Source organism: Chitinophaga sp. (assembly GCF_035761305.1).
Lineage (GTDB): Bacteria > Bacteroidota > Bacteroidia > Chitinophagales > Chitinophagaceae > Chitinophaga.
On record NZ_DASTRI010000287.1, the window covers coordinates 1 to 53894 of the forward strand.

At 49.5% G+C, this 53894-nt stretch carries 49 protein-coding genes; 26 read left to right on the forward strand and 23 right to left on the reverse strand.

The window, feature by feature from the left end:
* The 4 genes from VFS25_RS24690 to VFS25_RS24705 form a co-directional block, all read left to right on the forward strand.
* On the forward strand, window positions 1-953 hold a 953-nt coding region (locus tag VFS25_RS24690; protein WP_326464860.1), incomplete at its 5' end, for an MvdC/MvdD family ATP grasp protein.
* Window positions 946-1941, forward strand: a complete 996-nt coding sequence (locus VFS25_RS24695; protein WP_326464861.1) for an MvdC/MvdD family ATP grasp protein — start codon at window positions 946-948, stop codon at window positions 1939-1941. The genes VFS25_RS24690 and VFS25_RS24695, both read left to right, overlap by 8 nt.
* A 121-nt stretch (window positions 1942-2062) precedes the next feature.
* Window positions 2063-2536 (forward strand): hypothetical protein, encoded by a 474-nt coding sequence (locus tag VFS25_RS24700; protein ID WP_326464862.1) that lies wholly within the window; start codon window positions 2063-2065, stop codon window positions 2534-2536.
* Between the two features lie 89 nt (window positions 2537-2625).
* A complete protein-coding gene (locus VFS25_RS24705) occupies window positions 2626-3126 on the forward strand; it encodes a hypothetical protein (RefSeq protein ID WP_326464863.1) in 501 nt (166 codons plus the stop codon).
* Between the two features lie 5 nt (window positions 3127-3131).
* Here the strand turns inward: VFS25_RS24705 and VFS25_RS24710 are convergent, their stop codons facing one another.
* The 3 genes from VFS25_RS24710 to ispG form a co-directional block, all read right to left on the reverse strand.
* Entirely contained in the window at window positions 3132-4031 is a 900-nt protein-coding gene (locus tag VFS25_RS24710) for a LysR substrate-binding domain-containing protein (RefSeq protein WP_326464864.1), read from the reverse strand.
* A gap of 81 nt (window positions 4032-4112) precedes the next feature.
* Window positions 4113-4379, reverse strand: a complete 267-nt coding sequence (locus VFS25_RS24715; RefSeq protein ID WP_326464865.1) for a hypothetical protein — start codon at window positions 4377-4379, stop codon at window positions 4113-4115.
* Window positions 4380-4625: 246 nt separating this feature from the next.
* Complete coding sequence (gene ispG, locus VFS25_RS24720; protein ID WP_326464866.1) at window positions 4626-6590, reverse strand: (E)-4-hydroxy-3-methylbut-2-enyl-diphosphate synthase; 1965 nt, start codon at window positions 6588-6590, stop codon at window positions 4626-4628.
* Between the two features lie 81 nt (window positions 6591-6671).
* On the opposite strand from ispG, the gene VFS25_RS24725 reads away from it, so the two are divergent.
* On the forward strand, window positions 6672-7535 hold the full coding sequence (locus tag VFS25_RS24725) for a helix-turn-helix domain-containing protein (protein WP_326464867.1): 864 nt from the start codon (window positions 6672-6674) through the stop codon (window positions 7533-7535).
* Window positions 7536-7691: 156 nt separating this feature from the next.
* On the opposite strand, the gene def is transcribed toward VFS25_RS24725, so the two are convergent.
* Window positions 7692-8228, reverse strand: a complete 537-nt coding sequence (gene def / locus VFS25_RS24730; protein ID WP_326464868.1) for a peptide deformylase — start codon at window positions 8226-8228, stop codon at window positions 7692-7694.
* A gap of 61 nt (window positions 8229-8289) precedes the next feature.
* On the opposite strand from def, the gene VFS25_RS24735 reads away from it, so the two are divergent.
* Complete coding sequence (locus tag VFS25_RS24735) at window positions 8290-9108, forward strand: AraC family transcriptional regulator (RefSeq protein ID WP_326464869.1); 819 nt, start codon at window positions 8290-8292, stop codon at window positions 9106-9108.
* Here VFS25_RS24735 and VFS25_RS24740 read toward each other — a convergent pair.
* From VFS25_RS24740 to blaOXA, 4 genes are all read right to left on the reverse strand, one after another.
* Complete coding sequence (locus tag VFS25_RS24740; RefSeq protein WP_326464870.1) at window positions 9098-9781, reverse strand: MgtC/SapB family protein; 684 nt, start codon at window positions 9779-9781, stop codon at window positions 9098-9100. The genes VFS25_RS24735 and VFS25_RS24740 overlap by 11 nt on opposite strands.
* 32 nt (window positions 9782-9813) lie before the next feature.
* A complete protein-coding gene (locus VFS25_RS24745; RefSeq protein WP_326464871.1) occupies window positions 9814-10554 on the reverse strand; it encodes a tetratricopeptide repeat protein in 741 nt (246 codons plus the stop codon).
* 2 nt (window positions 10555-10556) lie between these two features.
* Window positions 10557-11585: a VWA domain-containing protein gene (locus VFS25_RS24750; RefSeq protein WP_326464872.1), complete on the reverse strand. Its 1029-nt coding sequence runs from the start codon at window positions 11583-11585 to the stop codon at window positions 10557-10559.
* Between the two features lie 86 nt (window positions 11586-11671).
* Window positions 11672-12475 (reverse strand): class D beta-lactamase, encoded by an 804-nt coding sequence (gene blaOXA, locus VFS25_RS24755; RefSeq protein ID WP_326464873.1) that lies wholly within the window; start codon window positions 12473-12475, stop codon window positions 11672-11674.
* Window positions 12476-12566: 91 nt separating this feature from the next.
* Here blaOXA and VFS25_RS24760 point away from each other — a divergent pair, with 91 nt between their 5' ends.
* On the forward strand, window positions 12567-13310 hold the full coding sequence (locus VFS25_RS24760) for a DUF3800 domain-containing protein (protein ID WP_326464874.1): 744 nt from the start codon (window positions 12567-12569) through the stop codon (window positions 13308-13310).
* Window positions 13311-13769: 459 nt separating this feature from the next.
* Here VFS25_RS24760 and kbl read toward each other — a convergent pair whose 3' ends face one another.
* Entirely contained in the window at window positions 13770-14990 is a 1221-nt protein-coding gene (gene kbl, locus VFS25_RS24765; protein WP_326464875.1) for a glycine C-acetyltransferase, read from the reverse strand.
* 330 nt (window positions 14991-15320) lie between these two features.
* On the opposite strand from kbl, the gene VFS25_RS24770 reads away from it, so the two are divergent.
* From VFS25_RS24770 to VFS25_RS24795, 6 genes are all read left to right on the forward strand, one after another.
* Window positions 15321-15806 carry an RNA polymerase sigma factor gene (locus VFS25_RS24770; protein WP_326464876.1) on the forward strand — a complete coding sequence of 162 codons (486 nt, stop codon included), beginning with the start codon at window positions 15321-15323 and terminating at the stop codon, window positions 15804-15806.
* Window positions 15807-15808: 2 nt separating this feature from the next.
* Window positions 15809-17143 (forward strand): hypothetical protein, encoded by a 1335-nt coding sequence (locus VFS25_RS24775; protein ID WP_326464877.1) that lies wholly within the window; start codon window positions 15809-15811, stop codon window positions 17141-17143.
* 33 nt (window positions 17144-17176) lie between these two features.
* Window positions 17177-18112, forward strand: coding sequence for an outer membrane beta-barrel protein (locus VFS25_RS24780; RefSeq protein WP_326464878.1), 936 nt, complete (start codon window positions 17177-17179; stop codon window positions 18110-18112).
* 33 nt (window positions 18113-18145) lie between these two features.
* Window positions 18146-18475, forward strand: coding sequence for a hypothetical protein (locus tag VFS25_RS24785; RefSeq protein WP_326464879.1), 330 nt, complete (start codon window positions 18146-18148; stop codon window positions 18473-18475).
* A 270-nt stretch (window positions 18476-18745) separates the two neighbouring features.
* A complete protein-coding gene (locus VFS25_RS24790) occupies window positions 18746-21688 on the forward strand; it encodes an insulinase family protein (RefSeq protein WP_326464880.1) in 2943 nt (980 codons plus the stop codon).
* A 248-nt stretch (window positions 21689-21936) separates the two neighbouring features.
* Window positions 21937-22416, forward strand: a complete 480-nt coding sequence (locus VFS25_RS24795; protein WP_326464881.1) for a L,D-transpeptidase — start codon at window positions 21937-21939, stop codon at window positions 22414-22416.
* A 6-nt stretch (window positions 22417-22422) separates the two neighbouring features.
* Here the strand turns inward: VFS25_RS24795 and VFS25_RS24800 are convergent, their stop codons facing one another.
* From VFS25_RS24800 to VFS25_RS24815, 4 genes are all read right to left on the reverse strand, one after another.
* Window positions 22423-23364 (reverse strand): alpha/beta hydrolase, encoded by a 942-nt coding sequence (locus VFS25_RS24800; protein WP_326464882.1) that lies wholly within the window; start codon window positions 23362-23364, stop codon window positions 22423-22425.
* 99 nt (window positions 23365-23463) lie between these two features.
* Window positions 23464-25380: an acetate--CoA ligase gene (gene acs, locus VFS25_RS24805; RefSeq protein ID WP_326464883.1), complete on the reverse strand. Its 1917-nt coding sequence runs from the start codon at window positions 25378-25380 to the stop codon at window positions 23464-23466.
* Between the two features lie 151 nt (window positions 25381-25531).
* Window positions 25532-26680 carry a hypothetical protein gene (locus VFS25_RS24810; protein WP_326464884.1) on the reverse strand — a complete coding sequence of 383 codons (1149 nt, stop codon included), beginning with the start codon at window positions 26678-26680 and terminating at the stop codon, window positions 25532-25534.
* A 247-nt stretch (window positions 26681-26927) separates the two neighbouring features.
* A complete protein-coding gene (locus VFS25_RS24815; RefSeq protein ID WP_326464885.1) occupies window positions 26928-27221 on the reverse strand; it encodes a hypothetical protein in 294 nt (97 codons plus the stop codon).
* 445 nt (window positions 27222-27666) lie between these two features.
* On the opposite strand from VFS25_RS24815, the gene VFS25_RS24820 reads away from it, so the two are divergent.
* On the forward strand, window positions 27667-28293 hold the full coding sequence (locus VFS25_RS24820; protein ID WP_326464886.1) for a helix-turn-helix transcriptional regulator: 627 nt from the start codon (window positions 27667-27669) through the stop codon (window positions 28291-28293).
* Window positions 28294-28510: 217 nt separating this feature from the next.
* The gene (locus tag VFS25_RS24825; RefSeq protein WP_326464887.1) at window positions 28511-29020 is read left to right on the forward strand and encodes a hypothetical protein; all 510 of its coding nucleotides are present in this window, start codon (window positions 28511-28513) and stop codon (window positions 29018-29020) included.
* An 8-nt stretch (window positions 29021-29028) separates the two neighbouring features.
* On the opposite strand, the gene VFS25_RS24830 is transcribed toward VFS25_RS24825, so the two are convergent.
* Entirely contained in the window at window positions 29029-29547 is a 519-nt protein-coding gene (locus VFS25_RS24830) for a 5' nucleotidase, NT5C type (protein ID WP_326464888.1), read from the reverse strand.
* A gap of 103 nt (window positions 29548-29650) precedes the next feature.
* Between VFS25_RS24830 and VFS25_RS24835 the strand changes: the two genes are divergently transcribed.
* Entirely contained in the window at window positions 29651-30397 is a 747-nt protein-coding gene (locus tag VFS25_RS24835) for a DeoR/GlpR family DNA-binding transcription regulator (protein WP_326464889.1), read from the forward strand.
* Window positions 30398-30454: 57 nt separating this feature from the next.
* A complete protein-coding gene (locus VFS25_RS24840) occupies window positions 30455-31669 on the forward strand; it encodes an MFS transporter (protein ID WP_326464890.1) in 1215 nt (404 codons plus the stop codon).
* 82 nt (window positions 31670-31751) lie between these two features.
* Here VFS25_RS24840 and VFS25_RS24845 read toward each other — a convergent pair whose 3' ends face one another.
* Window positions 31752-32804 (reverse strand): hypothetical protein, encoded by a 1053-nt coding sequence (locus tag VFS25_RS24845; protein ID WP_326464891.1) that lies wholly within the window; start codon window positions 32802-32804, stop codon window positions 31752-31754.
* Between the two features lie 514 nt (window positions 32805-33318).
* Between VFS25_RS24845 and carB the strand changes: the two genes are divergently transcribed.
* The 5 genes from carB (at window position 33319) to VFS25_RS24870 (ending at window position 42445) form a co-directional block, all read left to right on the forward strand.
* Window positions 33319-36135 (forward strand): carbamoyl-phosphate synthase large subunit, encoded by a 2817-nt coding sequence (gene carB, locus VFS25_RS24850; protein ID WP_326464892.1) that lies wholly within the window; start codon window positions 33319-33321, stop codon window positions 36133-36135.
* A gap of 554 nt (window positions 36136-36689) precedes the next feature.
* Window positions 36690-38765, forward strand: a complete 2076-nt coding sequence (locus VFS25_RS24855; protein ID WP_326464893.1) for a ComEC/Rec2 family competence protein — start codon at window positions 36690-36692, stop codon at window positions 38763-38765.
* Window positions 38766-38777: 12 nt separating this feature from the next.
* Window positions 38778-40292 (forward strand): bifunctional phosphoribosylaminoimidazolecarboxamide formyltransferase/IMP cyclohydrolase, encoded by a 1515-nt coding sequence (gene purH / locus VFS25_RS24860; RefSeq protein ID WP_326464894.1) that lies wholly within the window; start codon window positions 38778-38780, stop codon window positions 40290-40292.
* 181 nt (window positions 40293-40473) lie between these two features.
* Window positions 40474-41031 (forward strand): sigma-70 family RNA polymerase sigma factor, encoded by a 558-nt coding sequence (locus tag VFS25_RS24865; protein WP_326464895.1) that lies wholly within the window; start codon window positions 40474-40476, stop codon window positions 41029-41031.
* Window positions 41024-42445 (forward strand): SGNH/GDSL hydrolase family protein, encoded by a 1422-nt coding sequence (locus VFS25_RS24870; RefSeq protein ID WP_326464896.1) that lies wholly within the window; start codon window positions 41024-41026, stop codon window positions 42443-42445. Before VFS25_RS24865 ends, VFS25_RS24870 begins: the two co-directional genes overlap by 8 nt.
* Before the next feature lie 37 nt (window positions 42446-42482).
* Here VFS25_RS24870 and VFS25_RS24875 read toward each other — a convergent pair whose 3' ends face one another.
* The 7 genes from VFS25_RS24875 to mutY form a co-directional block, all read right to left on the reverse strand.
* The gene (locus tag VFS25_RS24875; RefSeq protein WP_326464897.1) at window positions 42483-42680 is read right to left on the reverse strand and encodes a YqaE/Pmp3 family membrane protein; all 198 of its coding nucleotides are present in this window, start codon (window positions 42678-42680) and stop codon (window positions 42483-42485) included.
* Window positions 42681-42689: 9 nt separating this feature from the next.
* Window positions 42690-44069, reverse strand: a complete 1380-nt coding sequence (locus VFS25_RS24880; protein ID WP_326464898.1) for a LutB/LldF family L-lactate oxidation iron-sulfur protein — start codon at window positions 44067-44069, stop codon at window positions 42690-42692.
* Between the two features lie 92 nt (window positions 44070-44161).
* Window positions 44162-44731 (reverse strand): DUF3109 family protein, encoded by a 570-nt coding sequence (locus VFS25_RS24885; protein WP_326464899.1) that lies wholly within the window; start codon window positions 44729-44731, stop codon window positions 44162-44164.
* A 77-nt stretch (window positions 44732-44808) separates the two neighbouring features.
* Window positions 44809-45393 (reverse strand): gliding motility lipoprotein GldD, encoded by a 585-nt coding sequence (gldD, locus tag VFS25_RS24890; RefSeq protein WP_326464900.1) that lies wholly within the window; start codon window positions 45391-45393, stop codon window positions 44809-44811.
* A gap of 35 nt (window positions 45394-45428) precedes the next feature.
* Window positions 45429-46784 (reverse strand): gliding motility-associated protein GldE, encoded by a 1356-nt coding sequence (gldE, locus tag VFS25_RS24895; RefSeq protein WP_326464901.1) that lies wholly within the window; start codon window positions 46782-46784, stop codon window positions 45429-45431.
* A gap of 155 nt (window positions 46785-46939) precedes the next feature.
* On the reverse strand, window positions 46940-47467 hold the full coding sequence (locus tag VFS25_RS24900) for a single-stranded DNA-binding protein (RefSeq protein WP_326464902.1): 528 nt from the start codon (window positions 47465-47467) through the stop codon (window positions 46940-46942).
* Between the two features lie 24 nt (window positions 47468-47491).
* On the reverse strand, window positions 47492-48556 hold the full coding sequence (mutY, locus tag VFS25_RS24905) for an A/G-specific adenine glycosylase (protein WP_326464903.1): 1065 nt from the start codon (window positions 48554-48556) through the stop codon (window positions 47492-47494).
* 388 nt (window positions 48557-48944) lie between these two features.
* Here mutY and VFS25_RS24910 point away from each other — a divergent pair, with 388 nt between their 5' ends.
* The 3 genes from VFS25_RS24910 to VFS25_RS24920 all read left to right on the forward strand — a co-directional run bounded on the left by VFS25_RS24910 (window position 48945) and on the right by VFS25_RS24920 (window position 52140).
* Entirely contained in the window at window positions 48945-49232 is a 288-nt protein-coding gene (locus VFS25_RS24910; RefSeq protein ID WP_029464490.1) for an HU family DNA-binding protein, read from the forward strand.
* A gap of 144 nt (window positions 49233-49376) precedes the next feature.
* On the forward strand, window positions 49377-50102 hold the full coding sequence (locus VFS25_RS24915) for a tetratricopeptide repeat protein (RefSeq protein ID WP_326464904.1): 726 nt from the start codon (window positions 49377-49379) through the stop codon (window positions 50100-50102).
* A gap of 487 nt (window positions 50103-50589) precedes the next feature.
* Entirely contained in the window at window positions 50590-52140 is a 1551-nt protein-coding gene (locus VFS25_RS24920; protein ID WP_326464905.1) for an Rne/Rng family ribonuclease, read from the forward strand.
* Between the two features lie 348 nt (window positions 52141-52488).
* Here the strand turns inward: VFS25_RS24920 and VFS25_RS24925 are convergent, their stop codons facing one another.
* A complete protein-coding gene (locus VFS25_RS24925) occupies window positions 52489-52815 on the reverse strand; it encodes a cupin domain-containing protein (protein ID WP_326464906.1) in 327 nt (108 codons plus the stop codon).
* A gap of 154 nt (window positions 52816-52969) precedes the next feature.
* Between VFS25_RS24925 and VFS25_RS24930 the strand changes: the two genes are divergently transcribed.
* Window positions 52970-53894 (forward strand): hypothetical protein (locus VFS25_RS24930; protein ID WP_326464907.1); only part of this gene is annotated, 925 nt, incomplete at its 3' end.

Genomic DNA, 53894 nt, shown 5'->3' on the forward strand with positions numbered 1-53894 from the left:
CACAGGATTTTTATACGATAGACCGTGTGCAGCAGCACCTCGAAAAGCTGGGTTATCCCTCCTGGCGCCTTAACTCCGACGAGTTGGGCGCCCGCTACCGGCTGCAGTATGAACTGGATAATGATACCCCGCAGCTGTACCTGCAGCTTGAACAAAAACGTATATCCGCCGCCGGTATTACCGGCGTATGGTACCGTAAGCTATGGGCGTTGCAAACTCCCCCCGCGCTTGATACTGCTTACCTGCCCGTATTTAACAGGGAGTACCGTACCGGCCTGCATATTTTTTTTGATGCACTGAAGCACGTGCCCTGGATCAATAACCTGGATGCTGACCATGCTGTATGTGGCAACAAGCTGCTGCAGCTGCAGGAGGCCCGGCAAAGCGGTTTGCAGGTACCCCGCACCCTGTTTACCAACAATCCTGAACAGGTGCGGGATTTTTATACCCGCTGCCAGGGCAATATAGTAATGAAGCTGCACGGCGCCCTTAGCCGCAGTATGGAAGGCGCCGGCGCTTTTTTTCCCACCACCCGCGTTACCGCGCAGCATTTACCGGGGTTAGATTCACTGGCCTATTGCCCCATGATTTTCCAGGAGCTGGTGCCCAAAGCCTATGAGCTGCGCATAGTATATGTGTGCGGCGCCTTTTATACCGGTAAAATCAATGCCACGCAGGATGCCGGCGGGCAAACGGACTGGCGTGCCGCCAACGCTGCCTTACCCTGGGCGCCCTATACCCTGCCGCCTGCAGTGGAAGCCAGTATACATAGGCTTATGCAGCGGCTGCGCCTTTCCTTTGGAGCGATAGATATGATACGCCGGCCCGATGGCGCGTATGTGTTCCTGGAAGTAAACCCCCAGGGCGAATGGGGCATGCTGCAAAAATACCTGGGCTACCCAATTGCCGAAACCATTGCAGAAAAACTTGTAAATAAGATACAACATGGCTAAACCAAAGGTGATCATACTCACGCATACCGAAGACAATATTTCCGTAGATACCGTAAGCCGCTTTGTGGAAGAAGCAGGCGGCCAGGCCATTCGTTTTAACGTAGACCGGTATCCGTTATACACCCGCCTTAGCTCCGTATACCGGCAGCAGCAGCAGGAGGTAACACTGGAAAATGAAACCGGCATCCATACCCTGCACGATGCAGCCGGCATCTGGTACCGCCGCAGCTACAACATTGGCAAGGGGTTGAACGAAGTGATAGATAAGGAATATATGCCGGCAGCACAGCTGGAGGCCAAGCGCACTCTGTTTGGGATGATTGAGGGGCTGGATATTTTCCAGATGGAGCGCTACAGCGTGTACCGCCGCCTTGACAGCAAAGAGGAGCAACTGCGTATAGCCGCTGCCTGCGGGCTTAACATACCTGCTACCTGCATTAGTAATAACCCCCACGATATCCGCCGCTTTGTAGCTGCGGTAAATGCGCCCGTGATCTCCAAAATGCAAAGCGCTTTTGCCATTTACCGGCAGGGGGTGGAACATGTGGTATTTACCAACGTGGTGGAAGAAAGCCATTTACAGGAGCTGGACAGCGTGCAGTACTGCCCCATGGTGTTCCAGGAGCGTATTGAAAAGCAGCTGGAGCTGCGGGTGAATATAGTAGGGTATGAGGTATTTGCCTTTAGCGTTAACTCCACTATATCGGAACGGGCCGCCACGGACTGGCGCAAGGAAGGCGCCACCCTGGTGGATAGCTGGACACCCTGCCGCCTGCCGGAAAAGGTGCAGCAGCTGCTGCTGGCCTTTATGGACCGCTATGGCCTTAATTATGGCGCTATAGACCTGGTATTAACGCCTGATAACCAATACTATTTCCTGGAAGTAAACGCTGCGGGGGAGTATTTCTGGCTGGATCAGCTGTGTGATAGCGCCATATCCCGGCAAATAGCCCGGGTGCTGCTGGGAAAGGCGCCGCGCCGGCGCTGACACGCAGATTATTTTTTTTGCGGTCGGGAGAAAACGTTTATTGCAGCGGTAACGTATATATGATCATATTGATACGTGAATGTACGGGAACGTTCCGCTTATCCGCCATAAAAATTAGTCATTGGATCTCAGAACTTACATAAACAGTGGAGCAATTGAATGCTGCTTATTGGGGCTGGCTACTGCCGACGAAGAGGCGGTGCTGGACCGTATGCGGCACCTGCACCCCGAGCTGGAGTCGGAAATTTCCGTAGTGGCCTATAAGCTGCAGCAGGCATCCATGGCCGGCGGGGTTACACCGCCCGCGGAGGTATGGGAAACCATCAGCCGTAAAGTAAAATGGGAGCCCCGCCACAACCACCGCAGCAAACGCCGGGAGCTGCCGCGCTATACGGTTATTAACCTGCGGGAGCCGCCCCGGCGCCGGTATATGCAGGTAAACCTGTGGTGGCGCTGCGTGTTTGTAGGGCTTTGTATGTTACTGGTAGTGCTGCTGGCCGTTAGCATTTACTTTTATAATAAATACCACCAGCTGGAGGATAAGCTGCTGCGCAGCTATCCAACTACACAGCAACCGCCTTCCTTAACAAAATAGCCCGCCCTGTTGTTTAAATGGTATATTTCTTGCTTTTGTTTGGTGCAAAAGCAGAGATTTGCACTCAAATTAAATTTTAACAGATGAAGATGAAAAATCTTGCCCTGGCAGCATTATGCCTGATCATAGCATCCCTGTTTGCTGTTTCCTGCGCCAGCTCATCCGGCGCTACTGCTACACAAGACATTTCCAAAAGCAGTGTAAAAGGTAATTGGGTGATAACCGACATCCAGTTTGAAGGAATACCCGCCAACAGTAAGGTAACCGTGTTTGACGAAGCTTCCTATAACTGCTTTAACGGCAGCAGCTGGGTATTACCCAATAACGGCAAAGGCTCTTATACATTATCCTCCACTGCAGAAGGCTGCAGCGCTGTTTCACAACCCATTATGTGGTCGTTATACAAGCAGGCCGGATCTACCATGTTCCAGTTCAAGAAATTATCCGAAGGCGTAAAGGCCAAGAATGTAACAGAAGGTTACCGGGTAGAGATCAGCTCTAACGACGGTAATACAATGGTATGGCGCGCGCCGGTTAATTTTGAGGGCAACAGCGCATTTATTGTGTATACCCTGCAACGCAGCAGGTAAGCATTTTACTTTTCCTCCTTCACCTCCTTACCGGCAAAACGCATGAACAGCTGCGCCAGCTTATCCTGCTGGCCCTGTAAATGCGTGAACCTGAATTGCCGTACCAGCTTGAAATTTTTTACCGGTAATATTTTAAACTCCCTGGCTTCCAGCTCACGGCTAACGGCCTGTAAGGAGATGAAGGCGGCCACCGGCGCATAGTGCAGGTATGATTTCATACTTTCTGTGCTGCTCATGTGCATGGCAATGTTCAGATCTGTCAGCTTCAGCTTTAAGCGTTTAAGCTCCTCCGTTATTACCTCCAGGGTGCCGGAGCCGTGCTCCCGCACCAGCAGCGGAATGGCCGTTAACTCTGCGGCTGTAAGCACCTCACCGGAGCCATAGCTGTATTTCATATTCCCGATAAGCGCAATTTCATCTTTGGAAAACTCCGTATACTTCAGCTGGGGGTTGCGGGAGCTGCCTTCTATAATACCCAGCTGTATGGTTTTTTCAACCAGGGCCTGTTCTATCTGCTCGGTATTACCGCTGATAAGGGAGGTTTTAATTTCCGGGTAGCGCTGGTTAAACCTGGCCAGCAGCGGCGGAATAAAGTATTGTGCAATAGTAGTGCTGGCGCCTATTTGCAGCCACCCGCCCCTTTCGTGCTTCAGCTGGTTAATATCATACTCCAGGTTACGGTAGCTGGTAAATATTTCATCTGCATAGCCCATCACAATGCGGCCGGCCTGCGTAATGGTAATTTTGTTGCCGATACGTTCAAACAGGGCCAGGCCCAGCTGCTGCTCCAGCTCATGAATATGTTTGGTAACGGCGGGTTGTGAAATAAACAGCTCTTCTGCCGCTTTGGTAAAGCTTAAACGCTTGGCAACGGTATAGAAGACCTTTAATCTGAAGTCCAACATGGGGTGAAATTACAAATAAAAAAGGGCCTCCGGAGAAGCCCATTTTTACTATAACAGTTTTAAACCTTGACTTGACGAGTGTTAACTTTTCTTTTTGGCGGTACCCTTATTGGCTTTGTAGCGCATATCCGGCGTACCGTCTTTCTTTTTAGGACCCTGGGTGGCCGCGGTTTTATTCGCCTTAAAACGTTTATCCGGTGTACCGTCCTTCTTTACGGGGCCGCTGCCGCTGGTGCCGGTGGCCGCCTTCTCCGTTTTGGATTTGGCTTTGGTATGGGCCGGCGTTTGCGCCAGGGTTACAGAAGCGCTTAATAGCAAAACAAGTATAGCTGTCAGCAATTGCTTCATAAAAGTTGTTTTAGATTAGTAAGATACGCATAAAAAGTATTTTCCCCTAAAAAACCAGTAGAAATACGCTTGTCTTACACCATTGCCGCAATGTACCTTTGTACTGTCCAATAAATACTGTTAGCCCCTGAAGCGTTCACCACCTATTGATGCAATGTGCTGAAACATTTTTCAGAATCATCCTGTTAACCTCAAAAAATAGCTATAGCAAAAATGTCCGCCGCGCCCCAGGCGGGCATTTTATTTTTACCCTGCCTGTGTTGCCGCTACGGTTTCCACCCACATGCCGTTCTCTTTTATCAGGTTAATCAGCTCAGTTACAGCTACCTCGCTGTTCAATCCCCGTTTTACCACTTCTTTACCCCGGTACAGGGTTATTTTGCCTACCCCGCTGCCCACATAGCCAAAATCAGCGTCGGCCATTTCACCGGGGCCATTCACAATACAACCCATAATGGCAATTTTTACCCCTTTCAGGTGGTTGGTTACTGCCCGTATTTTGGCGGTGGTTTCCTGCAGGTCAAACAAAGTGCGGCCGCAGGAGGGGCAGGAAATATATTCTGTTTTGGAAATGCGTGTGCGCGTGGCCTGCAGTATGCCGAAAGCTATGGGATTAATACGGGCCAGATCCTGCGTGGTGCGCTGCGGGGTATAGTTAATGCCCAGGGCAATACCGTCGCCAAAACCATCCAGCAGCAGCGCGCCGGTTTCTATGGCGTATTGCAGCAGGCGGTCGTCCGGCGTTGCTTGCTTGCTGGCGCTTAGCAGTATTACCGGCGTTTGCACCTGTTGCTCCATCAGCGTTATTAACATGCGCCTTACTTCGGGCATGGCATGCTTATTTTCAGTGGCGGTTATGCACAGCACTGCCGTGGTATCTGTTTTCAGCTTTTGCAGCAGGGCATCCGGCAAGGGCTTTCCGCTGTCTGCATCTATGATGTTCAGCACCGGCGATAGTTTTGTGTTACCCAGGTAGGCTTCCTGCGTCAGGTAAGGGAAATATTTTTCCTTGTCGGTTGCCTGCAGCCAGCTTTCGTAGGGTGTTATCACCTTTAAGGTGCCGGGTAAGGCAAAAGGCAGCTCCTGCTCTGTGAAAATATAATCGGCTGCCTGGTCGGCAATATTCCATTTATCGGTAATGGCGTCATACTGGTAGCCAATGGCCTGCAGGTCGTTGGGCTGAATGTTTTGAATGCCGCGAAAATCCGCTACCACCACCGGTACCTGTTTGCCGCCAATGTTATCCACGGCAATGGTTTCCCGGCGTTTATATTCAAAGGGGGAGTAGGGCAGCTTGTCAACCGGCGGTATGGGCGTATGTTCTTCCCGGTTAGTATAGCGCTTTACCAGGTCGCGGCAAACGGGCAGCTCAAACTCAGGATCTTCTGTAAGCGATACGCGTATGGTGTCGCCCACGCCGTCTTCCAGCAGGGTGCCTATGCCAATGGCCGATTTAATACGGCCGTCTTCCCCGTCGCCGGCTTCTGTTACGCCCAGGTGCAGGGGATAGCAGTACCCCAGTTCCTGCTGCATGGTTTGCACCAGCAGGCGGTAGGCCTGCACCATTACCTGCGGGTTGCTGGATTTCATGCTCAGCACAATGTTATGGTAGTGCAGGTCGCCGGCTATGCGCAAAAATTCCATAGCGCTTTCCACCATGCCCATGGGCGTATCGCCGTAGCGGCTCATTATGCGGTCGCTCAGCGAGCCGTGGTTGGTGCCTATACGCATGGCGGTGCCATACTCTTTGCAAATATTCACCAGCGGGGTAAACCGCTCGCGAATACGGTCTATTTCAGCCTGGTACTCGGTATCGGTATATACCAGGGTTTCAAACTTCTTCTTATCTACATAGTTACCCGGGTTTACCCGTACCTTTTCCACGATACGGGCGGCAATTTCAGCGGCATTGGGCGTAAAGTGTATATCGGCCACCAGCGGCGTGTGGTAGCCCCTTTTGCGCAGCTCATTTTTAATGGGAAGCAGGTTTTCTGCTTCGCTTTTACTGGGCGCAGTAATGCGTACCAGCTCGGCGCCGGCTTCTATACAACGGATGGCCTGGGCCACGGTAGCGGCCGTGTTCATGGTGTCCGTGGTGGTCATGGTTTGAATGCGGATAGGGTGCTGGCTCCCGATAAGGAGGTCGCCCACCTTTACTTCGAGGGTGGGTAAACGCTTGTATGCGGTAAGTGAAGGGCAATATAGCTGCATAGTACAGCAAAGGTAAAGAATAGTGACAAGTTGCAAGCCGGCGGCGCAAACCCATGCTACAATTCTTTAAATTTGACGGGTATGCTGCATAAACACACAGATATACCTTACCAGCAGCTGCCCTTTGTAGGACAATTTAATATATTCCCCCTGGGGGACTTTAACGGAGAACCTAACCGGCAGCCGCACCGGCATGATCATTACCAGGTTATCTGGTTCTCAAAGGGCTGCGGGCAGCACGTGGTGGATTTTGTTTCATACGAGCTGCAGGATAACATGCTGTTCCTGCTGGAGCCGGGGCAGGTACACCAGCTGCTGGACGACGGAAAGGAGGGGCATGTGATCACCTTTACAGAGCAGTTTTACTTCAGCAACCGCCTGGAGCGTGGTACCATGTATGATTTTACCAGCCTGTTTGATGCTACCCCCGGCTATGCTCCCATCCACATCAACACGCATACGGCAGCGGCCCTGGAGCTGCTGGCAAATCTTATGTACCGCGAAAAGAGCGCCCCCAACAGCAACCGCAACATCATTAAACATTACCTGAATGCTTTTTTACTGCAGGCCGAAAGGGAGAAAAGGCGCAACGCTGCCCAGGCTACAGCGCCCCTGCCGGGCAACGAGCGGGTGGCGCAGCTGCGGCGCCTGCTGGAAAAACATTTCCGCACACAGCACCATGTTGCCTTTTATGCTGCCGCGTTTTCCTTAACGCCCAAGCGCCTGAACGAAATTACACGGGAACATACGGGCAAAACCATTACAGAGCTGCTGCACAACCGCCTGGTGCTGGAAGCCAAGCGCAAGCTGGCGTTTAGCCATAAAAGCGTAAAGGAGATCACTTATGAGCTTGGGTTTGAAGACCCGGCCTACTTCAGCCGTTTTTTTAAGAATCATGCCGGCATTGCCCCACAGGATTTCAGGGATAAAATGCTGAAAGCTTAACGCGGAACACAAAACGCTAAAGGCCTAACGCAGAATGCGAAATGCAAAACGGTGAATGCTCAATGTGAAACGCTAATGCAAATGCCTGATGCCTAATGCCAACGCTGCACACTTTCTAATAAAACCCACAAGCGTTTAGTGTTCAGCATTTCGCCCTCAACGTTTCATAGGATAAGGGCTTTTTACCTTTCCCTTGCTGATGGCCTGCAGCTTGTTTTGCAGCAGGCGCCGCCGCAGGGGCGGCAGGTAATCAACGTACAGCTTGCCCTGTGTATGGTCATACTCATGCTGTATCATACGCGCGGTGCTGCCATGGTAGGTTTGGGTAAGGGTATTAAAGGCTTCATCCTGGTATTGGATGGTAATGCTGCAGGCGCGGCCCACCTCCTCCCATATGCCCGGTATGCTCAGGCAGCCTTCCGTATCTGAACAGGTATCTGTACTATAATTCAATATCCGGGCATTCAGGAATGCCTGCCGTATGCCGTTACCGGTATCTGCAGCGGTGCTGTCTACTATAAACAGCAGCAAGGGCTGGTTTACCTGGGGGGCGGCCAGGCCCACACCACCGGCATTTTCCAGCGTATGCCACATATCGTTCACCAGCTTTTGCAGGCCAGGGGTGGCGGGGGTTACCGGCCGGCCGGGTGTACGTAACACGGCTGCTCCATAAGCTACAATAGGTAATATCATACTGCAAAACAAGCGTAATGCGGGCCGCCGGAATAGTAGATTTTAGACATATTTTTGCAACATGCCGGTTGACATACTTGCACATATTTTCCGCGAAAAGCTTTGCGCCGTAGCGCCCGCACAGGCCCTGCAGGAAACTGTGGCCGGTTATTACTGGTGCACCAGCGGGCAAAACGGGCGCCCGGTATGGGCTACGCTGCACGGGCATCCGGCCCTGCTGTTCCTGCTGGATGCGCCTTACAGCATACAGTTCACGGGCAGGCATGCCCTGTGTTTGCAGCATGCTTTCTTTTGTTGCTATGGCCTGCACCACACCTATATACAGGCCTGGCCAAAGGGAATGCGTATGCTGGTGGTGCAGTTTACCTGCAACGGCTTATTCCGGTTACTGCAGCAACCTTTGCCTGCGGTAGCAGCGGCGCCGCTGCTGCCGGTTACTGCGGTATGGGGCGCGGCAGGGCAGCAGCTGGCCGAAAGCATTTGCCGGGCAGGCAGCCAGGCAGCGCAGGCCGCCCTGCTGGATAACTTTTTGCTGGCACAGCTACCGGCCTGCCCGCCGCCAGGCTACCTGGTGCAGGCGGCTGTACAGTATATCCGTAGCCGTGAGGGGCAGGTGAACGTGGCCGCTGTATGTAACCACCTGGGAGTAAATTATAAATGGCTGGAGCGCAACTTCCGCAACCAGCTGGGCATTACGCCCATGGCCTATATTGACACTACCCGCTTCCTGCACGCTTACCTCAGTATGGGGCAGCCCGGCCAAAGCCTTACCAGCATAGCGTTGCAACATGGTTATTATGACCAGGCACATTTTATCAAAGCATTTAAGAAACATACGGGGAAAGCGCCCTCTATAGAAAAACCGGCGGTTACTGTGTAAGATAGCTTACCTCCTGCACGCCGGCTGCCTGCCGCAGGGCATCAATGGCTTTGAGCACAGCCGGCTGCTGCGCTGTTTTGTTGAGTGTTATCCGCAGCCCGTCCGACTCCGCTTTTTCAAGCGGGTGAAGGGTAATTTCATCAAACTGTAAATTATGCTGCTGTAACAGGGCGGCAATGGTGTGTAAGGTATTGCCGGAGTGGGTAAGGCTTACATGGATGATCCGCGCCTTCCTGATGCCAAAGAATTTTTTTTCCAGGGGTTTCAGCACAGCCAGTATTACAAGGGTAATGGCGGTGGTTGCGCCGGCTGCTATGTACATGCCGCCGCCCACGGCCAGCCCGATGGCGGCAACTGTCCAAAGGCCGGCTGCGGTGGTAAGCCCCCGCACTACCCGCTGCCGCAGGAATAAAATGGTGCCCGCGCCTATGAAGCCAATGCCGCTGATTACCTGTGCGGCTACACGGGAAGGATCCAGCGTTACGGATGGGTGGGTGATAATTTCTTCAAAGCCATAGGCCGAAACCAGCATAGCTAAAGCAGATCCCAGGCATACCAGCATATGCGTACGCAGCCCCGCTGCCCAGGCCAGCCGCTGCCTTTCCAGGCCTACCAGGCTGCCCAATACTGCGGCTAATACTAAACGGATAATAATTTCGCTTGTGCTTAGCATGTTTACAGGTTTGGTAAACCACTGCAAATAAGCTACCAGTCTTTTTCTACCTGTACGGGCTGGCCCTTTGCCTTCTTCATTTTGTCCTGCAGCTTCTTTTCTTCCTGGTTCAGGGCCTGCAGCAGTCTTTCGGCTTCCTGCTTATCCAGCTTACTGGGTTGGGGTTGCGGCTTTTGCTGCTGGTCCTGCTGCTCTTTGTCTTTATTCTGCTGGTCCTGTTTCTGATCTTTCTGCTGGTTTTGTTGCTGGTTTTGCTGGTCCTGCTTTTTCTTATCCTTCTCCTTGTTCTCTTTATTATCCTTATTATTACCGCCGCCGCCTTGCTGCTGTTTTTTCAGCATGGCTTGCGCATAGGCCAGGTTATACCGTGCTTCTTCATCAGCAGGGTTCATTTTCAGCGTTTGTTTGTAGGCCTTAATGCTTTCTTCCCATTTTTTGCCTTCCATATAGGTGTTGCCAATGTTATAGCTGGCATCGCCTTTCACGGTTTTGTCTTTTGATAGCTTCAGGCTGTTGGCATATTGGGTACGGGCGTCGTCAAAGCGTTTTTGCTCGTACAGGGAGTTGCCCAGGTTATAACGCCCTACATCCGACTGCTGGTTTTGTTCCAGCGCTTTTTTGTAATTGGCTTCCGCATCGGTGTACTGCTTTTGCTGGTACAGCTTATTGCCTTTGCGGATATATTTATTGCCGGTTTGCGCCCAGGCAGTGCTGCCAAGACATAACAAGCCAGCCAGGATAAGTATGCGGTAAGTGTTTTTCATTTGCAGCATGATCATTCTTTAACAATGGTTACAACATCCTCTTCTTTAGGCCGTTTTACTTCCGGTATAAAAAATTCTGCTACTATCAGCAGCAGGCAGGCTGCCAGAAAGTAATAGAAATAGCTGTTATAGTCTGTAAATATATTTTCGCCAAACTCTTTTTGCTCCATGCCGTCTATCTTGCTTACAAGGCTGTTCACCACTTCTTCGGTATTATTGTCCAGGTGCTGGTAAATGCCTTTGCCGGCAGCGGCAATAGACTTCAGCTCGTTTTCATTCAGCTTGGAAATAACAATATTGCCTTCCCGGTCTTTTTTAGGACCGCCGGTTTCGGGGTCGGGCAGGGGAGAGCCGGTGGTAGAGCCAATGCCAATGGTATTAATCACCACGCCTTCATCAAAGGCTGCCCGGGCCTTTTGCAGGGCGCCTTCATCATGGTCTTCCCCGTCGGAAATGAGAATAAGGGCTTTATGCTTGCGTTCCTTTTTATTAAAGGCCTCATTGCTGGCCTGTATGGCCTGGGAAATGGCGGTACCCTGGGTAGGTATCATATCCGGGCTTACAGTGCTCAGGTACATTCTTGCGGCAGAGTAGTCAATGGTGAGCGGCATTTGCAGGTAGGCGTTGCCGGCAAACACCACCAGGCCTACACGGTCATTATCCAGCTTGTCCATTAGCTTGGTAATAAGCTGTTTGGAACGGGTAAGGCGGTCGGGTTTAATATCGGTGGCCAGCATGCTCTTACTAACATCCAGGGCAATTACCACATCCACACCCTTGCGGGTGATCTTTTCCATGCGGCTGCCCTTTTGCAGGTTAGCCAGCCCCACCACGCCAAAAAAGAAAGCCAGGAACAGCAGCAGGAACTTGAGGGTGAACAGGCGGCGGCTATAGCCCAGGAACAGCTTTTCCACCAGGGCAGGGTCGCCCAGGCGGCGTATAGAGCGGCGTTTCCACCACGATACGCTGATGAAAGCCAGCTGCAGCACCAGCAAAAACACCAGTGCCCATAAATATTCACTATGCTGAAAACGTAACATATGGGTCAAATATAAATTTTTTGCTACGTTTTACAGAGCGAAAAGCCGGGGATTTAGGAGTTTTTTAACGGTATAATACCCTGTGCTTACTTGCGCCCCTCAAAATAGCCTTCCTCTTTCAGGATATTTTTCAGGATGCTCATACGTGCGCCGCGCATTTCAATATTCGGGTCTTCAGACTCAATGTTCAGCACAAAAAAGGTAGGGTGCCCATTCTCTTCCACCCAGCCGGTAATCCATCCTATTGCCTTTTTACCATCCCTGCCCCAGCCGGTTTTGTAGCTCAGCTCATATTTTCCGGTTTTTTCCATCAGCATAACGGCGCGCACCCACTGCATGGTGGTTTTGTGAAAGGGCAGCGCATCGAAATACAGCTTCTTTACCAGGCCCAGCTGCTCATCCGGTGAGATTTTCAGGGAGTTATCCAGCCAAAAGGTATCTATACGGCTGATTTTCATATTGCCGTATTTAACGGAGTCCAGCCATTTTTGCATGGTGGGCTTACCAATGCGGCGGGCCACTTCCTGGAAGTAAGGTACGGATGATACATGAAAAGCGTGCTGCATGCTCAGGTCCTGGTTCCATTCCGGCATTTCCCGGGTAATGCCGTCCCATTTTATAACCATGGAGGTATCTTTAATAACCCCGGTTTCCAGGCCTACCAGGGCATTGAATATTTTGAAGGTAGATGCCGGCAGAAAACGCTCCTTGGCGCGTTCCAGGTTATATACCTTAAATACGCCCTTGCTGTTGTCAAACAGCATAAAGCAGCCTTCCACCTTGTATTGCGTAAAGTATTTTTCCCAGCTTTTTTCTTCCGATACGTTGTTAGGAGCGCAGGCATTCACCAGTAGGGTTGCCAGCAGGCCTATCCAGGCTAGATGTTTCATGGATTTGTTAGATTAATTGCTGCAAAAGTAGATAAATCAGTGGTAAGATGCAGGAGATGTCTGATTGCCTTGGTAATCTTATATTTAGGAAATGAACCCCAAAGGAAAACTTTACCATATCTACTGCGATGAAAGCCGTCAGTCAAAAGACCGCTTCATGATCATCGGTGGTATAATCATTCCCGCAGAGAGTGTGCAGAATTTTGAGGCTACTATGCAGCAGTATAGAGCAGAGCAGAATATGCATGCGGAATTAAAGTGGTCAAAAGTTACCAACCAGAAATACAAAGAATACCAGCGCTTCATAGATTACTTTTTTGCGCTTAATAATACGGATAAGCTTCACTTTAAAGCGATTGTAATTGATAACCACCAGGTAAACCATCATAAATATAATAATGGCAATAAGGAGCTCGGCTTTTATAAGTTCTACTACCAGCTGTTATTGCATTGCTTTGGGTTGCCCTGCTATAAGCGCGACGAGCAGACAAGATTCATTATTCATCCTGATCATCGGCACTCTTCTTATTCTTTAGGCGAGCTAAAAGTGATTTTAAACCGGGGCTTAAGTAAGAAATTGGGAATTCAAACCAATGCTTTTGTAGCGATAGAACCTAAAGACTCCAGGCAGTCTGAGATCGTACAGATTGTGGATATTATACTGGGGGCTATCGGGTTTCAAAAGAATGGGTACCAGTTATTAGCTGATTCAAGAAAGGCAAAAATCGACCTGGTAAACTATATTGCCCGCTCCGCAGGCCTGCCCGGCCTTACAGAAAATACTTCCAGGTTAACCGAAAGATTTACAATCTGGAACTTTAAATTAAGGCAATAAAAAAAGCGTCCGAATGATCTACGCGATAGCTACCTTTTCAGGTTTCCCACACTTCAGCGTGGGTTTTCGATCAAATGTGACGCTGTTCAAATTTATGCAAATTTAGCCAATTCCACCTTTTTCCACTCAGAAAACATAATTAATGCTAATAATCAATCTCTTATGTGATGATAAAAAATAACCCCCTGAACATATCAGGGGGTTTTTTCACTATCCCTATTTAATGGTGGTTTTATTGCGGTGCTATTGGTATGCTTCCCTCCTGGAAAGGCCCTTTTTCCCCTGCACTACTGCGGTGCAACTGCGGAAAAACGGGGTTTTCCCTAGGGAGCTATTGCTGCGCCATTGCTGCGCAACTACTCCCCCCTGCATAAACCCCCACATCTTTTCCTACCCGGGGTTCAGTATCGGCTATTTTGCCCCAATCATCTTTCCCAATCGCTTAAAACCCCCGCTCTTCTACCTTATTTCCTGCTTTGTACTTCCTGCTTCGGCTTTTATCACCCCCAGCGCTTTACCTACCTTGGTAAATGCCGCAATGGCCTTATCCAGGTGCTCCTGCTCGTGGGCGGCGCTCAGCTGCACGCGTATACGCGCCTGGCCTTTGGGCACTACGGGGAAAAAGAAGCCGATCACATATATGCCTTCCTGCAGCAGCTTGTCGGCAAACTGCTGGCTCAACACCGCATCGTACAGCATTACCGGTACAATGGGGTGGTCGCCGGGCTTTATGTCAAAGCCTGCTGCCGTCATTTTACTGCGGAAGTATTGGGTGTTATATTCCAGCTTGTCGCGCAGGGCAGTGGTTTGGCTCAGCATATCCAGCACGGCAATGGAAGCGCCTACTATGCTGGGCGCCACGGAATTGGAGAACAGGTAGGGCCGGCTGCGCTGGCGCAGCATGTCTATCACTTCTTTTTTACCGCTGGTAAAACCGCCGGAAGCGCCGCCCAGGGCTTTGCCCAGCGTGCCGGTAATAATATCTACCCGGCCCATAACGCCCCGGTACTCATGGGTGCCGCGGCCGGTTTTGCCTAAAAAGCCGGATGAATGGCTTTCATCGCTCATCACAATGGCGTCATACTTATCCGCCAGGTCGCAGATCTTGTCCAGCTGCGCAATGGTGCCGTCCATGCTGAAAGAGCCGTCTGTAACAATAATGCGGCTGCGGGCGCCGGCGGCTTCCTGTAGTTTGGCTTCCAGGTCGGCCATGTTATTATGCTCGTAACGGAAACGCTGCGCTTTGCACAGGCGTACCCCGTCAATAATAGAGGCATGGTTCAGCGCATCGGAAATAATAGCGTCCTGTTCGTTGAACAGGGGCTCAAACACCCCGCCATTGGCATCAAAAGCCGCGGCGTACAGGATGGCGTCTTCCATACCCAGGAACGCCGCTATCTTCTGTTCCAGCTCCCGGTGAATATCCTGGGTGCCGCAAATAAAGCGTACACTGCTCATACCATAGCCATGCGTGTCAATAGCTTCCTTGGCGGCAGCTATTACCGCCGGGTGGGAGCTTAGCCCCAGGTAATTGTTGGCGCAAAAGTTCACCACGGTTTTGCCGCCTACCTGTATCTCGGCTCCCTGTTCGGAAGTAATGATCCGCTCGTTTTTATACAGGCCGGCCTCCCGGATCTCGTTCAGCTCCTGCTCTAAACGGGTAATAAAGCGCTGGTTCATAAACTTGGTATTTATGTGACAAATTTATGTGAATAAATGTAGTACCATTCCACGAGCCCGCCCGCCCTTTCCCGGTTTTCTCCAAAAAGTTTGACCCGGTTGTAACATTTACAGGTGGCCCTACGTCATAGTACTATCATTTACGCGATAAATTGAATGAAAGCATTCCTGCACGTTTATGGAAAATAGTGGCGTCAGATAACGGGAGTCTTATGCCGCTGAGAGAGGCCGGAACGGTAAATAGCACACCAGCTGCAGCCAGTTAATGACGGGAAAGGATCGGTTTTCAGGTATTTGTCGGAACTTAGCACTAAAATCCCGCAACACCGGATGACGGAAAAGGAGTACAATAAGTGCGTAGATCTGTATGCTGACAATCTCTTCCGGTTCATTGTAAAAAACCTTGAACACACGGAAGATGCCAGGGATGTAGTTCAGAACGCATTTGAAATATTATGGAAACACTGTAATGACGTTCCTTTTGAAAAGGCGAAGTCATACCTGTTTACAGTGGCCTACCATAATATGATCGACCATGTGAGAAAGGTGAAGCGCATTACCCTGGTAGACCAGTTCCGGGAGGAAACAAAAATATCGGAGCAGCGCGTGCATAACGCCAAAAATGTACTGGAAAAAGCCCTGAACCGGCTTACCGAAGTACAGCGCTCCCTGATACTGCTGAAAGATTATGAGGGCTACAGCTATGAGGAGATCAGCAGCATCATGCATCTGAACCCTTCGCAGGTAAAAGTGTACCTGCACCGGGCCCGGATACACTTAAAGAACTATCTGATAAAAATGGAAAACGTTATATAACCGTGTCTGTAGACATCAACATATCGAACTATGAGGAGTTCCTGCTCAGTTATATAGACGGTGAGCTGAACAATGAAGAGAAAACTGCCCTGGAAGCTTTCCTGCAGCAACACCCGCAGCAGGCCAGGGAGCTGGAAGTATATAAGTCCGCCATGCTGAAACCGGATGCTGCTGAGGTGTTTGAAAATAAAACCTCCCTGTACCGCAGCACCGTTATTACCCTTGAAAATTATGAACCTTTCCTGCTAAGCTATATAGATGGTGAGCTGAATGCTGCGGAAACCACAGCCCTGGAAGCCTTTCTGCAAAAGCACCCCCATGTGGCGCAGGAGCTGGACACGTGGCTGGCTACCCGCCTGCCTGCCGGCGACACCGTTTCCTTTGAGCATAAGGAAATGCTGTACCGCCATGCCGATACGTTAACCATTGATAATTACGAAACCTACTACTTAAGCTATATAGACGGTGAGCTAACACCTGCTGAGGAACAAACCCTGTTACAGTTCCTGCAGCAGCACCCCGGGCTGCAGCCTGCCCTGCAGCTGCTGCAACGCGCCAAGTTGCAGGCAGATACCGGCATGCATATGCCCGGCAAAGCGGCACTGTACCGCCATACCGCTACCCGCGCCGGCCTGCGGCCGGTTTGGTGGGGCGCTGCTGCCGCTGTAGTTGCCGGCGCCTTCCTTTTGTGGCTGCTGCCTTTGCACCGGCATGTACCTGCTGCGGCGCCGATAGCGGCGGTGCAGCAGCCGGCGCCCGCCCCATCCCAACCGGAAAACCTGCAGCAGCCGGCTCCCGCGCCTCCTACAACTACGGAGGCTGCACAGCCGCCGGTTATGCCCGCCGAAAGCCCGGTGCCGGCTAACCATACCCCTGTTCGGGAAAAGCACCCGTTAATAGCTAAGAATAACGCCCCTGTAAAACGCACTGTTACACAACAGCTGCCCGTAACCGCCAGCCAGCCCGCCAGGGTGAGCGCAGGCACCGGCAGCACTGTTGCTAATAATAGCACACCGCCTGCGCTGGCGCAGCTGCCGCAGCCAAAGGCCACCTCCGCGGAGGTGGTACAGCAACACCTGGAAAAACAGGAGCAACAGGCCATTGCCATACAGCCCGCCCAGCGCAATGCCGCTGCTACTGCCGGCAGCCAGGTATTGGCTTCCACCGCCCAGCTGCCGCATACGCCGGCGCCCGAAGCTGAGCCGTCCGCTGCCGCACCGGCGCCGGAAATACAGGGTGAGCTGATCATGTCGGTTACCAGCACCAATGAAAGCAAACTGCTGAACGGCGTGGCGAATGTGGCTAAATTCTTTTCGAGGAAAAAGCATCAGAAATAATTACGGAAACCATATCAATACAGGAAAGAACATATGAAGTATAAAATTTTACACCTGATATTCATTATGCTGATGGTAGTAGGTAAAACGCAGGCGCAAACGCCTGCCGCTGTTGCAGCGCCTACGGCAGATACCATCCAGATCAAAAGCCTTATTATTATAAAAGGCAAAGATGCCCGGGGTAAAAACACTTATAAATTCTATAACGATACCGCCTATACCAGGAATAAGCTCAAAAAAAACCTGCATACCAAATGGCTGGTGATAGACCTGGGCTTTAATAATTATATTGACCGCAGCGACTATGCCGGCGCCGGCGCAGCTGCCTTAATGGCTTATGCATCGCCCGGTTATTCAAGCGTAACCAATAAAAGCTACGACTATTCCGCTGTGGGCCTTAACACCTTTGCACCGCGCAGCGCCAGCGCGCCTTTAACCCCCGATGAGTTTAAGCTGATCCCCGGCAAATCCATCAACGTGAACATATGGATATTAATGCAGCGCTTAAATATCTATAAGCATAAATTAAACCTTATTTATGCAATTGGCGTTGAAATGAACAACTATCGCTATGCCCGCAGTATTACCTATGTGCCGGGGTACCCTACACAAATAATCCGGGAAGATTCGATACACTTTTCCAAGAATAAATTGTTTGCCGAGTACCTGAGCGTACCGTTAATGCTGAACTTTACTTCTAACCCCGCCAGGCCGGGCCGCTCTGTAGATGTGAGCATGGGCGTAATGGCCGGCTACCTGGTAAAATCGCGCACTAAACAGATCAGTGAGGAGAGAGGCAAGGTGAAACGTACAGACGATTTTAACCTGAACAAATGGCGCTTTGGCATTACCACCGAGCTGGGCTACGGTCCTGTAAAACTTTATGGTAACTTTGCCCTCACGCCGCTGCACGACTATGGGTTGGAACAATACCCTTTTTCCGTGGGCATCCGCTTTAATGGCTTTTGATATTTTTCATAACCAGATCTAAGTTTAGGAGTTATGCGTACCTTTTTGACCTTTTTAGCTTGTTCCGGATTTATTATATGGGCACATTCCTGCGACAAAAGAATACTGGGGGTAAACGCTACCCCCATAGCCTGGGAAACGGAAACAGCTAAACCGTCAGCAGTACCCGCATCCACTGGTTACCAGCAGCAATACCTGAAAGAATTGTTTTCCGCCGCTGCTTTGTCCGTGGCCGGCTCCCATCCCCAGCTTTACCTCGTCAGCTTCCGCTACCTGAGCCATCGTAATTACCTGTCGCCCGGCGCCGATACGCTTTTAACCCGCCTGCAGGCCCGGTATCATTTTGTTACCCGCCGTCAGTAGGCCGCCTGCAGGGCTGCTTCAGCGAGCTGCATTTGCTAACGCACACCGCCGCTATTATTTGAAAAAAAACAAGCCGCGCCGTCGCCATACGGTACATATATATGCCGTTTCCATACTGCCATTGCTGCCATCCGGCCCTGTCGCACCTTTTTAAGCCCTCCACCACTCGTTTCTCACGATTTTTGGCCTTTCTTCCCTTTTCTCCCATTTTTACCTTTTTCCTTTTCTATATATTTGAATGATCTATATTTCACTTCCAAAAACCAACGTATGACAATTTTTAAAAGAGCCATCCTCCTGTTGTTGTTATCCTGCACGCTAAGCAGCGTACACGCACAGGATAAGTACAGCTGGAAAGAGGCTACCTCCGGGGGCTACACTTACCGGTATGTTACCGACGACCCCATGCAGGCGCGCTTCTATACCCTGAAGAACGGGTTAACCGTTATACTGAGCGTCAACAAAAAAGAGCCACGTATTCAAACCCTTATTGGCGTACGCGCCGGCAGCAACAATGATCCAAAGGATCACACCGGCCTTGCCCACTACCTGGAGCACCTGCTGTTCAAAGGCACGGAAAAATTCGGCTCTCTGGACTGGTCAAAGGAAAAGCCCTACCTCGACGAAATTGAAGGGTTGTACGACACCTACAACCACACCAGCGGCGCAGACGCCCGCAAAACCGTGTACCACCAGATAGACAGTGTTTCCGGCCTGGCCGCCAGGTACGCCATTGCCAATGAGTATGATAAAATGATGGCCGGCATGGGCGCCCAGGGCACCAACGCCCATACCTGGGTAGAGGAAACAATTTATGAGGAAGATATTCCCTCCAACGCTATTGACAAATACCTGTTCGTTCAGGGCGAGCGTTTCCGCGATCCTGTTTTCCGCCTGTTCCATACCGAGCTGGAAGCAGTGTATGAAGAGAAGAACCGCGGCCTGGACAACGACAGCCGTAAAATGTATGAAACCATGCTGGCGGCGCTGTTTCCCACGCACAACTACGGGCAGCAGTCAACCATAGGCACCATAGAGCATTTAAAAAATCCCAACCTCCGCGCTATCCGCGATTTTTATGATGCCTACTATGTACCCAACAACATGGCCATTGTAATGGCCGGCGACTTTGACCCGGATTACGTGATAAAGAAAATAGACGAGCGCTTTTCTTACATGCAGTCCAAACCTATAAATGAATACAAGGCCCCGCAGGAAAAGCCCATTGCAGCGCCTATTGTAAAAGAAGTATTTGGCCCGGACGCAGAAAGTGTGAACATCGCCTTCCGTATGCCCGGCGCGCTGGACACAAAGTCCTCCGTGCTGCTGAATGTAGTAGCGCAGATACTGAACAACGGCAAAGCCGGCCTGCTGGACCTGAACATTAACAAGCAGCAAAAGGTGCTGGGCGCCAGCGTAGGCCAGCTGCAGTGGAAAGACTACAGCGTGTTTTACCTGAGCGGTAAAGCAAAACAGGGCCAAACCCTGGAAGAAGTAAAAGACCTGCTGCTTGGCCAGCTGGAGATACTGAAAAAAGGCCAGTTTGACGAAAGCCTGGTAAAAGCGATTGTTAATAATGCCAAGCTCTCCGAGCTGCAGGGCCTGGAAAGCAATAATAACCGCGCTAACTCCCTCATGGACGGCTTTATCAAGCACCGCGGCGATAACTGGCTGAATGATGTGGAGATGGTAGACGCCATGAGCAAGGTTACCAAACAGCAGATCGTAGACTTTGCCAATGAATACCTGAAAGATAACTATGTGCTGCTGTACAAACGCAAAGGCGAAGACAAAAACATTCAGAAGGTAGAAAAGCCCGCCATTACCCCGGTAGAGGTGAACCGCGAAGCACAGTCGCCCTTCCTGAAAGAGGTAGCCACTATACCGGCTACCCCGGTAAAACCCCAGTGGCTCGATTTCAACAGGGATATTCAGAAAAGCAAAATAGGCCCTGCCGAAATGCTGTATGTGCAAAACAAGGATAATGGCCTGTTCCGCCTGCACTACCGCTTTGATATGGGCAGCTGGAACAATAAAAAGCTGCCGCTGGCCGCGGAGTACCTGCAGTTCCTGGGCACAGATAAATACACTACAGAGCAGATCAGCAAGGAGTTTTACAACATTGCATGCAACTTTAGCGTAAAGTCAGGCCCGGAAAACACCACTATTACCATTTCCGGCCTGCAGGAAAATTTTGACAAGGCAGTATCGCTGTTTGAGCACCTGCTTACACACTGCCAGCCCAATGAGGCTGCGCTGGCTGCATTAAAAGGCCGCCTGCAAAAAGCGCGTGCGGATAATAAGCTGAGCAAGCTGGCCATTATGCGCGGGCTGGTACAGTATGCCCTGTATGGTCCTAAAAACCCGTACAACAACCAGCTTAGCCAGGCCAACCTGGATGCCTTAACCTCTGCAGAGCTGGTAGATATGCTGCACACACTGCCCTTTTACCAGCACACCGTTATTTATTACGGTCCGGCGTCACTAACCTCTGCTGCGGCAGCTGTGAAAAAGCTGCATACACTGCCTGCTGCCTTTAAAGCAGCGCCTCCGGCTGTTAAATTTGAAAAGAGCAGCCAAACCAACAACCAGGTGCTGTTTGCCGATTACGATATGGTGCAGGCAGAGGTGAACTGGGTGCGTAACACCACGCCGTTTGATGTAAATAACACAGCAGTGGTTTCTTTATTCAATAACTACTTTGGCGGCGGCATGGGCTCTATTGTATTCCAAACCATCCGCGAGTCCAAAGCACTGGCTTATTCTACCTATGCTTTCTACGTTTCTCCCGAGAAAAAGGATGACCGCTACAGTGTAGTAGCATACGTAGGCAGCCAGGCCGATAAGATGAACGAAGCCATTACCGGCATGAACGAGCTGCTGAATGATATTCCCCGCTCCGATAAGCTGTTTGAAACTGCCCGCAAAAGCATGAAGCAGGATCTCGAAACAGAGCGCATTACACAGGACGGTATTGTTTTCAGCTACCTGGCCGCGCAAAAGCTGGGCCTTAACACCGATTACCGTAAACAGGTGTACGCCGCTGTTGACAAGCTGACCTTTGATGACGTGAAGCAGTTCCATGACCAGAACCTGGCCGGCAAGCCGTACACTTATTGCGTGCTGGGGTCAGAAAAAAGGATCAGTGAGGATGATCTGAAAAAATACGGGGAGGTGAAAAAAATATCCCTGGATGAGCTGTTCGGCTACTGAGATAAGTAAAAAGCTTAAAGCAGAAAGCATAAAGCAGTAAATAAAAAAGCAGGAAGTAAAGAAGGCGTCAGCGCTTTTTGCTTCCTGCTTTTTGTTTTTTGTAATAGCCCGGCATACAATAAACAGGTAACAGCTTCGTTATCATAATACTAAAATTTCCCTGTGAGATGCCGCGCTACTGTTGGAGTATTTTACTGTTAATATTTATTCCCCTGGTTGGGTTTAATAATGAGAACAGTTTATACACTGTGAAGCTGAACCCTGCCGATATTGATGCAGACAAGGTTTTTCTGCTGATAGACAAAAGCGATTACCGCTTGTACCTGTATGAGGATGTAACCCTGCTTAAAATTTATAAGGTAGTATTCGGCAGCAGGGAGCTGCGGGATAAGCTGGTGCAGGGCGACCGCCAAACGCCGGAAGGCACTTTTCATATTACCAGCAAACGGTATGATGGCCGCTGGAGCCGCTTTATGCTGCTGGACTATCCCAATGAAAGCTCATGGACCAAGTTTCACCGGCGCCAGTCGCGTGGCATACTGCCGGCCAATGCGGACATTGGCGGCGGCATAGGTATTCATGGTGTGGAGTATGCCTCCGGCATCCGCGATACATATGTAGACAGCCGCATTAACTGGACGCTCGGATGTATTAGCATGAAGAACGGGGATGTGAACGAGCTGTATAATGTAATTAAGGTAGGCACCCCGGTGGTAATACGCTATTGATTTTTTCTATTGTAAAAACCGGCCTACGGCTGCTTTCCATTTGGCAGCCTCATTACGGCAAAATGACTGGTGGCCGCATTGCTCAAAAATCACCAGCTGCTTTTGCGCTGTACCCAAATTGGCAAACACGCTGCGTGTTTCATGCTCCATTACCCGTATATCTTTTCGGCCCCAGCATAACAGCGCAGGTACATGTATATCTTTTGCGTACTCCGCTGGTTTAAAGCCCGGCGCCCAAAAACCCTGTTCCACACCGCCCCAGAAGGTAACCAGCTGTGCCAGCGGAGTGCCTGGCATATGCACTGCCCACATGCGGCTTTTTACCGCATCTGTTAAGGTGGCAAAAGGCGCTTCCAGTATAACTTTCTCGGGCTGCAGCCGGTATTGCGGCACGGCTTTTAAAATAGCCGTTGCGCCCATGCTCATGCCCCATAAAATAATGTGCCGGTAACCGCAGCTGTACACATAATCATAAGCCAGCTTTACATCTTCCGCCTCTTTATAGCCAATGCTGCATACATGCCCTTCGCTATTGCCGTGCGCGCGAAAATCCAGCAGAAAGGTATTGTACCCCAGCTGCCGGAAATAGGCAGCCTCCGGCAGGGGCGAGCTTTTGCTGGCGCCGTAACCATGAAACAATATTACGGTGCCTTTGGCCGGCTGCGGGCCTTCTATAAACCAGCCCTCCAGCCGCAGGCCGCTCTTTGTTTGCAGGTAAACGGTTTTATAAGGCGCTGCGGGGCGGTTGCTGTTAACAGACTTTGACAGGTTTACGCCAAAGAGTATAATGCGCGCTTTTTCCCAGCCATTCATTTGCTCGGGGCGTTTGTTGGCGTGGTGGGCATCGTCGTAAAAATGGGTAAACTTCCAGGCATGAAATGCCAGGATAACATTGGATATAAGGAAAAATACCAGGAATATTTTCCCGGCGCGTTTTAAAAGCCTCATAAAACAAATGTACGGATAGGCGGGTTTTCAATATAACAAAAAGGCCATACCAATTTTGCTGGTATGGCCTTAACTATAACTATTTGAATAAACATTGTATTACAGCTTTCCCCGCTTAATTTCCTCTACCACCGCAGGGTCCAGCAGGGTAGTGGTATCGCCCAGGTTATCCAGCTCGCCTTCCGCAATTTTACGCAAAATGCGCCGCATGATCTTGCCCGAGCGGGTTTTAGGAAGGCCGCTTACAAACTGTATCTTATCTGGTTTGGCAATAGGGCCAATAATGCGTGATACGGTTTGTATAATATCTTTTTTAGTAAGCTCCGCATCTTTAGAAGGGTTGGTATCGCATATCACATAGGCATAAATACCCTGTCCTTTAATATCATGCGGATAACCTACTACGGCGCTTTCCACCACGCCTGCGTGCATGTTAATGGCGTTTTCCACTTCGGCGGTGCCAATACGGTGGCCGCTCACATTCAGCACATCATCTACGCGGCCGGTAATGCGGTAGTAGCCGTCTTCATCGCGCAGGCAGCCATCTCCCGTAAAATACAGGTTCTCGTAGGTGGCAAAATAGGTTTTGCGGCAGCGCTCATGGTCGCCATAGGTGGTGCGGATAATACCCGGCCAGGGAAATTTGATGCACAGGTTACCGTTAACGCCGTTGCCCGTGATCTCTTTCCCGTTTTCATCAACCAGCACCGGTTGTATGCCGGGCAGGGGCAGGGTGGCATAGCCGGGTTTTTCCTTTGTAATGCCGGCAATGGGCGTTATCATAATACCGCCGGTTTCTGTTTGCCACCAGGTATCAACAATAGGGCATTTGCCTTTGCCAATATGATCTTTAAACCAGTGCCAGGCCTCTTCGTTAATGGGTTCGCCCACGCTGCCCAGCTTCCGCAGTGAGCTGAGGTCCTTGTGGTTTACCGGGCCCAGGCCAAAGCCCATTAAGCTACGTATAGCCGTAGGCGCAGTGTACAATATATTTACGCGGTACTTGTCGGTAATATCCCACAGGCGGCCTGCATCGGGCCAGGTAGGAATGCCTTCAAACATCAGCGTGGTAGCGCCGGCGCTCAGCGGGCCATACAAGATGTAGCTATGGCCGGTGATCCAGCCAATATCGGCGGTACAGAAATACACTTCCCCGGGCTGGTACTGGAAGGTGTTCACAAAGGTATAGTTGGCATATACCATGTAGCCGGCGCAGGTATGCACCACGCCTTTGGGCTTGCCGGTGCTGCCGGAGGTGTAAAGCACAAACAGCATGTCCTCTGCATCCATTTCCTCGGCGGTGCAGGGCGGGTTGCCCATGGTTTCTACCTGTTTTATTTCATCTTCCCACCACACATCACGGCCTTTCAGCATACTTACAGGGGTGCGGGTGCGCGTGCACACAATTACTCTTTTTACACTGGGACAGGCCATCAGCGCATCATCTATCACCGATTTCAGGGGAATATCCTTGTTGCCGCGGAAAGCGCCGTCGCAGGTAATTACCAGGTTACATTGCGCATCCTGTATGCGGTCGGCTATTGACTGGGCGCTGAAGCCGCCAAACACTACGGAATGAATAGCGCCTATGCGGGCGCAGGCCAGCACCGCAATGGCCAGCTCGGGTATCATACCCATATAAATACAAATACGGTCGCCTTTTTTAACGCCATTATTCTTTAACACGTTGGCAAACTGGCATACCTTGTTATACAGCTCACGGTAGGTAAGTATGCGATGACGCTCTTCCGGATCATTAGGCTCCCATATAATAGCCGGGGCATTGCCCAGGGTGCCCAGGTGGCGGTCCAGGCAGTTTTCCGTAATATTCAGCTTGCCGCCCTGGAACCATTTCACGTCCGGATCTTTAAAATTCCACTCCAGCACTTTATCCCATTTCCGGCGCCAGTAAAAGTGGTCGGCCACGTTGGCCCAAAATCCTTCAGGGTCTACAACACTCTGATGGTAGGCTTGCTGGTATTCTTCAAACGTTTTGATCTGATACGGGTAGGCCATAGCTGCTTATTTTTGTATTAAGGTTTAGTCATAACGGAGAGTAAATTTATTTTCTTTTCTCCATTTCTCCGAGCAGCAGCCGCATATTTAAACAACAAAAGCACCCGGAGGGGCGCTTTTTGTACTGGTTTAAGTTGGTATAGGACGATATTTATTTCCCGCCCTGCATTTCCTTTAACCGTTGCCGCACATATAATGTAATGGCAGGCTCATTCTCTTTGGTGCGGGCCAGTTGCAGGTAGCGCCTGTAGTACCGTTGTGCGGTGGCCGGCTTTTGCAGGTAGTGGTCATATATGCGGCCAATGCTGTATTGCCGTAAAGGCGCCTTAAAAAGATAATAGGCGGTGTCAAGGCAGGCCGTGGCTTTGGTGTAGGCATGCAGCCCTTCATAATTGGCGCCCATGGCAGTATAATAATCATCCAGGCTTTTGGATTTGGCCAGGTCAACGCACTGCTGCAGCAGCTGGTTGCTGCGGGTGTAATCCTTTAGCTGTGTGCAGGCCATGGCTGCATAGTACATAATGGTTTCGGTATTCATATTGGCCTGGGTTAAGAAATCATTTACGTATATACATTCCTGGTAGTGCTTTGCATAATAGCAGGCCGCTGCCACAAAACTGTAGGCGGTAAGTGATATTACCTGCTGCCGCATCAGGCGTTGCCCCAGTGCAATGGCTTGCGGGTAATCTTTCAGGAAATAAGCGGTTTTCACCGCCGGAATAAGCACGCTGGTTTGCAGCGAGTCTTTGGCAAGGTAAGGCTGCAGCACGCTGTCGGCCGCATTATACCGTTGCCGGTCCAGCCACTCCTCTGCCATGCGCGCCACTACTTTGCTGTCGAGCGGGTTCAGTGCATAGGCACGCTGCAGGTATACAAAGCCGCTATCTGTTTCCCGGGCGGCAAAAAAGGCAAAGCTAAGCTGCTTGTAGCTGCCGGCCTGGGGCTGCAGGGCAGCCAGCATACGGTAATGAGGTATGGCCAGCGCAGGCTGTTCCTGCTGCATATAAATACTGCCCAGGTATTGATGTGCAGGTTTGTAGGTGCTGTCCTGCTGCAATAGCTGTTGGTAGGTATGAATGGCATCGGGCCACTTGCCGGCCAGGTAGCAGGCATAGCCCAGCAAGGCCAGCTGCCGGACGTTATCCGGCTGTATGCGGCTTTGCAGGTAGGCAATGGCAGCCGTATATTGCTGGTCCTGGAAATAATTCATTACCACTGCCTGGTCTATTTCAGGCGCCTGCTGCGCACGGGTATTTAATATGCCCAGGCATAGCAGCAGTACATAAAAACAAGTACGCATAGAAGCTCTCTTTCCCCTAAAACTAAGTATTTAGTTTTAAATACTAAAGTTTTAGTTGAAGAAAATTTGCGCCCTGTTTATGCCACATATAAATGTACTGGCATGATATGAATGTGATGGCGCGGAAAATCAGCCGCCATTAGATAACAGGGTAAAGAGCGCTTATATAGCAGGGTAAAGAGAACCGCCTGCCGCTTTAGCACCTGTTTGCAGGTTTAGTACCTTTATGCAGTGCGGTAACCCCGCATTAGCTGCGCGGCTTTTTGCGGTATTGATCGCAATAGGTTTGCAGCTCCAGGAACACCTCATCTAAAACAGCCATAATTTTTTCTTTTTCGGCATTGCTTAATGCCGGTATCATTTTTTTATCACCTTCAGCGGGTTTATCCAGGGCGCGCATTTTGCGGTAAAAGGTGGGAATGCTCCAGGAGCACTCTTCACATACCTTTTCCCGGAAACGGATAGGGAAATTAATCAGGTGGGCATGAATATCCTGCAGCATATTAACAGGCACCGGCGTGTGAGGAACTAATTTCTTCATGGTTTGGAGGTTTAAGTCATTGCTATCAAAAAAAGTGTTTGGTGTTAGCATTGATAATTTGTTAGGATAATCAATAATTGCCTGCTTTTATGTCAGCAAATATATTGATAATGATTTTAACTACACTACTTTTTATTTGCTATTTTATCATATCGCTAATACATTGCTAACCCGCTTCCCTGGCCCATTACAGCCCCTCAGCCTCCCTTTTGTGGATAATTTATGAATCTATCATTATCACTACTTGCCGCAAAGTATCAGTTTAGCCAAACCGGCTAACAAACACACATGGCCGCATCCCCTGTGCTTAGCACATAGCGTACAACAAAATCAATATCAATTTGAAATTTTAATTCACTCAATGAAACAGAAATGATTTATATTGTAATAATCTTATAATATGAAAAACTGACACCAACGCAAACCGAATAAATTTTGATGTACGATGCAGCTAGGGTTAATCCACATGGGCCAGCGCTTAAAACAGATACTGAAGCAGCGGAAAATTAAAATTGTTGACTTTGCCCGTATGGCGGGCTTCACAAACCAGATAGCCCACTACCACCTGCGCAAAAGCGATATGAAAAGATCTACCCTCGAACGCTTTTGTGCCCTCATAGGCATTACCACCGATGAATTTTATAACTGGAACAACAAGGTAGTACCCAAGCCAGGCAAAGGCCAGGTAGCTACCGTAGCCCACCACGGGCAACGCTTTACAGAGCTGATAGAGGAAAAGGGCCTTAACAAAAGCAAGCTGGCGCGCCGGCTGGATATGAGCAGGAGAACCATGTATAACCTGTTTGATAAAGCCGTGTTTGAACCCATGGAGCTGGAAACCGTTACCAAAGCCCTTGAAATAACCGAAACCGCCTTCCTGCATCCCAACACCGTAGAAGATACCCGCATAGCCGACTCCGACGAAATGCTGGCCCTGCGCGAAAAATATTACAAGCTGCTGGAAGAGTATAACCAGCTGCTTAAACAGCATAACGCCTTAAAAGAAACCCTCGACACTTTTAAAAAAGATATTGTGCAGCTGCGTAAACAGGTACGCTCAAAAAAAGTTTAACCCGCACCTGCCATACCATATAATAAGAAGAAAACACTTATAATTTGCTACAGAAATGTAGCCTGCCCCGATTAAATCAAACCCTTATCAATAACAATGATTTTGTAGCATTCAATACGATGGATGTATGATTATTTGGTAAACAATTTATATTATATTTGTGCAATAAGGTTTATATTAAAATCAGCACTACCTAAACGATCCGCAGAATATAGTTATGCAACCCGGTGAATTTCCTGACATATGGTACATCACCCTGGCCGTAACCGGCGGTCCTAACCTGCTTACAAGGCCCCGTTATGCAGGTATTCTCAGCAAGCACCTCAACGCCGCACATGAGCAACAGCATATTATTACCCGCAGCCACATGCTGCTGCCCGATCAGCTGTTACTGCTCGTACAGCCCTTTAATACCCCGCTCAGCACCTGGCTGCAGCACTTTACAATAAATACTGCCACGGAAATATGCGAAGCCCTGCGAACAGATAACCAGCTGCAAAGGCAGGAATGGTATAGCTTTTTCCTGTGCCGCAACGGTCAGCCGGCAGCAGCATTCTGGAGCAGCATAGAGCAGCTGGCGGTAAAAGGCGTCAGCCACTATGACGAGCTGGAAGGCGCCATGCTGCTGGCCCCCGTAAAAGCAGGCTATGTACGCGATGTGGATCATTACGCCTATACCTGGTACAATAACCGCAGCGGTATTAAATATAAGCAGCTGGGCGAATAGCCTTGTTCTTACAGCAGCAGCGCACCCACCTCATCCCAGTTATTCACCCGCTTAAACTCCTGCACATGTATGTTATGCGGCGCAGTAAACAACAGCGGCTCCCCTTTAAAGGTGCTCAGGTTCTTTACATGATCATCAATCAGGTAATCTGCATCTACAATATGCTTATAACCGCAGAATACAATGTGATGCCAGCTGATAAAGGGAAAATGCTCTTCCAGCCAGGCCAGCTTTTCTGCAAGCGATAGCGGAAACTCCATAGCCGCCGATACAATAAACACCTCATGCTTATCGTGCAGGGCCTTAATCACCTCCCGGGCCCCGGGTATTACCGGCTTGGTGCGGAAAAAGTTGGGCTCAAACAGGAACTGCCTTACCACCCCATCCAGCGGAAATCCCGTGGTTTCCGGCTTGCCCAGCAGGCTTTCCTTGGATATGGTTACGCCATAACGGTTGGCGTACCAGTTAATGTATTGCTGGGTGCTGTCTGCCATCACTCCATCCATATCAATTGCAATTCTTGCCATATTTTGCTGTTTTCTGCAAAATTATGCTTTTAATTTAGCCTATGCAATGAATATGCTATTAAATTATTGCAAATAATTACATAATATTGCAGAAAATAGCAAAATGCTGAAGGAAGAACGCCTGGATTATATTCTTAAAAAGCTGCAGGCAGATAATAAGGTGCTGCAGGCAGAGCTGAGCAACGACCTGCAGGTATCTGAAGATACCGTGCGCCGTGATTTGGAGGCGCTGGCGCAGAGCGGGTTGCTGATAAAGGTAAGGGGCGGCGCCATCCCGCATTCCCCGCACCCATACAGCTTTAAGGAGCGTATAGGCATTCATGAGGATGATAAGCGCACCATTGCCGGCAAAGCCCTGTCGTTCCTGCACGACGGGCAAACGATTATTATGGATGGAGGCACCTCTACCTTTACCCTGGTAAAAATGTTTCCCGCACATTTAAAGCTTACTGTTATCACTAACAGTGTACCCATAGCCATGCAGCTGATGGAGCATCCGTCCACTGAGGTTATTCTCACCGGCGGACGCGTATTTAAGAACTCGCAGGTAACCTCCGGGCTCGATACCATTCGCATGCTGGAAAAGGTACGTGCCGATATTTGTTTCCTGGGCGTGTGCAGCCTGCACCCCACCGCAGGCATTACGGGTATTGACCTGGGTGAGGCAGAAGTAAAGTACAGCATGATACAGGCCGGCAACCGCGTAATAGCACTGGCCACTATTGATAAAATGGGCACCGCCGAACCTTTTAAAGTATGCGATATAACAGAACTGGATACCATTGTGACCGACAGGGTGGACGAGCAGTTGATACAGCCTTATTTAAACCTGGGAATTAAAGTGATTTAGCTATCTATCCTATTTAAAGCATTAATTAAAATGTTGCCTTCATTATCAATTGAAGCTATGCCGCAAAAAAGAGCCACCCGTATTGCCGTTAGCTCCCTGTTTTTTTTAACAGGACTATGTTTTGCCAGCTGGGGCTCGCGCATTGCGGCCATTCAGCAATCCCTGCATATGAGTGAAGCTGGTTTGGGTACCGCGCTGCTGGCACTTCCTATTGGCTCGGTTATATCCATGCCCGTGGCAGGTTATATGATTGCGCGTTTCGGCAGCCGTAACGTGTTGCTCATAGCCGCGGTATGCTATGCCATGATATTGCCCCTACTGGGGCTGGCGCAGGCGGCCTGGCAGCTGTTTGCCATTTTAATGTTGTTTGGCTTTGCCGGCAACATGGCCAATATTGCCGTAAATACACAGGCAGTGGCGGTAGAGGCAATGTATGGCCGCACCATTATGGCATCGTTCCACGGCTTATGGAGCCTGGCCGGCTTTACCGGGGCGTCCATAGGCGCTTTCATGGCCGGGGAAGGGGTATTGCCTTACCAGCATTTCCTGGTTATTACAGCTATTGCGGTAGTAATTGTGGCGGCCAGCGCAAAATATACAGTAGCCCACACCGCGGTAAAAGACAAGCCCCAAAAGCTGCCTTTGCCCGAAGGCGTGCAATTGAGCACTGTTAAAAGAATAAAGCTATGGTGGCTTAGAACATTGGGTAAAATGCGGAGCCTGTGGGGCCTTATTATGGCGTTGCGTGTGCTGGGAGTAATTGCCTTTTGCTCTATGATATGCGAAGGCACCATGTTCGACTGGAGCGTGGTATATTTTAAAAAGGTGATTATGGCGCCGGATGGAAAGGCAGGCATTGGCTTATCGGCCTTTATGTGCACCATGGCCTCTTTCCGGTTTGTGGCCGACTGGCTTACCATTCGCTTTGGGCACCGCAGGGTGCTGCAGCTAAGCGGTATTTTAACAGCATCGGGGTTGTTAATAGCCGTGCTGCTGCCGTATTTTATTACCGGTATATTCGGCTTTTTGCTGGTGGGCGCCGGTGTTTCTTCCGTAGTGCCGCTGGTGTACAGCGCTGCCGGCAAAACCAAAAAGGCCGAACCGGGCGTAGCCCTGGCCACGGTATCTACGGTTGGTTATCTCGGTTTCCTCATGGGACCCCCGTTAATAGGCTTTGTGGCGCAGGCATCCAGCTTAAGCATTTCTTTTTCCATTATTGCGGTAATGGGTACCTGTATTGCCATTATGGGCAGCCGTATAAAAACCAGCTGATGAACAGGTAAACATGGTATAAAAGGGAAGTCCCGGTAAGCTGCTTACCGGGACTTGCGCTTTTTACAAAGAAGATAACAGGCTATTTCTTCTGGTATTCAGCAGTATACTGGTTAGCAGTATTGGATAGTACCATTTTGTCGGCCGTTAACTCAGTCACGCTTATATTCACTATATCATAGTAATAATCATCATCGCTCAGGTCAACGTCAAATACAATAACCAGTTTTTTAGTACTGGCGTTGTATGACCATCCGCCGGTTTCAGTATACGCCTCTGTGCTGCTGGTGTAAACCGGGTTGGCGCAGGGATTGTGAAAACGCTGCAGGTTGGTGTATTTCTCCTCCTCAATATAGTTATAGGTGGCGTTTGCCTGGAATGTGATCTCGGATTTCAGTACCTCTGTAACGCCCGCCAGCATCTGATGGCAGCCGGTGCCCTGCGTGCATTGCTTCAGCGTATCTGCGTCGCAGGTGAAAGATGCGTAGCCGCTGTCTGCGGTAATAACATTCTCCCAATCCCCGTTGCTGTATTTTTCCCGGGTAGCTGCCCAGGTGCCCACCAGGGCCTGGCCATCCTGGCTGGTGCCTGCAGGTATAACAACAATGCAGGCGCTGGCGGTGTTGCTTACGTTATGGTTGGCGTCATAAGCGGCATAAGTAATGCAAAAAGTATCTGCAGTAGCATTTTCCGGCAGCTTAATTACAATAAGGGAATCTGAATTGTCCTCACCCGTTTCCTTGAACAAGCTGTGTTTTCCCCCGGCCGGTGCTTTACGGGCGCCCCTGGGGTTAGCATAGTCTATTGTGAAGTAAGAATCGGCGCCGGTTATTTGCAGGTAATAACCCTCAACACTGCCAGATGAAACATAAGGTGTAATAACAGCATAACGTCCGTTAACAGCAAGCACCGTGCTGCCGTCTGCATCCAGTACCGGGGTAGTGGCGCCGGTGGCTGCCGGCATTGCGCCTTTTATGTTGGTGCCATAAAATACTTTAACGGCGCCGGTTAGCTCATTGGGATTGCTTACGTCTACAGGCGTGCCGGTTTCAGGGTTGCCGCTGCCTGCATCGTCTTTTTTACATGCATAAAAAGCAACGCCGGCGGCTAACAATAACAATAAAACTTTTTTCATAGATAAATGGGTGATTAAGAATAAGTGTTTAGATGAAAAATAGTATGCCGCGCGAAGGTATGATTTTATATTACATAATTATAATATGTTTGAAGCGCATGTACGTATTGACCGGTATTACCTGCGCTCCATTGAGCGCGCCCACGCCTTACAATGGGCTTGCTTCTTTTTGAGGCAGCTGTGCACCGGCCCGCCGGCCTGTCAGCTAACATTCCGTTGCGGCAATGCAATGCTCCGGCCCCGTTACAGGGAAGCAATAATGCGGAGGGCTATTAAAATGTAAAAGTCCCGGTAACAGTTTACCGGGACTTTTTTGTCTAAAAACAGGATAGTTATCTAACTTCTTTTCAAAGCTGGAACAAAGATACAGCATTTACATTAATAATTATAATAATGTTTGCGAAAAAATTTATTGTAGCATAATACTTTGAAACCCTTAATTTTGCACGATTTTTTTTGTCCATCCATTGGCATAAAGATCAGTAGGGTTTTTCATTTTCAATAGATTATACAAATGCCAAAAGACTCATCTATTAAATCTGTTCTCATTATTGGTTCTGGTCCTATTATTATTGGTCAGGCGTGCGAATTTGACTATTCCGGATCCCAGGCTGCCCGCTCCTTACGGGAAGAGGGTATTAAAGTGATCCTGATCAACTCTAATCCGGCCACTATTATGACGGATCCTATGATGGCAGACCGGGTATACCTGCTGCCGCTGACGGTGGAAAGCATAGAGCAGATACTGGAAGAGAACCAGATAGACGCGGTGTTGCCTACCATGGGCGGGCAAACAGCGCTGAACCTGTGTAAAGAGGCCGACGAGTTGGGCGTATGGGAAAAATACAATGTACGCCTGATTGGGGTGGATATTAAAGCCATTAATAAGGCAGAGGACCGCGAGCTGTTCCGCCAGTTCATGATAGAGCTGGGTATAAAGGTGGCGCCTGCGAAAACAGCCAACTCTTACCTGGAAGGCAAAGAATTTGCCCAGGAAATAGGCTTCCCCCTGGTAATACGCCCTTCCTTTACCCTGGGCGGTACCGGCGGCGGCTTTGTACACAGTAAAGACGACCTGGACGAAGCCCTGAACCGCGGTTTGCAGGCCTCTCCCATACACGAAGTGCTGGTAGAAAAGGCCGTGCTGGGCTGGAAAGAGTTTGAGCTGGAGCTGCTGCGCGATAAGAACGATAACGTAGTGATCATTTGTACGGTAGAGAACCTGGACCCTATGGGCGTGCACACCGGCGACTCCATTACCGTGGCGCCCGCCATGACGCTGAGCGACACTGCTTTCCAGGACATGCGTAACAAAGCACAGTTAATGATGCGCAGCCTGGGCAACTTTGCCGGCGGCTGTAACGTACAGTTTGCACTGAACCCTGAAAACGAAGAGCTGATAGCCATTGAAATAAACCCGCGCGTAAGCCGGTCATCGGCCCTGGCCTCCAAAGCCACCGGTTATCCCATTGCGAAAATAGCAGCCAAGCTGGCCATTGGTTATACGCTGGATGAGCTGAACAACCAGATCACCGGCAACACCTCTGCCTGCTTTGAGCCGGCGCTGGACTATGTGATTGTAAAGGTGCCCCGCTGGAACTTTGACAAGTTCAAAGGAGCCGATGAAACCCTGGGCCTGCAAATGAAATCCGTAGGTGAGGTAATGTCCATTGGCCGTACGTTCCCCGAAGCCATCCAGAAAGCCTGCCAGAGCCTGGAAAATGAGGCCATTGGCTTAGGCTACTACGGCAAATCGCTGATGAAGAGCGAGCAGCTGCTGGAAAGGCTGAAAACACCTACCTGGGATCGCATTTTCCGCATTAAAGATGCGCTGATGGAAGGTATATCCGTAAAAACCATTCAGCAGCTTACCTTAATAGACCGCTGGTTCCTGTACCAGATTAATGATATTGTGAACCTGGAAAAGCAGCTGCAGGAGCATGACCTTAACTCCGTACCGGCAGATCTGCTGCGCGAAGCCAAGCAAATGGGCTTCTCCGACAAGCAGCTGGCCTACCTGTTCGGCAACTGTGAGGAAGATGAGGTGTACGAAAAGCGTAAAAGCCTGAACATACGCCGTACCTACAAAATGGTAGATACCTGCAGCGCGGAGTTTGAAGCAAAAACACCTTACTTCTACTCTGCTTTTGATACGCAGAACGAAAGCATTCCCTCCGACAAAAAGAAGATCATTGTGCTGGGCTCCGGTCCTAACAGGATTGGCCAGGGTATTGAGTTCGACTATTGCTGCACCCACGGCCTGCAGGCCATCCAGGAATGCGGGTACGATGCCATTATGGTGAACTGTAACCCCGAAACCGTGTCAACCGATTTTGACATGGCCAATAAGCTATACTTCGAACCGGTGTTCTGGGAGCACCTGTGGGAGATCATAGAGCTGGAGAAACCCGAAGGCGTAATTGTGCAGCTGGGCGGCCAAACCGCGCTGAAGCTGGCCAAGCGCCTCGAAGAAAAAGGCATCCGCATTATAGGCACGTCCTTTAATGATATGGATATTGCAGAAGACCGCGGCCGCTTCTCGGACCTGCTGAAGGAGCTGAACATTCCATACCCTAATTACGGCACCGCCTATACGACCGATGAAGCCATTGAAGTGGCCAAGGAAGTAGGCTATCCCGTACTGGTGCGCCCCAGCTATGTTTTGGGCGGCCAGCGCATGCGCATTGTAATTAATGAAGAGGAGCTGGAAAAAGCGGTAATAAGCCTGCTGAAACACCTGCCCGGCAATAAAATACTGATCGATCACTTCCTGGACCGCTGCCAGGAAGCGGAAATAGATGCCATTTTCGACGGGGAAGATTTTCATGTGATGGGCGTAATGGAGCACATTGAGCCGGCCGGCATTCACAGCGGCGACAGCAATGCCGTGTTGCCCGCCTTTAACCTTACCCCGCTGGAAGTAACCACCATGGAGTACTACGCGGAAAAAATAGCCCGCGCGCTGAACATCCGCGGGTTAATAAACATTCAGTTTGCCATCAAGAACGGCAAGGTGTATGTAATTGAGGCCAACCCCCGTGCATCGCGCACTACGCCGTTTATTGCCAAAGCTTACCAGGTGCCTTACCTGAATATGGCCACCAAGGTAATGCTGGGCGCCAAAAAGCTGAAAGATTTTACCATAAAGAAAAAGCTGGACGGCTTTGCCATAAAGGAACCGGTATTCTCCTTTAATAAGTTCCCGGGTGTAAATAAGGAGCTGGGTCCTGAAATGAAATCAACCGGGGAGGCCATCCGCTTTATTAAAGACCTGCGGGATCCTTATTTCCGCCAGCTGTATAAAGAAAAGAGCATGTACCTGAGTAAATAACAGCAACCGGCTGTTATATAAGCAAAAGCTGAAAGCAATGGGGCAACCCTCCGGCTTTCAGCTTTTTTGCGTTTTAGCACCCGGTTTGCCGGTTGCGGGCCGGTGATGAAAAGGCTGCAGATAGCGGTGGAATAAGGGATGGGCAGGGCATTGAAGAAATAGGAGCGGCTATAAAAAAATCAGAGCCTGATAAAAATCAGGCTCTTTCTTTTCCCTCAAAATAACCATTAAAGACACGACTATTTACAATAAAATAGCGTGACCGGTAATGCATTTTACTATAAATATTATAATTTAAGAAGATGTTAACTAATCAATAACAGATTTAAAATTGCGTCATCCCGCAACGACTGCTTATCAGTTGAATTTAAATTATTATTTATTTAATATGTTTAACACCCCTTTAACTTTTTGCCCATTTTGCCCCTTTTCAAGAGGGCTTTTACCAGCGGTTTTTTTCCTGTTTTAGGATTAACATATGATAAACTTTTTGCTAAAACAGCAACCCCTAAATTCGCGTTTTCCTGTGAATATTTTAACCCGGAAAACCCGCTTTGAGAGCAACGCCGTTTCTTCGTTTATTTATACCGTTAGCCATTGGTATTTGTTTGCAGATATGGCTGGCCATACCCTGGTGGTGGCTCGTGGCTGCATTGCTGTTAGTAGTAGCTGCACTGCCGGCCTGGGGCCGGCTGCCCCTGGGCAGGCAATATGCGTTTAACTGGGGCCGCGGCGTGCTTTTATATATGTTGCTGGCAGGTGCAGGCGCCCTGCTGGTGCCGCTGAAGGATGTACGCAGCCAGCCCCGGTACTTTGGAAAGTACCTGCATGAAAAGCCTGTGCCGGACACCCTGCTGGTAAGCATACAGGAGCCAATGCAGGAGCGGGCCCGCAGCTGCAAAACCATTGCCGCTGTTACCGCCGTTGTACGCCACCGGCAGGTAATACCTGTAAACGGCAGCCTGCTGCTGTATTTTCAAAAAAGCAGCAAGGTAAATAACCTGCGCTGTGGCGATGTGGTGTGGATATGCGGCACTCCCGGCCCCATTGGCAACAGCGGTAATCCCGGCGCGTTTGATTACCGGCAATACTGCGCTGCAAAACAGCTCTTTTACCAGGCTTATATAAAAACAGGCTGCTGGCGGCAAACAAACCATAACAATGGTACCCTGCTGTCGCGGGCCCTTTTAATAACCAGGGACTGGTGTGTACGCACCCTGCAGCAATATATGGGCAACGGGCCGGAAAGCGCATTGGCTGCCGCCCTGCTGATTGGTTACCGGTACAACCTGGATCGGGATATGGTGCAGGCATATACCAATGCAGGTGTAGTACACATTATTGCTATTTCAGGCATGCACCTGGCGCTTATTTATGCAACGTTGTTATGGTTGCTGGGTTGGTGGCCGCCGCACCGGCTGTCCAATATTGCCAAAGCATTTATAGCAATAAGTGTGTTATGGGGCTTTGCCCTTGTTACCGGTGCAGCACCCTCTGTGCTGCGGGCTGCTGTAATGTTTACAGCTATAGCCATTGGCCAGTTTGTGCTGAACCGTTATACCAATATCTATAACACCCTGGCCGCATCCGCTTTCCTGCTGTTATGCTACGATCCCTGGCTGCTGCTGGATGCGGGCTTTCAGCTTTCTTACCTGGCGGTGCTGGGCATAGTAATCTGTTATAAGCCGCTGTACAGCATATGGCTGGTTAAGCACAAATGGCTGAACAAAGTTTGGGAAGCAGTAGCGCTAACACTGGCCGCGCAGCTGTTTACCATACCGGTATGCCTGTATTATTTTCACCAGTTCCCAAACTGGTTTCTGCCAGCCAACCTGCTGATAGTTACCCTGTCAACCATTATCCTGTATGGGCTGATTGCATTGCTGGCAGTATCGCCCTGGCCCGCCTTGGCGCATTATGTGGGCGCCGGCGTAAAATACCTTACCGCAGCCATGAACCGCCTGGTGGTGTTCATAGAGCACCTGCCGTATGCTGTTACCGGCAATATTTACATGCCGCTGTACGCCGCAATATGTGCATATGTGATCATAGCGGGGCTGGTGGCCGTGTGGCTGCGCAAATGGCCCAAAGGCTGGTTGCTGGCGCTGTACGCGGGGCTTGGATGGGCCGCTATGGATGCTGCAAATGCCATACAGGCTGCTAACCGCCGCACCCTTGTCATTTATAACGTGCCTGCCTATACGGGAATAGACGTGATCGTTGGCGGTAAGCTGCAATTTGCCGGCGATACAGCCCTGCTGCAAAATGACAGCCTGCGGAACCGTTATATACAACCCACCCGCCTGGTATATGGTGTGGCTGAACAAGCGCCGCGCAGCCTTGCCTGCCGGGGCGCTTTTATAAGCCTGGGCCGCACAGGAATGATGATAGTAGACAGCAGCTGGCGCCCTTTTGTGCCGGCAAAAAAATTAAGGGTGGATTATATTTTGCTCTCTCACCATCCCCGGCTGAGTATCAGCCAATTAAAAAACATGTTTACCTGTAAGATGATTATTTTCGATGCTTCCAACCCATTATGGCAGATACAACGGTGGAAAAGTGATTGCAGCGCCCTAACTTTGCGCTGCTTTTCGGTCCCTGAACAGGGAGCCTATCTTATTAATTTCTAATGTTTTCCATTCATGCAAAAGCAAATTAAATCAGCACTGATCTCCGTTTTCTATAAAGATAACCTGGAGAGCATTGTAAAGCAGTTGGGTGAGCAGGGTGTAACTATTTACTCCACCGGCGGTACCCAGAAATTTATTGAGGAGCAGGGCGTGAAATGTGTGGCGGTAGAGGATTTAACTGCATACCCTTCTATACTGGGCGGCCGGGTAAAAACCCTGCACCCTAAAGTATTTGGCGGTATACTGGCCCGCCGCGGCAACAACCAGGACCTGGAACAGCTGCAAGAATATGGCATCCCGGAAATAGACCTGGTGATTGTGGACCTCTATCCCTTTGAGGAAACCGTTAAAAGCACAACCGAAGAACAGGCTATTATTGAGAAGATAGATATTGGCGGTGTATCGCTGATACGCGCTGCCGGCAAAAACTATAAGGATGTATTGATCGTGGCCTCAAAAGACCAGTATGCCGATCTTGAAAAGGTGCTGGTGGAGCAAAAGGGCGCTACCAGCCTGGAGGAGCGCCGCCGTTTTGCCGCCAGGGCATTTGAAGTATGCGCCCACTACGACGTTGCCATTGCCGGTTATTTCCTGAACAATGAGCCGCAGCAGTACTTCCAGGTATCTGCCCCGCAGGGCCAGGTAATGCGTTACGGAGAAAACCCCCACCAGCGCGGCGTTTTCTTTGGCAACCTGCAGGAATTGTTTAACAAGCTGCATGGCAAGGAGCTTTCCTATAACAACCTGGTTGATGTGGATGCCGCCTGCCAGCTGGTGCAGGAGTTTAAGGAAACCACTTTTGCAGTGATAAAGCATACCAATGTATGCGGCATTGCCAGCCGCGCCACCCTCAAAGAAGCCTGGGAAGCAGCCCTGGCCGGCGATAAGGAAAGCGCTTTTGGCGGCGTGCTGGCTACCAACAAGGTAATAGATAAAGATACCGCAGCAGCTATAAGCGAAATTTTCTTTGAAATACTGATAGCGCCCGGCTTTGATGAAGATGCGCTGGCAGTGCTTACCACCAAAAAGAACCGTATTCTGCTGCAGCAAAAGCAGCCGGTACAGCAGCCTTACGTGTATAAAAATGTGCTGAACGGCGTGCTGCTGCAGGACAGTGATACGGTTAACTATAAAGACTGGACCGATGTGGGCGCCCGCGCCGCTGATGCCGCAGAAAGGGCCGACCTGGAATTTGCCAACCTGGTGTGCAAGCACCTGAAATCAAATGCCATTGCCCTGGTAAAGAACAAACAGCTGATAGGCAAAGGCTGCGGCCAAACCTCCCGGGTTGATGCGCTGCGCCACGCCATTGAAAAGGCCAGGCAGTTCAGCTTTGACCTGAAGGGCGCTGCCATGGCTTCCGACGCCTTTTTCCCGTTCAACGACTGTGTGCAGATAGCGCATGAAGCAGGCATTACCTCCGTAATACAGCCCGGCGGCTCCGTACGCGACAACGACTCCGTTGAGTACTGCAAGCAGCAAGGCATGGTGATGGTTATGACCGGCATCCGGCACTTTAAGCACTAAGGGAATGTAAAATCTAAAATGTAAAAGTGGAATGCGGCAATGTATACTCGCCGCATTCCACTTTTACATTTTGCATTTAAAATTTTACATTTTATATTCTTCCTCCTTCCTCCCTTCCGCCGGTTACAGAATTTTTTTATACTATTGTGCTTAACCCATGGCGTTCCTACACCATAATACCATGCAACATGCTACGGATGCAGACCTGATCCGGGAGTACAAGGCTTCCGGCAGGCTCGACTACCTGGCAGCCCTGTACCAGCGGTATATGAACCTGGTATATGGCGTGTGCCTGCGGTATTTTGATGAAGCCGCCGGTAAGGATGCGGTGATGCAGATCTTTGAAGAGCTGATCCCAAAGCTGAAACAGCATGAGGTGCAAAACTTCAAAAGCTGGCTGCATGTAGTGGCGCGTAACCACTGCCTGATGAAGCTGCGCTCCGTGAAACAGCGGGAAGGGCGGCAGGTGTCTATTGAAGACAGGCCGCTTATGGAAAATGAGGAAATTATACATCATGACAACGGAGTTAGCCTGGAGGATAACCTGCAGGCCATGGAAAAATGCCTGGAAACCCTGCCGGCAGAGCAGCAGCAAAGCGTAAGCCTGTTTTACCTGCAGGAGAAAAGCTACCGTGAGGTAGCCGCCATAACGGGGTATGAAATGAATAAAGTGAAAAGCTATATACAGAACGGGAAGCGTAACCTGAAAATTTGTATGGAGCAACAACAACATGCCTGATAACCATGCACATAATAAACCCGTCAGCCCCGAGCTGATACGCCGCTACCTGGCCGGTGAGCTGGATGATAAGGCCATGCACGCACTGGAAAAGCAGGCCCTGGACGATCCGTTCCTGGCAGCTGCGCTGGAAGGCTATACGGCCCATGAACCGGACCAATCCGCCCACCTGGCCGATCTGCAAAACCGGCTGGAGCAGCGTGTAAACCGGGAAAAAGGAAAAGTACGGCTGCTGTACTACCGTTGGGCGTCGGCAGCGGCTATTTTACTGGTGCTGGGCCTTAGCTTTTTATGGATCAATCACCTGGAGCTTACGCGCCAAAAAGATATTGCCAAAGTAACCACTACTGAAAGCACTGCACCCAATATACAGGACAGCACTGCGGCGCTGCCGCCTGCTGCCGGGGAGCCGGCAAGCGGTAAACAGGCAGCCGCATCATCCGGTAGTACGGCGGTTGCCAAAAAGCCGGCACCGGCTGCAGGTACCCCCCCACCGGCATTGGCCGGCGCACCGGCTAAAAAAGATGCGGTGCAGCCACCCAATGCACTTTTACCGGAAAAATCAGAAAAAGAAGCAGGTGAAGCAGCGGCAATAGTGCAGGCAACCCCGGGGCTGCGGGCAACTACAGCGCCACGGGCCGCCCGCACTATGCGGACTGATACTGTAGCTGCCTTGCAGGATAACGCCGGTCAATACCAGGGTTATTATAACAACAGTAATGCAGCAGCCAGGGCAGATGATGTTCGCAAGCGGGTTATGGTGGCTAAGGAACGCACACCGGAAGAAAAGCTAAAGGCAACTACATTATTAGCGCCCGCCGCCCGGAATGTGGTGGTGCTGGGCTCTTCCACTGCAGAAGGGGTAGGCCCCAAAAGCAAAGACAGCACCTGGGTAAGCCTGCTGCGCAAATACCTTCAGGAGAAAAATCCGCAGGCCACGGTTACCAACCTGGCAAAAGGCGGCTTTACCTCTTACCGTATATTGCCCGATGATGTACATACGCCTTTCCTGAAACCCGATCCGGACAGGGAGCATAATATCACCAAAGCCCTGGCCCTGCACCCGGATGTGATTATTATCAACATGCCCTCCAACGACATTACGGCCGGCTACTCCTTAAAAGAATACCAGCGTAACCTGGACGCGGTTATGGAGGCAGCGCGCCGGCAGCATGTTACCTGTTACATAACCACTACGCAGCCCCGTAATACGGATGCGGATAAACGAAAAGAGCTGCTGCAGATGCGGGATTATATTATCAGGCGTTATCCCAATAGCTATATTGATTGCTGGGAGGGCCTCAGCACGCCGGATGGGTCTATCATTCCAAAGTATAACAGCGGGGATGGGGTGCACCTCAATGGATTAGGGCACCAGCTTATGTTTGAGCGGATAAAAGCAAAGATTAATTAACTACAACCCGTCATCTGCACATCTGCATATTCGCACATTATCTCGCTTTCATCGCCCTTATCAGCCGCCGGTTTCTTCTTTCGGCGCGGCTTTCATTCAGGTTGGCCAGCGCCCATAAGGCAGCGGGCAGCCAGCCAATAATAGTAAGCTGTAACAGCAGGCAAAGAATGCCTCTTAATATGCGGCCCCTTAATATAAAGGAAAGCCAGGGTAACAAAATTGCCAGGAGGGTCATGGTATAAGTTTAGTGCTTTTTTCTTTCTTTCCACAGCTGGTTGAACGATTTGGGCGCAAATACAGGCAGTTCCCGCTCTGGCCCCCAGGCTTTGGCAAAGAAGCGTTTCATAAAAAAGTTCTTCATCTTACCACTCGTCATGTTCATCATTTTACGGCTCAGGGATGCCTGTTTCCAGCCGTACCAGGCCATTTTTTCACTACCGGATGTATAGTTTTCTTCTACTGCCTTGTGGCGGTTGTGCAATAGCAGCTCGTGCAGGTTAATGCGCACAGGACACACTTCCGTGCAATTGCCGCACAGGGAGGAGGCGTAGCTTAAATGCGCGTATTCGCTCATGCCTTTCAGGTGGGGAGTAATTACCGCGCCTATAGGGCCGCTGTAAGTAGTGCCATAGGCATGGCCGCCGATGTTCTTATATACAGGGCAGGCATTCAGGCAGGAGCCGCAGCGTATGCAATACAGCGCTTCCCGGGCTTCTGTATCCTGCAGCAGGTTGGTGCGCCCGTTGTCCATGAGTATTACATACATTTCCTCCGGCCCGTCTGTTTCCCCTTCCTGCCGGGGACCGCTGAAAACGGAGTTGTATACCGTTACCTGCTGGCCGGTGCCGTAAGTGGCCAGCAGGGGCCAAAACAGCGCCAGGTCGTTTACAGACGGCAGCACTTTTTCAATGCCTACCAGCACTATATGTGTTTTGGGAAAGGCGGTGCTCAGGCGGGCATTACCTTCATTTTCACTTACAGCTACAGAGCCGGTGTCGGCTATAATAAAGTTGGCGCCGGTAATGCCTATTTCCGCCTGCAGGTATTTTTGCCGCAGGTTTTCGCGGGCTACCAGCGTAAGCTGCTCAGGGGTAAGGTCGGGGGCGGTGCCCAGCTTTTCGGCAAACAGCTGCGCTACGTCTTCCTTGCTTTTGTGCATGGCAGGGGTAACAATGTGATAGGGCGGCTCTCCATCCAGCTGTTGTATGTATTCACCCAGGTCGGTTTCTACACATTCAATGCCCTGTTTGGCCAGGAAGTCGTTCAGGTGCACTTCTTCGGTGGCCATGGACTTGCTTTTTACAATGCTTTTGCATTGTTTGGCCTGGCAAATGGCCAGTATTTCTTCCTGCACCTGCTCCACATTTTCTGCCCATATTACCTTACCACCCCGTTTGGTAAACTGCATTTCAAACTCTTCCAGGTACTTATCCAGGTGCTCAATGGCCCGCCACTTAATGTTCTTGGCACGCTCGCGGGCAGTTGTCAGCTCGGTAAACTGCAGCTTGCCCGTTTTTACGGCATTGTTATATTTACCAATGTTGTAATTGATAGTACGGCGATGTCCCAGATCGGCGGCTTTCTTTTCGCTCTCTTCCAGGAATGTGGATGCGGTTTGTTGCATAAGCAAATAAAAATTCCAAGATCCAAAATAAAGATAGGGAACTTCAAGGGATAGGTTAGTAAAACCTGGCAAGTCAAAAATCCGGCCAGCTTTTACGGGTGCATTTTTCCTGCAATCTTATCCAATACGCTGTAAAACTCTTCCCCGTATTTACGTATAAGCGCTTCCTTTAGAAACCGGTATACCGGTACCTGCAGCTTTTTACCATTGCGGCAGGCGGGCGCGCAAATGTCCCACCGGTCATAGTTTACAGCTTCATAGCTGTCGTACTTTTTAATGCGGATGGGGTAGAGGTGGCAGGAGATGGGCTTTTTAAAATCCACAACACCATCGTTATACGCCTTTTCAATACCGCAGCCTACCACTCCTTTTTCATCAATAACTGCATAAGCGCAAATCCCTTTATTCACGATGGGGGTTACGTAGCCGTATTCATCGTCAATAGTATGGGTGCCTGTTTGTGCTATTTCCTGTATGCCTTCTGCACGCAGGTAAGATTTTATTTTCGGAAAAATCTTCTTCAGGGTTTTTACTTCCTGCTTATCCAGCGGCGCGCCGCAGTCGCCGGCCACGCAGCAGGCGCCTTTACAGGCGCTCAGGTTGCAAACGAATTGTTCTTCAACTACTTCGTCACTAATGTATTTGTCATCTATTACAATCATGATCGGTCCACACTTGCATTAACAGCAAAGGTACAGTAAATAGTTATCCGTAGATAGTGTTGTGATGAGCGGCTGCGTTAGCGCCAGCGCAGCGTTTCTACCAGGTGCCACATATCTTCCTGCAGAAAGCGGTGTACGGGCGCAAGGGAGTCGGCATTAGGCGATACGTTAAAGTAAAGGGCGCCGCGCAGGAAATGGCGGGTAGAGTCGGTGGCAAAGAACTGTTTGGCGCTGGCGGCATTCCCGCCCACATCATAAAACAGCCCGGTTACACCATGCCCGTTGTTAATATCTTTTTCATCAATATAGTCGGCCTTGTAAGTATGCTTATACGTCATTTTAAAAGCATCGGCCACCAGGTTTTCGAGCTTGTTCCTGGCGCCTATCTCTTTATAGCTCACGTATATTTTGCCGTTCAGCGTAGGGAAGTCGATGTTGATCCAGTAGGGGTTTTCCGGGTGCTCGCCAAAAAAAGAGCTGTCCTTTACCACCTGCGCATAGGTTGGGTACTCAAAAGTATAAGGGTAGCCGGGCTGGTCAAATACCTGGTATTGCTTTTTCGGCAGGGGAATGTTGAAATAGCCTCTTGGCTTGGGTGTATAGCTTTGCTCGCAGGCGGCGCAGCATAGTATACAAAGGAAAAGCAGGTGCCTCAATCTCATGTTTACAGCGTTTGAAATAGTTGAAAGGTGCGGGCTTAGCCGGCGGCTATGCCTTCATCCTGGCGAATGGTGACCTGTACTTTCTGTATGCGCATTTTACTTACTTCCAGCACAGTAAAGTCAAAATTGCCGTAATTAATAACGCTGTTTTCCTCCGGGAATTTGCCGGCCAGCTCTAAAATAAGCCCGCCAATGGAGTCGCTTTCGCCTTTTACATGCTCAAAGGTATCAGGCGGCACGTTCATAATGCGGCAAACATCATTCAGCATGGTTTTACCTTCAAACACATAGGTAAAGTTATCGACCTTGCTGTAGTTAAACTCTTCTTCGTCAAATTCATCCTTAATATCGCCAATTACTTCTTCCATAATATCTTCCAGGGTAACAATACCGCTGGTGCCGCCAAATTCATCCACTACAACGGCAAAGTGCATACGCCGTGTCTGAAATTCGGTTAGCAGGTCTTCGATCAGCTTGTGGCCGTGCACAAAAAAGGGCTGGCGCATTACCTCATGCCAGTCAAACCCTTTCTTGCCCAGGTGAGGCAGCAGGTCTTTGGTGTGAATAACGCCTACAATATTATCCAGGTTACCTTTATATACGGGCAGGCGGGAGTAGTGCAAATCGGCCACCTGTTTGGTTACCTGTTCATAGGTGCTGTCATATTCAATACCGGAAACATCCAGCCGGGTGCGCATAATCTGCTTTACGGTAATGTTGCCGAATTTAAGAATGCCTTTCAGGATATTTTTTTCTTCCTGGGAGGTGGTAGGGTCTACGCTCAGCTCAATAGCTTCGTCTATTTCCTGGTAGTTTACGGCCCCGCCGCTCAGGCGGTGAAAAAAGCGGCCTTCTATGCTGGCGCTCAGCTCTACAAAAAAGTCGCTTACCGGCTCCAGGGTAGCGTGTATAATGCTTACAAACCAGGCAAAATAGGTAGCAAAGCGTATGTTGTTCTGCGCGGCCCATACGCGGGGCAGCACCTGTCCGAAGAACAGCAGTATAAAGCAGATCACCGCTACGCGCACTACCAGGGAAATTACCGGCAGGGTTTGCAGGTCTTCCATTTGGGTAATGAGGTAGTTGGTAACCATTATAAAGGCAATGGCCAGCAGCACGCCGGCTATTTGCAGGGAGGCCAGTAATGATTTGGGTTTTTCGAGCAGCTTGGTAATGAGCTTGCCGCTGGTGTTTTGCCTGGTTTTCAGTACGTTCAGGTCTTTATAGTTGAGTGTAAAAAAGGCCACTTCAGCGCCCGATACAATAAATGCCAGCAATAATAATATAAATATTACCAGCAGGTATATAACCGCATTGGGCGTAGCAACAGGTGGCTTGGCCTGTAGCAGCAATGGCGTACCGGAAAAAATGCTTGCCAGATAGAACTGCAAAGTGTTCAACTTTAGGTCAAAAATAAGGGGAAAGTAGATCCGGCATACATACAGGCGGATTGCTTTCCCTTATGCAAATATAAGGTAATGTCCTTATTAGGACTATTGTAAAAATACTTAATATTTTTCATGGGATAATGGAGTGAGATCCGAGCTCAGAAAGGCAGATCGTCTGCCGGTTCACTCATGGAGGGAGGTATTTCCATATTGGGGAAATTTTCGCCGGTGGAACTTCCTGTATTGCTATGATGAATAGCATGCTCTGCATTGTTCAGGTCCATGCGTTTATCCAGCATAACAAGGTTGTCACCCACTACTTCTGTAGCAAATTTTTTATTGCCTTCTTTATCTTCCCAGCTACGGGTACGCAGGCGCCCTTCGATATACACGAGGCTGCCTTTGTGCAGGTACTTTTGTGCTAATTCTGCCAAACCACGCCATAAAACCACCGTATGCCATTCTGTTTGCGAAATAAGCTTACCGGCCCTGTCTTTAAATGTTTCTGTGGTAGCAAGAGAGAACTTTGCTACTGCAATATTGCCTTCCAAAAATTGTACATCCGGATCCCTACCCAAGTTGCCAATCAGGATTACTTTATTAACACCTCTCATAGTTGTAGGATTTAATCTATTGATAAAAGTTCTTCTATAAACAACCTCTTTAAAGTTAATATTTTTTTCCAATCGACACAGAAATTTTTATAAGCGCTAAAACAAACCCAGTGACCGGTTTTGCAGGAAATCAGTAATGGTTTTTGGGAAGGCGTAGCTGTTCAGGCGGGTACGGGGCACAGCCGTGTACCCGGCCAGCGCCGGCGCTTTGGCGGCGGTTAATAAAAGAAACTGGCTGTAAATGGTTTGGTGCGTAAGCTGTTGCTTAAACACAGGCGATATGCCTTGCAGCGTACAGGGTATATCCTGTATCAGCTCTTTAAAAGCGGTAAAGGCTTGCAGCTCCCCCGCATCTACGGGCCCGGGCATTTCTATTAATATAAACTCGTGCAGGTTTTGCCATATATCGTTACCGGTGCGTTTGCGTATAAGCACCTGGTCTTTGTATGACAGCACTATATAATAGAAATACCGTTTTTTAATAACCAGCTTTTTAGACTTAACGGGCAGCTGCGCTATTGTTTGCTGTTTGAATGCAATGCACCTGGCGGCCAAAGGACATTGGTTGCAGGCCGGCTGCTGGGGCTTGCATACCACCGCTCCAAAATCCATAATGCTTTGATTATAAACAGCCGATTGGCCGGGCGGCAGCAGCTCCTGGGCCAGGGCGGCAAATTCTTTTTTACCGGCGGTACTGTCTGCCGGCGTAAAAATGCCAAAATAACGGGCCAGCACACGGAAAACATTACCATCCAGCACAGCATGCGGGCTGTTAAAAGCAAAGGAGGCAATGGCCGCAGCAGTATAGGGGCCAATGCCTTTGAGCTCCTGTATCTGCTCATAAGTGCTGGGATACACGCCGTTATGCGCCGCTACGATCTGCCGGGCAGCAGCCAGCATATTTTTACAGCGGGCATAATAGCCCAGGCCCTGCCACATGCGGAAAACTTCTTCCTCCGGGGCAGCGGCCAGGTGCTGCACCGTGGGGTAGGCGGTAATAAATTGCTCATAGTAGGGAAGGCCCTGCTCTACCCGTGTTTGTTGTAAAATAATTTCCGACAACCATATCTTGTAGGGGTCTTTGATACCTTTCCAGGGCATGGTGCGGGTGTTTTGTTCCCGGTTCCAGGCCAGCAGCTGCTCCGTAAAAAACTTTTTCATGCCTTGCAAATATAGCGGTTGCCCTTCTTAAACAGGCAGTGATAAAGGCTTTTGGCACAAACTGCAGGGCCCGGATTTTAGCTAAATAGCATAAAAAAAATAATCTGATATGAATATTATTTTTTGTATATTCGTTACTCAATGGTTTTGTGAAATTTTGTCACACCAGTGACAGGCCGTTGTAAATGTATTAAGCTTGAGCATTGGACGCTTCCTGGCCGGTTCTTTTGCATGATATTTGAGCTGTCAAAACACATTCAGAATAAGCAGGTTATATGGGTGGACATCGTTAGTATGAAGAAAAAAATTAAAATTTATCTTGCTTAAACTCAGTAATTATAATTTTTTTAAATATTTTTGAGAAATTAAGTAATCCTCCGCTTCAATTATGAGAAAAGCTGACTTGATAAACAACATTGCTGAAAAAACCGGCATCCCCAAAGTAGATGTGTTAGTGACACTCGAGGCTATGTTTAAGGAGGTCAAAGAAGCGCTGGCAAATGGCGAGCACATTTACATCCGGGGTTTTGGTAGTTTCATTACAAAAAAGAGAGCCGCAAAAATTGGCCGGAACATTAAAAAGAATGTGGCTGTGGAAATTCCGGAGCACTACATTCCGGCCTTTAAACCGTCTAAAGAATTTGTTGCTGAAGTAAAGAAGCTTAAAAGTTCTTAATTTTGCAGCCTAATATTTTTAGGCATGCGAAAATCACAAGTTCTCCTGGTTGGTACTGCTGTAGCATTACTCGTTGTATTGCTGGCTTTTGGCCGTACAGTACCCCGGCCTGATAAGAAAGCTATGCCAGCTGCCGCCCGTCCTATGGGTGGCGGCCAGGACATAAAACCTATCTCATTCAGTGAACTGCTCGCATCGGCCAAGCTGAACATCCCTGCTGAAAAATTGTTGCAGATTAATGCATGGGAGAATAAGGTGGTCAGGGGCGATGTTAAGAACCAACAAATAGCCGCTTACAAACAACTGTATTCCGCTTGGGATAGTCTAAACCAATTGCCTGTAGCCGCATACTACCTGGGCCAGGCCGCCAAGTTGGAAAATTCCGAAAAAAGCCTCACCTTTGCAGCCAATTTATTTTTGGAGCACCTGCAGCATGCCCAAGAGCCCGGTGTTATGAAATGGGAGGCCAATGAGGCCATTGGGTTACTGGATCAGGCGATTGCCCTTAATCCCGGTAACGACTCCCTGAAAATACAACAGGCCCTGGTGTATATGAACACCGGAGAACCTATGGTGGGCGTGCAAAAGCTACGGGCATTGGTTGCAGAAAATCCTGATAATATAGAAGCCCAGGTTACCCTGGCTAATTTGGCTATTACATCAGGACAGTATGATAAAGCAATTGAGCGAATGGAAACGCTGCTCCAGCAACATCCGGAGGAAGCCAAAGCCTATTTTGTGCTGGCAGAGGCTTACCGCAGCAAAGGAGATGTGAAAAAAGCAGTGTCCTTGTTTAAAAAATGCAGGGAATTACTAAAAGATCCGGAACTCAAGGCAGAAATAGACGGTTATATTAAAAGCATTCAATGATATTTTATTTTCAAACATTTAAAAACTTATTAAAGTATGCCTTGCGGTAAGAAAAGAAAAAGACATAAAATAGCCACTCATAAGCGTAAGAAAAGGTTGAGAAAGAACCGGCATAAGAAAAATAAGAAATAAGTATTTCTCCTGTTTCCCGCCATTTACATCTGATCAGGTATATGGCTGACGCGTGATCGCATATTTTCTTTTATATAACCTGCATGGCCCCGGCAATGATTATTTAATTGTGAATTGCTCTCAATTTATTAAATTGCCGATGTCATGCAGGTAATTTCCTTAGATCCCGCAACAGCAATTTCCCGGAATATCACCTGCAGATCACTAAACCCTTAAGCAATCCATCATCACGTATGTGACGAAAATGCTGATTGTATTATACAGTTGGCGATTTTTTGGTATGCAATCATTTGTACCATTAACAATGAAGCATTTCCAATTTAGGTGAAGTTAAAATGGTAAAAATTTTGGACGCTTGAATAAGGAACTTATTATAAATGCGGCACCCACTGGTGTGGAAATAGCGTTGCTGGAGGATAAGAAGTTAGTGGAGCTGCATCATGAAAGCGGCAATCCCAATTTTGCAGTAGGGGACTTGTACCTGGGAAAAGTTAAGAAGCTGATCCCGGGCCTCAATGCAGCTTTTGTAGATGTAGGCTTTGAAAAAGACGCCTTTTTACATTACACAGATCTTAGTCCCTATATACGTTCTATCCTTAAATTCACCCAGCAGGCCATCAGCGATAAATCCCCTGAAGGATTTGACTTTACAAAGTTTAAGAATGAACCGGAAATTGTAAAAACCGGTAAAATCACTGATGTGTTAGGCGGCAAGCCCAACATACTGGTACAGATATTAAAAGAGCCCATCTCCTCAAAAGGCCCGCGCCTGAGCTGTGAAATTTCGCTGCCCGGAAGATTTATAGTGTTAACACCCTTCAATGATATTGTTGCTGTATCTAAAAAAATACACTCTTCCGAAGAAAGAAAACGCCTGCAGAAAATTGTGGAAGCTATTAAGGCGCCCAACTTTGGCGTAATAGTGCGTACCGCTGCAGAAGGGAAAAAAACAGCCGAGCTGCATGAGGACCTGACCACCCTGGTAGAAACCTGGAAGAACATACAGGCCAACCTCCGCGGTGCGCAGCCCCCGCAGAAAATACTGAGCGAGCAGGCTAAAACCACCAGCATACTGCGCGATCTGCTGAACGAAAGCTTTAACCGCATTGTTATTAACGATAAGAACATATATACCGATACCCGTGCCTACATACAAAAGATAGCGCCGGAAAAACAGGATATTGTTACTTATTACCATAACGGCGCACCCATATTTGATCACTATGGCATTACCCGCCAGGTAAAGGCGTCTTTTGGTAAAACCGTAAATCTCGACAGCGGCGTATACCTGATTATAGAGGCTACGGAAGCCCTGCATGTGATAGACGTGAACAGCGGCTACAAAAGCTCCAGCAACAACCAGGAGCAGAATGCCCTGGCCAGCAACCTGGAGGCAGCGGCGGAAATAGCCCGCCAGCTGCGCCTGCGCGATTTAGGTGGCATCATTATCATTGACTTTATTGATATGAAGCTGCCGGAAAACAAAAAGGTGGTGTATGAAGCCATGGAAAAGTTCATGGCCCAGGACCGTGCCAAGCACACCATACTGCCCATCTCCAAGTTTGGCCTGATGCAGATCACGCGGCAGCGTGTAAAACCGGAAGTAACCATTTCCGTGGCGGAAGATTGCCCCGCCTGCAAAGGCACCGGCAAAATAGGCGCTTCTGTACTCATTATAGATGATATTGAAAAGAACCTGCATTACCTGATCAACCATCAGCATAAAGGGTTAACCATACGGGTGCATCCTATATTATTTGCTTTTCTTACCAAAGGGTTCCTTACCAGCAGGCAGTGGAAGTGGTACTTTCAGTTTAAAAAATGGATCCGTATTAAGGCCGACAGCAATTACCATCTTACCGAATATCGTTTCTTCGACGCCAGCGATGAAGAAATAAAGTTATAATGTGCAGATATGCAAAAGCGCAGATGTGCAAACGGATGACTCGTTTGCACATCTGTATTTTATAGCGTATAACATGTATGTATCGCGCCCATCAGCACCGGCAGTACAGCTGCTTGTTTACATGCAGCAGCATCTTCCATCATCTGCACATCTGCATATCCGCCGGCTCTTTATTCGTGCATCCCTTCATCCGCACTTTCCATCATCTGCATATTTACCAATTCCTTTAGCTATCCGTTTCTCCGTCTTCCCATCCTATCATGTGCAGCCACATCTTTCGTCATCCGCATACCTGCATACCTGTACATTAGATCATCTCCTTCCATCCATCATCTGCACATCCGCACATCATCTATAGTCTTCCCGCACCGGGCAAAAAGTGTCAATAATACTGCAATGCGTAATGGCTTTGCCCCCGTGCAGCGTGTTGGAGGGGATCAGCAGCGTATCGCCCTGGTTAAGGGTATAAACCTTATCCCCCAGCTGCATTTCAAAGATGCCGGCTGCAATGTAGGTGATTTGTTCATGCAGGTGCTGGTGCAGGGGCGATACAGAACCTTCTGTAATTTCCCAGAAAGCCAGTGTGCTTTTTTCGCCGTGTACAAAGCGGCCCGTATGGCCGGGCACCGTAAGGCGGCCGGGTATGTCTTGTACAGATTTAGGTGCAGGTAACATGGATCAAACTTGTTTAGGTGAAATTTGTTTTAAAAATAGGCGGATGCCGGCATTTTACCAAACCGGCGGCCAAGCAGGTACGTATATTTGCATATTGTGTATCATTGCGTTAGTATAGTTTGTTACAGATAGTGTTAAAAATCCTCTTACGTATATGCAGCTACGAAATTTGCTCTTTTTGCCAGGCGCGTTACTGATCCTATGGGCAGCAGCCTGCCAACAATCCGGCGGGCATGGCCCGCTGAAGCGCGATACTACCCTTTATACCCGCCAGGAGTATATTGACCGTATGCTGGACAGCAACACCCTGCAAAGCTTTCTGCAGGCCGATAGCGCGTACCATTCCTATGGAGAGCAGATCCGGAACTTTTACCGGCAGCGCAGCTATCACTATGCCTGGATATCCAATGACGGCCGCCTTACAGAGCAGGCAGGCAACTTCCTGAACATGATCCGGAATGATGAGGCCCTGGCTACGGCCGACAGTAATGCGGTAAATCCGCGGTTACAACAGCTGTATGACAAGGTAACACAAGATACCAGCCATGCATCTGCCCGTGATATTACTACCCTGGAAATGATGCTTACCGGCCAGTTCTTTGCCTATGGCAATAAAGAATGGGCCGGTATGACAGCCGATAGTGCAAAAGACCTGGAATGGTTTATACCCCGCAAAAAGCTGGATATTGAAAACCTGCTGGACTCGCTGGTGCAAAGGCCTGCCAGCACGTTTGAAGAGCCGGTGAACCATTATTACATTACCCTGCGCAGCGCGCTGAAAAAGCTGGTGGCTATGGAGGAGCATAACCATTGGGACTCCATCCGCGCTGATAAAAAACTGTATAAAAAAGGCGATTCCGCCGCTGTCATCAGCGCTGTTAAAGCCCGGCTGTATGCCTGGGGCGACCTGCCCGTACAGGACACCGGCGCGCTGTTTACCCCGGCGCTGGACACGGCTATACGGAAATTTCAGGCCCGTATGGGACTAACCATTAATGGTACGCTGCAGCAGCCGGTGCTGAACGCATTAAATGTACCGCTGCAGCAGCGCATACGGCAAATACTGGTGAACATGGAAC

Excerpts from the sequence above, each read along its gene's own strand:
- VFS25_RS24695 (WP_326464861.1), top strand. The coding sequence starts at position 946 with ATGGCTAAACCAAAGGTGATCATACTCACGCATACCGAAGACAATATT.
- VFS25_RS24705 (WP_326464863.1), top strand. The coding sequence starts at position 2,626 with ATGAAAAATCTTGCCCTGGCAGCATTATGCCTGATCATAGCATCCCTG.
- VFS25_RS24710 (WP_326464864.1), bottom strand. The coding sequence starts at position 4,031 with ATGTTGGACTTCAGATTAAAGGTCTTCTATACCGTTGCCAAGCGTTTA.
- VFS25_RS24715 (WP_326464865.1), bottom strand. The coding sequence starts at position 4,379 with ATGAAGCAATTGCTGACAGCTATACTTGTTTTGCTATTAAGCGCTTCT.
- ispG (WP_326464866.1), bottom strand. The coding sequence starts at position 6,590 with ATGCAGCTATATTGCCCTTCACTTACCGCATACAAGCGTTTACCCACC.
- VFS25_RS24725 (WP_326464867.1), top strand. The coding sequence starts at position 6,672 with ATGCTGCATAAACACACAGATATACCTTACCAGCAGCTGCCCTTTGTA.
- def (WP_326464868.1), bottom strand. The coding sequence starts at position 8,228 with ATGATATTACCTATTGTAGCTTATGGAGCAGCCGTGTTACGTACACCC.
- VFS25_RS24735 (WP_326464869.1), top strand. The coding sequence starts at position 8,290 with ATGCCGGTTGACATACTTGCACATATTTTCCGCGAAAAGCTTTGCGCC.
- VFS25_RS24740 (WP_326464870.1), bottom strand. The coding sequence starts at position 9,781 with ATGCTAAGCACAAGCGAAATTATTATCCGTTTAGTATTAGCCGCAGTA.
- VFS25_RS24745 (WP_326464871.1), bottom strand. The coding sequence starts at position 10,554 with ATGCTGCAAATGAAAAACACTTACCGCATACTTATCCTGGCTGGCTTG.
- VFS25_RS24750 (WP_326464872.1), bottom strand. The coding sequence starts at position 11,585 with ATGTTACGTTTTCAGCATAGTGAATATTTATGGGCACTGGTGTTTTTG.
- blaOXA (WP_326464873.1), bottom strand. The coding sequence starts at position 12,475 with ATGAAACATCTAGCCTGGATAGGCCTGCTGGCAACCCTACTGGTGAAT.
- VFS25_RS24760 (WP_326464874.1), top strand. The coding sequence starts at position 12,567 with ATGAACCCCAAAGGAAAACTTTACCATATCTACTGCGATGAAAGCCGT.
- kbl (WP_326464875.1), bottom strand. The coding sequence starts at position 14,990 with ATGAACCAGCGCTTTATTACCCGTTTAGAGCAGGAGCTGAACGAGATC.
- VFS25_RS24770 (WP_326464876.1), top strand. The coding sequence starts at position 15,321 with ATGACGGAAAAGGAGTACAATAAGTGCGTAGATCTGTATGCTGACAAT.
- VFS25_RS24780 (WP_326464878.1), top strand. The coding sequence starts at position 17,177 with ATGAAGTATAAAATTTTACACCTGATATTCATTATGCTGATGGTAGTA.
- VFS25_RS24785 (WP_326464879.1), top strand. The coding sequence starts at position 18,146 with ATGCGTACCTTTTTGACCTTTTTAGCTTGTTCCGGATTTATTATATGG.
- VFS25_RS24790 (WP_326464880.1), top strand. The coding sequence starts at position 18,746 with ATGACAATTTTTAAAAGAGCCATCCTCCTGTTGTTGTTATCCTGCACG.
- VFS25_RS24800 (WP_326464882.1), bottom strand. The coding sequence starts at position 23,364 with ATGAGGCTTTTAAAACGCGCCGGGAAAATATTCCTGGTATTTTTCCTT.
- acs (WP_326464883.1), bottom strand. The coding sequence starts at position 25,380 with ATGGCCTACCCGTATCAGATCAAAACGTTTGAAGAATACCAGCAAGCC.
- VFS25_RS24810 (WP_326464884.1), bottom strand. The coding sequence starts at position 26,680 with ATGCGTACTTGTTTTTATGTACTGCTGCTATGCCTGGGCATATTAAAT.
- VFS25_RS24815 (WP_326464885.1), bottom strand. The coding sequence starts at position 27,221 with ATGAAGAAATTAGTTCCTCACACGCCGGTGCCTGTTAATATGCTGCAG.
- VFS25_RS24820 (WP_326464886.1), top strand. The coding sequence starts at position 27,667 with ATGCAGCTAGGGTTAATCCACATGGGCCAGCGCTTAAAACAGATACTG.
- VFS25_RS24825 (WP_326464887.1), top strand. The coding sequence starts at position 28,511 with ATGCAACCCGGTGAATTTCCTGACATATGGTACATCACCCTGGCCGTA.
- VFS25_RS24830 (WP_326464888.1), bottom strand. The coding sequence starts at position 29,547 with ATGGCAAGAATTGCAATTGATATGGATGGAGTGATGGCAGACAGCACC.
- VFS25_RS24835 (WP_326464889.1), top strand. The coding sequence starts at position 29,651 with ATGCTGAAGGAAGAACGCCTGGATTATATTCTTAAAAAGCTGCAGGCA.
- VFS25_RS24840 (WP_326464890.1), top strand. The coding sequence starts at position 30,455 with ATGCCGCAAAAAAGAGCCACCCGTATTGCCGTTAGCTCCCTGTTTTTT.
- VFS25_RS24845 (WP_326464891.1), bottom strand. The coding sequence starts at position 32,804 with ATGAAAAAAGTTTTATTGTTATTGTTAGCCGCCGGCGTTGCTTTTTAT.
- carB (WP_326464892.1), top strand. The coding sequence starts at position 33,319 with ATGCCAAAAGACTCATCTATTAAATCTGTTCTCATTATTGGTTCTGGT.
- purH (WP_326464894.1), top strand. The coding sequence starts at position 38,778 with ATGCAAAAGCAAATTAAATCAGCACTGATCTCCGTTTTCTATAAAGAT.
- VFS25_RS24865 (WP_326464895.1), top strand. The coding sequence starts at position 40,474 with ATGCAACATGCTACGGATGCAGACCTGATCCGGGAGTACAAGGCTTCC.
- VFS25_RS24870 (WP_326464896.1), top strand. The coding sequence starts at position 41,024 with ATGCCTGATAACCATGCACATAATAAACCCGTCAGCCCCGAGCTGATA.
- VFS25_RS24875 (WP_326464897.1), bottom strand. The coding sequence starts at position 42,680 with ATGACCCTCCTGGCAATTTTGTTACCCTGGCTTTCCTTTATATTAAGG.
- VFS25_RS24880 (WP_326464898.1), bottom strand. The coding sequence starts at position 44,069 with ATGCAACAAACCGCATCCACATTCCTGGAAGAGAGCGAAAAGAAAGCC.
- VFS25_RS24885 (WP_326464899.1), bottom strand. The coding sequence starts at position 44,731 with ATGATTGTAATAGATGACAAATACATTAGTGACGAAGTAGTTGAAGAA.
- gldD (WP_326464900.1), bottom strand. The coding sequence starts at position 45,393 with ATGAGATTGAGGCACCTGCTTTTCCTTTGTATACTATGCTGCGCCGCC.
- mutY (WP_326464903.1), bottom strand. The coding sequence starts at position 48,556 with ATGAAAAAGTTTTTTACGGAGCAGCTGCTGGCCTGGAACCGGGAACAA.
- VFS25_RS24910 (WP_029464490.1), top strand. The coding sequence starts at position 48,945 with ATGAGAAAAGCTGACTTGATAAACAACATTGCTGAAAAAACCGGCATC.
- VFS25_RS24915 (WP_326464904.1), top strand. The coding sequence starts at position 49,377 with ATGGGTGGCGGCCAGGACATAAAACCTATCTCATTCAGTGAACTGCTC.
- VFS25_RS24925 (WP_326464906.1), bottom strand. The coding sequence starts at position 52,815 with ATGTTACCTGCACCTAAATCTGTACAAGACATACCCGGCCGCCTTACG.